At 65.9% G+C, this 54984-nt stretch carries 57 protein-coding genes and 1 tRNA gene (1 of these 58 cut by a window edge); 19 read left to right on the top strand and 39 right to left on the bottom strand.

What is annotated here, in order from left to right:
* From ABB55_RS30395 to ABB55_RS29780, 9 genes are all read right to left on the bottom strand, one after another.
* A protein-coding gene (locus tag ABB55_RS30395; RefSeq protein ID WP_054359371.1) for a glycine-rich domain-containing protein crosses the window boundary here: on the bottom strand, nt 1-2332 show its 5' portion. 506 nt of this gene lie to the left of the window's left edge; the window shows 2332 of its 2838 coding nt (coding positions 1-2332); it begins with the start codon at nt 2330-2332; the stop codon falls past the left edge of the window.
* Nucleotide 2333: 1 nt separating this feature from the next.
* Nucleotides 2334-2543 carry a hypothetical protein gene (locus tag ABB55_RS14100; protein WP_054359370.1) on the bottom strand — a complete coding sequence of 70 codons (210 nt, stop codon included), beginning with the start codon at nt 2541-2543 and terminating at the stop codon, nt 2334-2336.
* A 110-nt stretch (nt 2544-2653) separates the two neighbouring features.
* Nucleotides 2654-4903: a hypothetical protein gene (locus ABB55_RS14095; protein ID WP_054359369.1), complete on the bottom strand. Its 2250-nt coding sequence runs from the start codon at nt 4901-4903 to the stop codon at nt 2654-2656.
* Between the two features lie 19 nt (nt 4904-4922).
* Complete coding sequence (locus ABB55_RS14090) at nt 4923-6320, bottom strand: phage tail protein I (protein WP_054359368.1); 1398 nt, start codon at nt 6318-6320, stop codon at nt 4923-4925.
* Nucleotides 6313-7221 carry a baseplate J/gp47 family protein gene (locus tag ABB55_RS14085; RefSeq protein ID WP_054359367.1) on the bottom strand — a complete coding sequence of 303 codons (909 nt, stop codon included), beginning with the start codon at nt 7219-7221 and terminating at the stop codon, nt 6313-6315. Before ABB55_RS14085 ends, ABB55_RS14090 begins: the two co-directional genes overlap by 8 nt.
* 9 nt (nt 7222-7230) lie before the next feature.
* Complete coding sequence (locus ABB55_RS14080) at nt 7231-7731, bottom strand: hypothetical protein (protein WP_152982050.1); 501 nt, start codon at nt 7729-7731, stop codon at nt 7231-7233.
* 7 nt (nt 7732-7738) lie between these two features.
* Nucleotides 7739-8308 (bottom strand): phage baseplate assembly protein V, encoded by a 570-nt coding sequence (locus tag ABB55_RS14075; RefSeq protein WP_083463614.1) that lies wholly within the window; start codon nt 8306-8308, stop codon nt 7739-7741.
* Nucleotides 8308-9156 (bottom strand): hypothetical protein, encoded by an 849-nt coding sequence (locus ABB55_RS14070; protein WP_054359365.1) that lies wholly within the window; start codon nt 9154-9156, stop codon nt 8308-8310. The genes ABB55_RS14075 and ABB55_RS14070 overlap by 1 nt, the downstream gene beginning before the upstream one ends.
* Nucleotides 9153-9566: a hypothetical protein gene (locus ABB55_RS29780; protein ID WP_152982049.1), complete on the bottom strand. Its 414-nt coding sequence runs from the start codon at nt 9564-9566 to the stop codon at nt 9153-9155. Before ABB55_RS29780 ends, ABB55_RS14070 begins: the two co-directional genes overlap by 4 nt.
* Before the next feature lie 237 nt (nt 9567-9803).
* Between ABB55_RS29780 and ABB55_RS29775 the strand changes: the two genes are divergently transcribed.
* A complete protein-coding gene (locus ABB55_RS29775; protein WP_152982048.1) occupies nt 9804-10388 on the top strand; it encodes a hypothetical protein in 585 nt (194 codons plus the stop codon).
* 44 nt (nt 10389-10432) lie between these two features.
* Here ABB55_RS29775 and ABB55_RS14060 read toward each other — a convergent pair whose 3' ends face one another.
* From ABB55_RS14060 to ABB55_RS14040, 5 genes are read right to left on the bottom strand one after another with little or no spacing between them, the layout of a single operon-like run.
* Nucleotides 10433-10762, bottom strand: coding sequence for a DUF2190 family protein (locus ABB55_RS14060; RefSeq protein WP_054359363.1), 330 nt, complete (start codon nt 10760-10762; stop codon nt 10433-10435).
* Nucleotides 10763-10802: 40 nt separating this feature from the next.
* Nucleotides 10803-12875, bottom strand: a complete 2073-nt coding sequence (locus tag ABB55_RS14055) for a prohead protease/major capsid protein fusion protein (protein WP_083463613.1) — start codon at nt 12873-12875, stop codon at nt 10803-10805.
* An 8-nt stretch (nt 12876-12883) separates the two neighbouring features.
* Nucleotides 12884-14437 carry a phage portal protein gene (locus ABB55_RS14050; RefSeq protein WP_054359361.1) on the bottom strand — a complete coding sequence of 518 codons (1554 nt, stop codon included), beginning with the start codon at nt 14435-14437 and terminating at the stop codon, nt 12884-12886.
* On the bottom strand, nt 14437-14649 hold the full coding sequence (locus ABB55_RS14045; RefSeq protein ID WP_054359360.1) for a phage head-tail joining protein: 213 nt from the start codon (nt 14647-14649) through the stop codon (nt 14437-14439). The genes ABB55_RS14050 and ABB55_RS14045 overlap by 1 nt, the downstream gene beginning before the upstream one ends.
* A 9-nt stretch (nt 14650-14658) precedes the next feature.
* The gene (locus ABB55_RS14040; RefSeq protein ID WP_054359359.1) at nt 14659-16647 is read right to left on the bottom strand and encodes a phage terminase large subunit family protein; all 1989 of its coding nucleotides are present in this window, start codon (nt 16645-16647) and stop codon (nt 14659-14661) included.
* Between the two features lie 404 nt (nt 16648-17051).
* Here ABB55_RS14040 and ABB55_RS30390 point away from each other — a divergent pair, with 404 nt between their 5' ends.
* Nucleotides 17052-17222 (top strand): hypothetical protein, encoded by a 171-nt coding sequence (locus ABB55_RS30390; RefSeq protein WP_160321237.1) that lies wholly within the window; start codon nt 17052-17054, stop codon nt 17220-17222.
* 239 nt (nt 17223-17461) lie between these two features.
* Here the strand turns inward: ABB55_RS30390 and ABB55_RS14035 are convergent, their stop codons facing one another.
* Both ABB55_RS14035 and ABB55_RS14030 read right to left on the bottom strand, forming a co-directional pair.
* Entirely contained in the window at nt 17462-17812 is a 351-nt protein-coding gene (locus tag ABB55_RS14035; RefSeq protein WP_152982047.1) for a hypothetical protein, read from the bottom strand.
* A gap of 857 nt (nt 17813-18669) precedes the next feature.
* A complete protein-coding gene (locus tag ABB55_RS14030; RefSeq protein WP_054359357.1) occupies nt 18670-19176 on the bottom strand; it encodes a hypothetical protein in 507 nt (168 codons plus the stop codon).
* Between the two features lie 116 nt (nt 19177-19292).
* Here ABB55_RS14030 and ABB55_RS14025 point away from each other — a divergent pair, with 116 nt between their 5' ends.
* Nucleotides 19293-19514, top strand: coding sequence for a hypothetical protein (locus ABB55_RS14025; RefSeq protein WP_054362053.1), 222 nt, complete (start codon nt 19293-19295; stop codon nt 19512-19514).
* 98 nt (nt 19515-19612) lie between these two features.
* Nucleotides 19613-20206, top strand: a complete 594-nt coding sequence (locus tag ABB55_RS14020; RefSeq protein WP_054359356.1) for a DUF3489 domain-containing protein — start codon at nt 19613-19615, stop codon at nt 20204-20206.
* Nucleotides 20207-20265: 59 nt separating this feature from the next.
* On the opposite strand, the gene ABB55_RS29770 is transcribed toward ABB55_RS14020, so the two are convergent.
* The 17 genes from ABB55_RS29770 to ABB55_RS13945 form a co-directional block, all read right to left on the bottom strand.
* Nucleotides 20266-20691 carry a hypothetical protein gene (locus ABB55_RS29770; protein WP_152982046.1) on the bottom strand — a complete coding sequence of 142 codons (426 nt, stop codon included), beginning with the start codon at nt 20689-20691 and terminating at the stop codon, nt 20266-20268.
* A gap of 48 nt (nt 20692-20739) precedes the next feature.
* Nucleotides 20740-20955 (bottom strand): DUF7220 family protein, encoded by a 216-nt coding sequence (locus ABB55_RS14015; protein WP_054359355.1) that lies wholly within the window; start codon nt 20953-20955, stop codon nt 20740-20742.
* Nucleotides 20952-22295, bottom strand: a complete 1344-nt coding sequence (locus ABB55_RS14010; RefSeq protein WP_054359354.1) for a site-specific DNA-methyltransferase — start codon at nt 22293-22295, stop codon at nt 20952-20954. Before ABB55_RS14010 ends, ABB55_RS14015 begins: the two co-directional genes overlap by 4 nt.
* A gap of 533 nt (nt 22296-22828) precedes the next feature.
* The gene (locus tag ABB55_RS14005; protein ID WP_054359353.1) at nt 22829-23434 is read right to left on the bottom strand and encodes a hypothetical protein; all 606 of its coding nucleotides are present in this window, start codon (nt 23432-23434) and stop codon (nt 22829-22831) included.
* 146 nt (nt 23435-23580) lie between these two features.
* Nucleotides 23581-24135 (bottom strand): hypothetical protein, encoded by a 555-nt coding sequence (locus ABB55_RS14000; protein WP_054359352.1) that lies wholly within the window; start codon nt 24133-24135, stop codon nt 23581-23583.
* Nucleotides 24132-24350 carry a hypothetical protein gene (locus tag ABB55_RS28945; RefSeq protein ID WP_083463612.1) on the bottom strand — a complete coding sequence of 73 codons (219 nt, stop codon included), beginning with the start codon at nt 24348-24350 and terminating at the stop codon, nt 24132-24134. The genes ABB55_RS14000 and ABB55_RS28945 overlap by 4 nt, the downstream gene beginning before the upstream one ends.
* Nucleotides 24347-24901 (bottom strand): crossover junction endodeoxyribonuclease RuvC, encoded by a 555-nt coding sequence (locus tag ABB55_RS13995; protein WP_244472036.1) that lies wholly within the window; start codon nt 24899-24901, stop codon nt 24347-24349. The genes ABB55_RS28945 and ABB55_RS13995 overlap by 4 nt, the downstream gene beginning before the upstream one ends.
* A gap of 303 nt (nt 24902-25204) precedes the next feature.
* A complete protein-coding gene (locus ABB55_RS13990) occupies nt 25205-27580 on the bottom strand; it encodes an AAA family ATPase (protein ID WP_210168254.1) in 2376 nt (791 codons plus the stop codon).
* Nucleotides 27559-28326, bottom strand: a complete 768-nt coding sequence (locus ABB55_RS13985) for a hypothetical protein (RefSeq protein WP_054359350.1) — start codon at nt 28324-28326, stop codon at nt 27559-27561. The genes ABB55_RS13990 and ABB55_RS13985 overlap by 22 nt, the downstream gene beginning before the upstream one ends.
* Nucleotides 28326-28538: a DUF6511 domain-containing protein gene (locus tag ABB55_RS13980; protein WP_054359349.1), complete on the bottom strand. Its 213-nt coding sequence runs from the start codon at nt 28536-28538 to the stop codon at nt 28326-28328. Before ABB55_RS13980 ends, ABB55_RS13985 begins: the two co-directional genes overlap by 1 nt.
* Before the next feature lie 216 nt (nt 28539-28754).
* A complete protein-coding gene (locus ABB55_RS28940; RefSeq protein ID WP_083463611.1) occupies nt 28755-31466 on the bottom strand; it encodes a Hint domain-containing homing endonuclease in 2712 nt (903 codons plus the stop codon).
* A gap of 13 nt (nt 31467-31479) precedes the next feature.
* The gene (locus tag ABB55_RS13965) at nt 31480-32103 is read right to left on the bottom strand and encodes a hypothetical protein (protein WP_054359347.1); all 624 of its coding nucleotides are present in this window, start codon (nt 32101-32103) and stop codon (nt 31480-31482) included.
* A 5-nt stretch (nt 32104-32108) separates the two neighbouring features.
* Complete coding sequence (locus tag ABB55_RS13960; protein WP_054359346.1) at nt 32109-32975, bottom strand: ATP-binding protein; 867 nt, start codon at nt 32973-32975, stop codon at nt 32109-32111.
* Nucleotides 32975-33148, bottom strand: a complete 174-nt coding sequence (locus tag ABB55_RS30385) for a hypothetical protein (protein WP_160321236.1) — start codon at nt 33146-33148, stop codon at nt 32975-32977. Before ABB55_RS30385 ends, ABB55_RS13960 begins: the two co-directional genes overlap by 1 nt.
* Complete coding sequence (locus tag ABB55_RS13955) at nt 33148-33663, bottom strand: hypothetical protein (RefSeq protein ID WP_054359345.1); 516 nt, start codon at nt 33661-33663, stop codon at nt 33148-33150. Before ABB55_RS13955 ends, ABB55_RS30385 begins: the two co-directional genes overlap by 1 nt.
* A 12-nt stretch (nt 33664-33675) precedes the next feature.
* A complete protein-coding gene (locus tag ABB55_RS13950) occupies nt 33676-34086 on the bottom strand; it encodes a hypothetical protein (RefSeq protein ID WP_083463610.1) in 411 nt (136 codons plus the stop codon).
* A 104-nt stretch (nt 34087-34190) separates the two neighbouring features.
* Entirely contained in the window at nt 34191-34727 is a 537-nt protein-coding gene (locus ABB55_RS13945; RefSeq protein ID WP_152982044.1) for a sigma-70 RNA polymerase sigma factor region 4 domain-containing protein, read from the bottom strand.
* Nucleotides 34728-35004: 277 nt separating this feature from the next.
* Between ABB55_RS13945 and ABB55_RS13940 the strand changes: the two genes are divergently transcribed.
* The 12 genes from ABB55_RS13940 to ABB55_RS13885 all read left to right on the top strand — a co-directional run bounded on the left by ABB55_RS13940 (nt 35005) and on the right by ABB55_RS13885 (nt 47488).
* Nucleotides 35005-35727: an ImmA/IrrE family metallo-endopeptidase gene (locus tag ABB55_RS13940; protein WP_054359342.1), complete on the top strand. Its 723-nt coding sequence runs from the start codon at nt 35005-35007 to the stop codon at nt 35725-35727.
* Nucleotides 35724-36005, top strand: a complete 282-nt coding sequence (locus tag ABB55_RS13935) for a helix-turn-helix domain-containing protein (protein ID WP_054359341.1) — start codon at nt 35724-35726, stop codon at nt 36003-36005. The genes ABB55_RS13940 and ABB55_RS13935 overlap by 4 nt, the downstream gene beginning before the upstream one ends.
* Before the next feature lie 13 nt (nt 36006-36018).
* Complete coding sequence (locus ABB55_RS13930; protein ID WP_054359340.1) at nt 36019-36684, top strand: hypothetical protein; 666 nt, start codon at nt 36019-36021, stop codon at nt 36682-36684.
* A gap of 264 nt (nt 36685-36948) precedes the next feature.
* Entirely contained in the window at nt 36949-37401 is a 453-nt protein-coding gene (locus ABB55_RS13925) for a DUF2924 domain-containing protein (protein ID WP_054359339.1), read from the top strand.
* Nucleotides 37398-38717, top strand: coding sequence for a recombinase family protein (locus tag ABB55_RS13920; RefSeq protein WP_054359338.1), 1320 nt, complete (start codon nt 37398-37400; stop codon nt 38715-38717). The genes ABB55_RS13925 and ABB55_RS13920 overlap by 4 nt, the downstream gene beginning before the upstream one ends.
* The gene (locus ABB55_RS13915) at nt 38714-39145 is read left to right on the top strand and encodes a hypothetical protein (RefSeq protein WP_054359337.1); all 432 of its coding nucleotides are present in this window, start codon (nt 38714-38716) and stop codon (nt 39143-39145) included. Before ABB55_RS13920 ends, ABB55_RS13915 begins: the two co-directional genes overlap by 4 nt.
* Nucleotides 39146-39245: 100 nt before the next feature.
* The gene (locus tag ABB55_RS13910; RefSeq protein ID WP_054359336.1) at nt 39246-39851 is read left to right on the top strand and encodes a restriction endonuclease subunit S domain-containing protein; all 606 of its coding nucleotides are present in this window, start codon (nt 39246-39248) and stop codon (nt 39849-39851) included.
* Complete coding sequence (locus tag ABB55_RS13905) at nt 39848-41365, top strand: type I restriction-modification system subunit M (RefSeq protein ID WP_054359335.1); 1518 nt, start codon at nt 39848-39850, stop codon at nt 41363-41365. Before ABB55_RS13910 ends, ABB55_RS13905 begins: the two co-directional genes overlap by 4 nt.
* On the top strand, nt 41358-42383 hold the full coding sequence (locus ABB55_RS13900; RefSeq protein ID WP_054359334.1) for a virulence RhuM family protein: 1026 nt from the start codon (nt 41358-41360) through the stop codon (nt 42381-42383). The genes ABB55_RS13905 and ABB55_RS13900 overlap by 8 nt, the downstream gene beginning before the upstream one ends.
* Complete coding sequence (locus tag ABB55_RS28930) at nt 42376-43563, top strand: restriction endonuclease subunit S (protein ID WP_160321235.1); 1188 nt, start codon at nt 42376-42378, stop codon at nt 43561-43563. The genes ABB55_RS13900 and ABB55_RS28930 overlap by 8 nt, the downstream gene beginning before the upstream one ends.
* Nucleotides 43560-46775: a type I restriction endonuclease subunit R gene (locus ABB55_RS13890; RefSeq protein WP_054359332.1), complete on the top strand. Its 3216-nt coding sequence runs from the start codon at nt 43560-43562 to the stop codon at nt 46773-46775. The genes ABB55_RS28930 and ABB55_RS13890 overlap by 4 nt, the downstream gene beginning before the upstream one ends.
* Nucleotides 46772-47488 carry a M48 family metallopeptidase gene (locus tag ABB55_RS13885; RefSeq protein WP_054359331.1) on the top strand — a complete coding sequence of 239 codons (717 nt, stop codon included), beginning with the start codon at nt 46772-46774 and terminating at the stop codon, nt 47486-47488. The genes ABB55_RS13890 and ABB55_RS13885 overlap by 4 nt, the downstream gene beginning before the upstream one ends.
* A gap of 392 nt (nt 47489-47880) precedes the next feature.
* On the opposite strand, the gene ABB55_RS13880 is transcribed toward ABB55_RS13885, so the two are convergent.
* Nucleotides 47881-47970, bottom strand: a tRNA-Ser gene (locus ABB55_RS13880).
* 255 nt (nt 47971-48225) lie between these two features.
* Here ABB55_RS13880 and ABB55_RS13875 point away from each other — a divergent pair.
* From ABB55_RS13875 to ABB55_RS13865, 3 genes are all read left to right on the top strand, one after another.
* Complete coding sequence (locus tag ABB55_RS13875; RefSeq protein WP_054359330.1) at nt 48226-49218, top strand: hypothetical protein; 993 nt, start codon at nt 48226-48228, stop codon at nt 49216-49218.
* A 172-nt stretch (nt 49219-49390) separates the two neighbouring features.
* Nucleotides 49391-49822: an Hsp20 family protein gene (locus ABB55_RS13870; RefSeq protein WP_054359329.1), complete on the top strand. Its 432-nt coding sequence runs from the start codon at nt 49391-49393 to the stop codon at nt 49820-49822.
* A gap of 102 nt (nt 49823-49924) precedes the next feature.
* Nucleotides 49925-50185, top strand: a complete 261-nt coding sequence (locus ABB55_RS13865; RefSeq protein WP_054359328.1) for a BQ00720 family protein — start codon at nt 49925-49927, stop codon at nt 50183-50185.
* 229 nt (nt 50186-50414) lie between these two features.
* Here ABB55_RS13865 and ptsN read toward each other — a convergent pair whose 3' ends face one another.
* The 5 genes from ptsN to ABB55_RS13840 form a co-directional block, all read right to left on the bottom strand.
* Nucleotides 50415-50879 (bottom strand): PTS IIA-like nitrogen regulatory protein PtsN, encoded by a 465-nt coding sequence (gene ptsN, locus ABB55_RS13860; RefSeq protein ID WP_054362051.1) that lies wholly within the window; start codon nt 50877-50879, stop codon nt 50415-50417.
* A 202-nt stretch (nt 50880-51081) separates the two neighbouring features.
* Nucleotides 51082-51660 (bottom strand): ribosome hibernation-promoting factor, HPF/YfiA family, encoded by a 579-nt coding sequence (gene hpf, locus ABB55_RS13855; protein WP_054359327.1) that lies wholly within the window; start codon nt 51658-51660, stop codon nt 51082-51084.
* A gap of 360 nt (nt 51661-52020) precedes the next feature.
* Nucleotides 52021-53481 (bottom strand): RNA polymerase factor sigma-54, encoded by a 1461-nt coding sequence (gene rpoN, locus ABB55_RS13850; protein WP_244472035.1) that lies wholly within the window; start codon nt 53479-53481, stop codon nt 52021-52023.
* A 208-nt stretch (nt 53482-53689) separates the two neighbouring features.
* Nucleotides 53690-54472 carry an LPS export ABC transporter ATP-binding protein gene (lptB, locus tag ABB55_RS13845; RefSeq protein ID WP_054362050.1) on the bottom strand — a complete coding sequence of 261 codons (783 nt, stop codon included), beginning with the start codon at nt 54470-54472 and terminating at the stop codon, nt 53690-53692.
* Nucleotides 54473-54575: 103 nt separating this feature from the next.
* On the bottom strand, nt 54576-54932 hold the full coding sequence (locus tag ABB55_RS13840; RefSeq protein WP_054359326.1) for an LptA/OstA family protein: 357 nt from the start codon (nt 54930-54932) through the stop codon (nt 54576-54578).
* Nucleotides 54933-54984 lie beyond the last annotated feature (52 nt).

Here is a 54984-nt window from a genome sequence, read left to right as displayed (position 1 = left end):
GATCGCCGAGGCGAAGCCAGACCCAGTTGAAGGCGCCGCCACCCCCGCCGCTGCGATCCTGGGCGGTGCCGCTCGAGCGCGCGCCGGACCCGCCACCACCCCAGCCACGCGCAAGGACGGGCGTATCGTCGGACTTGCCTGACGGCTTGGTCCAGGTGCCGCTCGTGGTGAAAAGCTGGACGTCGAGGGCTGAACTGATGCCGAGGGTGGTGCGTGCTGTGGCGGCGTCGCCGTCATCAAGGAGGCTGCGCGCGAAAGCCGTGAACGGCGTCAGCGCGGCCGAACCGGCTCCGATCCCGGTCAGATAGGCCAGGCGGTCGGCCGCCGGGGTCAGGCCAGCGATCGCCTGGATGATGGTGGGCTTCGACGTGACCTCGGTCCAGGCGACATCGCCCCAGGCCTCGGATGCGGCGGTGGCGCCGGCCTTCAGGACCTTGCCGCTGTTGGTCGTGCCAGTCGCCGGGACGTGGCGATTGCCATCGCCGCTCGGATGCAAATAGGCGTTCGCGTTGGCGGCAATGCCGTCGAGCTTGGTCTTGTCGGCCGTGGAAAGGAAACCGGCGGTGGCGGCCGTGGCGTCGGCATGGGCATGGGAGGACGCGGCCGCCCCGAGCGTCGTGCGGGCCGTGGCCGCGTCCACGTCGTCGATTAGACTGCGGCCGAAAGCGGTCAGCGGCGTCAAGGCCGCTGTGCTCGCGCCATCGTAATAGGCCAGACGATCGGCCGCTGCGGTCAGAGTTCCGATGGCGGACAGGGCGGCCGGGACACCGGTCAACTCCGACCAGATGACCCAGTCCCAGCTGTAGGCCCCGGCGGTACCGGACGCCTTCAGAACCTTGCCGGCATTCGTCGTCCCATTGGCGGGTACATGCCGCGCGCCGTCGCCGGTCGGATGCGTGTAGGCGTTGGCGCCGACCTCGATGCCGTCGAGCTTGGTCTTGTCGGTCCCCGACAGGAAGCCCGAGGCGCCGCCGGGGACCGCATGGGCATGGCCGTGGCCGGCAGCGGCGGCGCCGATGGTGGTGAGAATCGCTGCTCCATCGGCATCGTCGAGGATCGTGCGCGCGAAGGCCGAGACGGTCATGAAGGCGCCGGAGGCCGGCCCGGTGTAGTACCAGACCCTGTCGGCTGCGGCCGTGCCGCCAGCCAGCGCCGCGATCGTGCCCGGCACGCCCGAGGTCAGCGTCGTCCAGGCGTGCTCGTGGCTCGTCGCCGCAGCCCCGAGCGTCGTGCGCGCTGCGGCTGCGTCCGCATCGTCGAGAAGGCCGAGCATGAAGCCCGACAGGACAGCGGTGTCGAGCTTGGCGGCCACCGCTGCGGCCATGGCCGCCAGGACAGCCTGAACGCGGGTCTGACCGAGAATGCTCGGACTGACGACGACCTGGGATCCGGCATAGTCGCCGTCGGCGGGCGCCACGCCACCGGTGCGGCCGTTGAAGGATGAGACCGCCGAGGTCGCGGGCACATAGGCGACGCCCCAGGCCAATCCGTCGAACCGGCGCAGCTCCTTGGCGGATGTGTTCCAGTAGAAGTCGCCTTCCTCGACCGGAGCGCCATTCGGCTTCGTCGTGGGGTTTGCCGACCCCGGTGGCAGGACATGCTGGGCGAGGTCGAGCAGGGCCGCCAGATGCGCGTCGGCAATCGCTTCGGATGACGCGGCACCTGTCGCCGCAGCCTCAGCATCCGATCGAGCGGCTTCCGCACCTGCGCGCGCGATCGAGGCATTGTCGGCATGGCCCTGCGCCTCGTCGCGGGCCGCCTCCGCCTCGGCTCGCGTGACCTCCGCGGCTGCCGCCGATCCGGCCGCCTCCTGGGCCGCCGCCGCATAGTCGGTGCCCGAGACGGCGATGATGGTCCAGTCGGCATGGGTGCCGGAGCCGGTCAGGCGATCGACCTCAATCGTCATGAGGCCCGCGGCGCGATCGTAGGCGACCCGCTGGCCGGCCATGAAGATCGAGGGGTCACCGGTCTTCATCACGCCGACGAAGCCTGCGGGCGTAAAGCGAGCACGGTCGGCCTCGGCGACGACCAGGGTCAGGGTTCCGATTGCCACCTCGGCAACCGTGGTCGACGTGGCCTCGAACAGAAGGCCGACATCGGTCAGGACGCGCAGACGATCGAAGGCATCGGTGAGCTTCACCTGATTGTAGGCAAGCACCGTCTCCAGGATGGTCGCCTTGATCGCCTCCAGGCTGAGAACCCGGCCTTCCTGGTCGGTCAGGCGATCGTTCAGGTCGCGGGCCAGGAAGGTGAGCAGGTCCTCCGGCGACAGCCCGTCGCCGCGCGCCGCCCCGTCGATCGCGGCACGATACTGAGACCAGCGATCGGCCATGTCAGAGCCGCTCCGCCGCCAGGATGGCGTCGTCCGGATGGCGCTCGAGAGCGGAGCCCAGCACGATGGCCGGCGCGCCGGCGCGGATCGTCAGAGCGCCGACCCGGACCGGCTCGGCAAAGCGGACGCGATAGTGCGCTTGCGGATCGAAGCGCGGGGACGCTGCCGCCGGCGCCGCAGCCGGCGCCGTCGTAGTGGACCTGCGGGCCATGAGGATATCTCCAGTACCGCGATATGGTGACGGTCGGGCTTCTCCTAACCGGAGACCCGCTTGGCTGAAGCGCCGCCATCAGCACCTTGTGTGAAAACGATCAGCGGGGATCAGGCCGCGGCGTGATCCCACCGCTCAGCGACGCGGTACTCGACCGCCGGATCGCTGATCGTCATCTCGGTGCGGATCTTGTAGCTGGCGATCTCGCCCGCGGAAAAATCGAAGCTCGCGACATAGTCGATGCGGCCGTCCGAGCGTGTCGTGAAGCTCTGCGCCGCGGCGGTCTTGGTCGTGCCATAGCCGGCCCCGTGCAGGAGCTTGACGGCGTGACCGTGCTGGGCATCGTCGTAGCCGTCGAGGACCTGGCGGACCGTCACGGCCGGCGTGGTGCCGGCGGCAAGGGTTCTGGCGGTCGAGATGTGGACGCCGAACAGCGCGGCCTTGGTGGCCGTGACCCTGCTCTTGGCGAGCACGATGCCGACCGCATCGTCCTTGGTGGCGTTCCAAAGCATGCGCAGGGGCACGAGGTTCGGACTGCCGGCGAAGAGGGCAGCATCCTCGGCTCCGATGGAGCGCCAGACGCCGGCGATCTGCGCCTGCACGTCGAAGTCGACCGCGTCGGGCCAGATGGCGGTGGCGGTGAAGTCCATCGCGTCGATGCCGCCCGCCCGGGCGATCGAGGTCAGTTCCACGATGGTCAACTGCTGGGGGAAGGTCGCGAAGACGAGGCGCAGATTGAGGTCGGCGGCCAGAATGCCCGACCAGTAGACATCGTCGGTCGCCGTGAAGGCCGTGCCGTTGGTGAGTTCGTTCACGTCCGACGCCCAGACCTTGTGGGCCCCCGCCGATTGCAGCACGACGGCATAGCGGACACCTCGGGCCAGATGGGCCGGCGGCAGCACGATCCGGTTCCAGCCGAGCGTCAGAGCCGCATAGGCGACCGTCACGGTCTCCAGCGTCCGGGTGAGGTCCGGTGTGCCGTCCTCGCGACAGCCGCTTAAGCTCACACGCAGGTCGCCGCTGGTGGCGAGTTCGGCGATGTTGATGCCGACCGCGGTCAGCCAGCCGGCCTGGGCGTTGAGGACGGTTTGGGCGATGGTGGCGCCGGAGACGGAGGTGGTCGTCTCGCCATGGTCCCAATAGCCGTCAAAATCCTCGATCGTGATCCAGAGACCCCACTGGGTGTTCTTGAGCTTGCGCCAGCGGTAGCGGCGGATGTCGATCTCGAACCAGGTATCGGTCGCCGGGTCGAGCAGGCGGACCATACCTTGGGTCTTGGCGATGGTGTCGGCGAGGCCGCCGTGGCGGGTCTTCCACCACTTGAACGCGATCGACTGGGTCTGCTTCGTCTGGGTCCGGGTCACCACCGGATAGGTGGCGAGCGCGAGCTTCTGCTTCTCGCTGGCGACCTCCAGCCGCGTCATCTCGGTCCAGGCCGGCAGCATGACGCCGTTGGCGCCGACCTTGACGCGGCTGTCGACCGGATTGAGCAGGGTCATGATCTGGGACGTTGGAGCGGGCGCGGGCAGGTGCAGGCCGGCCGCGACCCGCGCATTGTAGGCGCCGTGGGTGGTGTCGCTTTCGTCCTCGGTGGCAAAACTGTCATAGCCCCAGGCCGAGGCGTCGTCGGGGATCTCCAACTTCTCGCGGATGATGAGCAGGGCCTGCTCGATCCGGTCGACATCGCTCTGACCGGCAAGGCCCGAGACGGTGCGGGCGAGACCGGCGAGATCGGTGCGCAGCGTCGCGATGAGGCCGGCCTGCAGAGCCTGCTGCGCCTGCAGCACCGTGATGGCCGCGACCGCATCCTGCAGGTTCGGGGCAATCTGGGAGGTTTGCTGGACGGGGGCGTCGACGATACCGGTCGACGACAGGGTGATGAGCGCCAAGAGGGCATAGTCGACTGCGACCGTCGGGGGCAGCGGTGCGAGGCTCTCGGCGCCCTCGACGATGCCGATCTGCACTTTGCGGGTGACGCGGGTCGCGACCGTGTTGGCGACCGAGGCACGGGTGGTGGCGTCGGTCAGGAAGCGGCGCGGGTCGCTCTCGGTCGTCACCTCCGCACCGCTCGCCACGATGGCGATGATCTTGCGGTTGGCACCGGCCGGCAGGTGCGGGGCAAGGTTCAAAGACAGGGCCGTATCGAGCCGGTAGGCTTGGCCGGCCGTGAAGAAGCGGCCTGTGCCGACCTGCGCCTCGTTGGCCGAGACCTTCGTGACCGCGAGGCCCTTGTAGTAGACCGCGCGGACCAGCAGGTTGGCGACGACGGCATCGACGGAGACACGCACGGCCTCCTGCAGGGCGTTCAGATCGACCGGCGGCACGCCCTGCCGCTGCTGGAAGGGGATGCGCTGTTCCATCGGGATCAAGTCCTTGCGGTCAGGCGAAGAGCTCGCGCAGCGCGGTCATCTCGCGCAGGCTTTTGCGGCTGCGATGGTTGCCGTCGATCAGGATACGGTCGCGTCGGCTCTTTGCGGTGTCGATGGCGGCGCAGATCTCGGCGAGTGCTGCGAACTCGTCCTCGATCAGGTAGCCCAGCGCATCGTCGTCGCCCGGCACGTCGCCGAGGAAAAGCCCGAGCGGATGCGACGGCTCCAAGCGGTCGACGGTGAGCTCAGCCTCAAACGGCGGCATGCCGAGACGGTCGACACCGAGGAACGAGAAGGCCGGTCCGTGGGTCTCCGGGACATCCGGATCGACGAGGCGCCAGCTGTCGACGTATGCGGTTAGGACTTCAGCCTCGTCGGCGAGATAGCCGAGCGGTTCGGCCGACCCGAGGCCGTCGATCACATCACCGGCGCATTCGTCCAGGAACCAAGTCGCCGGGGCGGGGCTCTCGGGATAGAGCCGAACCGGATCGACATCGACGACATCGCGGCCGATCACGGTCGGGCCGGCGAAGTCGGCGAACGTCTGCCGGCCGCGGCGGATCAGGACGGCGTAGGCCCGATCCGTGGTGAGCACAAAGGCGCAACCGTCCTCGTCGCCGATGAAGCCGGGATCGGGATCGCCAACGGCATCGTCGAGCGCCAGGAACCAGTACGGGTCGGACGGCTGCGGGACATGCAGCCGCTCGACATCGGCGATGATGCCAATGCGCGGCCCGTCCTCGCCGAGCGGCTCGATCGCAAGCCGGGTCTCTCGGCCCTCCATGATCAGGACGGCTTCGGCGCCGGTGAGTGGCTGATCCTCGGCTTCGAGGCAGAACAGAGCGCCGATCGTCACATCCGGCTCGTCGTCGTCGAGGAAGACCTCCAGCGGCCCCATCGAGACCTCGCCGTCGGCGATGCCCTCGGCGGGATCATCCAAGGCGCCGGCCTGGTCGGCCGAGCCTCTGCGCATCCAATGCCGGATCTGGATCTCCGGCAGTCGCGAGAGCCAGGCGGCGCGGCCAAACCCGTCCTCCTCGTCGAGAAAGAAGAGGTCAGGCGGGGTGCGGACCGCGACGATGTGGGCATCGACCAGCCCGAGATAGGCCTCAATGCCGCCGAGCGTGCCCTTCAGCCGGTGCAGTTCGATGGCGCGGGCGATGACCTCGCGGTTGCGGGTCACGGGCCAGGTCTCGATCCAGAGATCGACGGAATATACGGTCGCGAGCCAGGGCAGCAGCCGTTCCGCGCAGCGCGCGGGGTCGAAGCAGGCAGCAAGATCGTCCCACGGAATGGCATCGCGGGCCCCGGCCGAGACGAGTGATAGCGCACGTTCCACGGCTGTCGCGCTCGGCGGCAGCAGGTCGAAGCCGGTATGGCGCCCGGCAAACGACGCGCCCTCAGCCATGCAGTCGTTCCACGACGGTCACGGCGACGCTGGTGCACCAAGGGGCTGCATAAGGGCTGCGGGCGATCGAAGTGACCGGGCTCATGACCGACACCATCACCGCACCAGCCGCATAACCCGCCGTTGCCAGCGCGGCGAGCGGGACCTCCCCGCCGGCGCGATAACGCTCCGCAGTGATCGTGCCGAGCCGGGCGACAATATCGGTGCGAACCGCAGCCGGATCGGGTCCAGGCAGGATCTCGGCGGTGAGCGCAACCGCGTAAGGTTCGAGGGTGGCCGCCAGGACCGAGACCTGATCGGTCAGCGGTCGAACCGTCTTGGCGTTGAGCGCGGCCGAGACAGCCGCCAGGGTCTCGGTCGCAATCGGCTGGCCATCGGGAGCGGTCAGCACCACGTCGACGCTGCCGGGCTGGCCATGCTCGTCCGGACCGACGCAGCGCACGTCCCAGGCACCCGGCCAGGCCGTCAGCGCGGCGAACACATAGGCGTCCTCCGATCCTGCGGCCGGCGCGCCGAAGGCCGCGAAGTATCGGAGCCGCAACACGTCGTCCGCCTCCAGGACGGCCGGGGATGATGCTGTCGCCGGGGCGAATTCCTGCCGCACGATCCCGGCGCGGAGCGCAATGTGGTCGAGATCGGTCCCGCGCGCGAAGGCCGGCAGCAGCGCCCGAAAGCCCTCATTCAGGCGATGCCGGTCGAGCATCTCGCGGTAGGTGTCGACCCGCTGCAGACGTACGAGCGGGTCCGTCTCCAGGCCCAGCACGTCGACCGCCGGCAGTTCCTCCTGCAATCGCGCTAGACGCTCGACCAACAAGGCCTCGAAGTCGATGTCGAGCAGCACGGCCGGCCGGATCGCCTGAAGCCGTGACAGGTCCAGGCGGGTCGACAGGAACCGTGTCATTGACTGTCCCTACCCAGTGATGGCCGGGCCGCCACGGACCGTCGGCACGAGATCGAGGCTGCGGCGGCCGGCGGAGGTCAGGTCGCCACGATGGGCGCGCGGCAGGTAGTCGCCCTCGGCGATCCAGCCGGTCGAGCCGGTGCGGTCGGTGGAAAGTTGCTGGATCGCTGATGGCCGCAGGTTCGGCACGAACATGAGCAGCGCGACGCCCACCGCCCAACGGAAGCGCTGCGCGGTTCGCAGGTTGGCGAGTTCCCCGAAGAGCTGCCGGGCATTCGAGCCGACGTGTGGCCGCATCACCTCTTCGAAGTAGGCGGTGGTCAGGACACGCGTCGCCGACTGCACGACCCAAGGCCAGCCGGTGATCAGTCGGCCGGTTACGGCATCCATGCCGGTCGGCTCGTTGCCGGTGAGCGGCGGTGGAGGGATAGCGGCGACGCCTGCTGCCTCAGAGTGACGGCCGGAGGCTCGGAGCCTGGCGCGCAGAGCGTCGCGGTCGACGGTCGGCATGGCGCATTCACTCCGGCACGCCGGTTCGGTCGGGACCGGGCATCGAATCGATGTGGCGGTGGGTGTCGCCGATCTCCTTGGCGTTGTGCTTCACCGAGGAGCCATCGATCTGCACCTTGTCGGTAGTGAGCTTGAGGCCTTCGCCGGTCAGCTCGAAGGTCGAGCCGCCGGCGACGATGGTCGCCTTCGGGACCGTGATCTTCATCTCGCCGGGCAGGATCTCGATCCTGAAATCGCCGTAGGTGGCAGTGGGGTCGGGGCCCTGTCCGGGCGACTGTGCCTGATCCGACCAGGTCATTGGCAACGCGACGGACTGGCGGAGGTCGCCGGAGGGCGAGACCAGCGTCATGTTCTGCCCGACCACCGGCGGCGCGTGGACCTTCATACCCGTCGAGGGCCCAGCGATCTGGCCATACGGGATCCAGGGCGAGAGGAACTCCTGGTCGCCGTCCGGCGCGATGGTCAGGCGAGCGAGCCCCTTCGCCGTGTCGACCTCTTTCACCGAGCCGTGCCGCACCATGCCGGCGACGCGCCGTTCGAGCGCCTGGATCCGCTGCACGGCTTCGAGCCAGTCCATCAGTCCGCCTCAATCCAGTCCGCGGGTGCGAGCTCACGAGCGCGTTCCTCGTCGATCGCATCGGCAGCGCCGCCGCCTTGGAGTAGTTCGACCGTGCCGGTGAACGCCGCCTCGGCGTCCGGCATGACGAGGACATGCGGTGTTATGCCCAGGGCTTCGGCGCTATGCCGGGCGAGACCGAGCCGCGCTGCGGCGACCTGCCAGGATCCGAAGCCTTGCGGCTTGGTGATCTCCGCCTCGATCAGATCGGCGAGGGCCCTGTACTCGGCCACTTCCGGCTCCTCAGCATCGAGGGCTCTCAGTGCCGCGATGAACTGGCCCCAGACGCTGTCTCCGGTCGGGATCGATCCGACATCCGGATCGGAGACCGGATGGATGTCGAAGATGATCTGCCGGGCGGCATAGCGCTCGCCGTCGACCGCACCGCCGCGTAAGAGGCGGACGCCATTGAGTTCCATGCGAAAGCGCCGCCAGAGGTCGCCCCAGGTCGGGTCGGACGACAGTGCCCGCATGACCTGCCGGGATAGGATGTCCATGGTCCATTCGAGACCTCGGTCGGTTGGCGGCACGCCGACGACGGTGGACCCGTCCTCGGCGAGCGCTCGGACCCCGACAGCGATTTCGACAACGAGAAGAAGCCGATCGACAGCCGCGAGCAGCGACGCACCCCGGCCCTTCGGCTCACCGGAGGCCTCGTCGACCGCGATGGTGATGAACGGCTGCGTCTCGGCCTGGATGATCACGTCGATCGGCTCGAGCTTCGACTCGTAGACGCAGTCGCCGGCCCAGGTCGCACCGCGCAGCGCCAGAAAGGTGCAGGCGCGGATGGCGAGGGCAGCGAGGCTCAAGGCGCGGCCTCCTTCGTCAGCTGCAGCGTGACCGCGCCGAGATCGTCAAGGTCGACCTGGGTGACACGGTAGCGGGCCGGGCCCGGCCGATCGGTCAGCACAATCATGTCGCCCTGGATCGGCAGGTAGCCGAGCCTGCCGATCTCGGCCGCGGTCACCGTCGCCCAGGTGCCGGCGAGCAGCAACCGCGTGGGACCGAGGGTATTAGCGCCGCCTTTGCGATCAGCGAAGAGCGCCCGATCCTCCGGTGCGATTGAGATCACGGCACGGATCGTCGCTGAAGCGCGATCGGGATCCGCGGTCGCTGTGGCATTGCGGGTAACCTTCATCGGGAGGACAAGCACCGCCTCGCCGAAGGCGCGCTCGACCGCCCGCCCGGCGAGTCGATCAAGGAGGACGCGAATAGTCATCAACGCCAACCTGCCCTGTGCAGCGCATGAATTAACCGTTGGAGGACCAGTTCAAATTGCGATCGTAAGCCGCCTTGGCACGCTAGCCATTTGTTGCCGGAAAGCACCACTGGCTCCTTGAACGAGCATAGAAAAAATTCTTGATTCATGATTTATTTCAATATGCTGGATCGTGCCCAACTTTGATGTTCAAGGGCCATTTTGATAATATTGGGCATGAAATTCGAGGAGACTCTGATGACAGCCCAGATACCAGACAAACTCATTCATCGAGGTGAATTGCTCGATGTCGCCGATACATTGCTCTGGCCGGTTCTGAGGCGATGGCCAAAACGGAAGCGACCCTGCGGCGACTTCTATTCGACATCTTGTTGGCGCGGCTATATCGCCACCTGGGAAATCGTAGGAAAACGTCTCTTCCTGGTCGACTTAGAGTTCTTGATGAAGAGTTCCGACCAAGATGAAGACTTCGTCATGGACTGGCGGAGTGTGGGGCTTAAGCGCGTATTCCCGAAGTCTGACGGCCCGATCTTCGCTCAATGGGTGACCGACTTCGTGCGGTGCTCAGAGGGCGAATTGCTTCGCTATGTCCACCATGGCTTTGGCAGCGAGTACGAAAGAGATCGATTTTTTCAAATTGATGAAGGCATTGTACGCGAGGAGCTCCTGCGCCTGAATCCACCGCCGCCGGTCCTCTACTCAATAGGGGAAGACGGAACACGAACCTGTGTTTCGGACTGGCGCGAAGGAGAGGTCATCGAGGATCCTTGCGCTGGTGACCCGGTTCCGACCCAAAAGCGAGTCTGGGGTGCTGGCGGCTAAGGGCAAAAGACTCGATGCTGACCCCAAGTACGGAAGCGACATCGTCAAAATGATCCGTTCAGGCGAACGAGGCCGGTCGCCGACGGATTGGCGGCCGCCGCGACGGCGACGCCGATCAGGGTGTTGGAGGTATTGACGGTCGTGCAGACCTTGGCGGCATCGTCCCAATAAACCTTGGCGCCGACCGTCCAAGCCTGCGCGCTGGTCTTGGCGAGTTCGAACACGCCGCAGGCGGCCGCCTCGACGGTTGCTCCGGAGAGCGCCGGGCTGGTCGCCACGCCGAAGATGGCGCCGACCAGGAGGCCGGCGCCGGCGGCGACGTCGTAGGGCGCCGCAAGGGTGATGATCTCACCCCGCTGGACGAAGTTCTTCATGAGAGGGCTCCTCGGGCGTTGGGCGTGAAGGGGTGCGGGATCACGCGCCGGCGTTCCTGTAGAGCCCGCGGAAGTCGGCGGCCTCGGCCGCAAAGTCGTGCCGGCACTTGATCTTCATGCCGTCGACATCGAAGCCCATCTCGGATTCCACATAAGGTCCCGACTGACCGGTCATGGTGGCGTAGACGACCGTGTCGACACGGTCGCTGGCGAGAAGCCACTGGGTGGCCGAGCCGTTGACGTTGATCCCAAGGTCGTCGGCCTTCTTGATGCCGAGCGAGAGGCGGGATTCCACGATCGGGGTCAGCGAGCGAATGAACTCCGGCACGACGTTGGCGGTCTGCTGGGCGTTGATCGGCGTCAGGATCTGGGCCGCGGTGAACTCCAGTTCGGGCGGGATCAGGAGGAAGCGGGGCGTGAGGTTCAGGACGGTCTTCTTGTCGAGATCGGTCTGCAGCCCCATGGCGGAGCGGCCCTTGTTGATCGCCTCGGCCGAGAGGGCGGCGGCCGGGTTGGCGAGATTGCCGTGGGTTGCGTGGAAGAGGGTGGTTCCGTCCGACTTAAGGACCGGGTTCGCCAGGAGCTTCCCCCAGACGAGGTCGGATTCGAGCGTGGCGGCCGACTGCCCGAACTCGGCCGGGATCGACCGGAAAGCGCCGAGGTCGTCGTTGATGATCATCTGGCGCGTCATGGCGACGATGATGCCGTAGGTCTGCAGCCCGATCGTCTCCTCGCTCTCGGCAACGACTCCCTGGCGGTACTCGCCATGCTCGCCGAGCCGCTTCAGCTGCGGGGCGAGCCCCTTGCGCAGGATATGGGCGAGCTTGAAGTCGGGCAGCGTGATCTGTCGGGTGAAGGGACGAAAGGTCTGCGGGGCTACGTCATAGGCCGCGCGGAGCTCCTTGTTGACGACGGCCGAGAGCAGGAAGGGGAAGTCCGAACTGGTCATGGCGCGGCGCGCGATGTCGTCGGCCTTCATGCGCCGGGTGGATTCGCCGCGCCATTCCAGGCACTCGGCCGCCATGCCCAGCGTGGTGAGACCGAGGAACTGGCGGGCGGCGTCCGAGAGGGTGGCTTCGCGGGAGCCGAGACCGCGAGCGAACAGATAGTCGATCGCGGCGGCCCGGCGGGTCTCGGTTTCGTCCAGGCCGATGCGGACGGTCGAGCGGATCGCCGTCGTCGCTTCCGCGTCGAAGAGCCGATCGAGAAGAGCGGTCCGGAAGGCATCGATTGTCGTGCCGGCCGCAACATGGTCGGCGCCGAAGCTCGGCAGGGCGTGGCGGCTCGCGAGCGCGGTGATGGCGGCCACACGCTCGCGCTCGGCGCGGACGGCGGCCTCGGTCGCGGCGCGGACGGCGGCTTCCTGCGAGCGTACATTCGTCTCGGCGGTGGGATCGGCCGTCGGGGTGTCGCCGCGCGGTCCGTCGGCGATGGTCTCGGGATCCATCGAGGTCTCCTTGGGTGGTGCCGGGGCGGCGGAAGAACGAGGAGGGGTGCTGGGAGCGGCACCCGTCGCAGGCAGAGGCGAAGCCGATCGCACGAAGGCATTGGCGTCGGCCTGGACGGAGACGAGCGAGACCTCGAGCAGGGCCCAGCGTGTGGCGGTCCAGTCTTCGCGGCCGGTAGTCTCGTCGACGGCCGTGATCTGCCATCTGTCGACGCGGTAGCCGACCGAGATGCCGGTCAGTTCGCCGCGCTCGATCTGGCCCGCGGCCTCGTTGGCCTCCGGGGTCTCGGCCAGGCGGATCACCCCAACGAGGCTGTCGCCTTCGATCCAGGCGCGCTCGACGATGCCGAGCACGGCGCGGCGATCGTTGGAGCGGTGGTGGTCGAGAAAGCGGACCTGGCCGGTCTCCAGGCGGGCGAGGTCGATCGCGTCCGGTGTGATCGCGAGGATCTCATTGCCGAACCAGCGCCGAACGGGCGCGGCGGTGGTGAAGACCGCCTCGAAGGTCCGGGCCTCGGCATCGAAGCTGCCCGGCTTCAGCCGGACACTCTCGACCAGTGCAATCCGTGCCGCCGCGACCTGTGTCGGCGCCAGCCGCTGCTCGCGGCCGAGCATGGTGTCGCCGGCGACACCCGCCGGCATCGCACGCTCCAACTCATCATGCATGGTGTTCCTCAGGTCTTGGGCTGACCGGATCCGACCGCTTGCTCGGGCGCGGCGCTTTGCGCCTCGCTCACCTGCAGGACGCCGGACTTCGCGACCTTGCGCGGATCGCTGTCGAGCACGATGCCGGCCGCATCGACCGCGGCGTTGAAGGCTACGATCTCGGCCAGCACATCGTCGGGGTTCCGGCCGCGCTCGTGCACGATCTCGGCATGCGAGCGAGTGCCGGCACGCATGTCGAGGAGATCGGCCATGGCCTGTTTGAACGGATCGACCGCGGGCATGCGCGGCGGCGACCACTCGACCGCGACCGTCGCGGTCGGGATCAGGCCGGCGTCGTAGGCCGCCCCGCAGAACCAGGCCCAGACCCGCTCGCAGAACATCGGGATCAGGATCTGCCACTGCACCTGCTCCATCAGGCGGTAGAACTCCTGCATGCCGAGCCGGCCGGAGATGTAGGAGACATGGGCGAGGTCGCCGGAGATCAGCTCATAGGGCACCCGGAAGCCGGCCGCGATCGCCTGGAGTGAGACGCGCTTGTAGGCCTCGAAGGACCCGGTCGCGACCGGCGAATGGAACTTGATGTCCTGCCCGCCATGCAGGTTCAGGAACATGCCGGGCTCGAAGCGTTCGACCCGGAAGCCGGATCCGTCGAAGATGCCGAACTGGCGCTCCTCGTCCGCGCCGACGGTGCCGCCGAGGCGAGGCTCTGGATCCTCGCCGGTCACGACCCCGACCGTGCAGGCCTCGATCTGCTTCCTCATGACCTCGGCCTCCTCGTAGGTGCCGAGGTCCTTCAAGGGCGCCATCGCGGCGACGCCCCAAGGCTCACCACGATCCTGGTCGCGGCGGAGCTCGAAGACATGGGCGATATCGTCGGCGGGCACGCGTGACGAGCGCCCGCCCTTCGGCAGCGTCGAGACCGGCCGCATCGCGCCCGGATGAACCGAGAAGAGCCAATAGCCGGTCGGGCGCTCAAAAGTGTCCTGCTCGACGCCTTGGACGGCGTTGACCCCGTTGCCGAGGTCGCCATCCTTGGCGCTGTCGAGGTGGTCGGCCTCGATGACCTGCAGCTGCAACGGCACCGGCAGCCCGTCGGAGAGCCGCCGCGACCGGCGGCGGACCAGGACCTCGCCGGCTTCGATGAACTCGCGACAGACCAGGGTTTGCAGACCGTAGAAGTCGAGCCGGCCCTTGGAATGGCAGACCTTGGTCCAGGCATCGAACAGGGCGTCGACCTTGCGGTCGAGGCGTTTGTTGCCGGACTTGGCGCGCGGCATGATGCCGGAGCCGACAGCGTGGACCACGATGGTCGAGACCGCCTTGGCGGCGTGCGGATTGTTGCGCACGAGATCGCGCATGCGGTCCCGCAAGCTCGGCAGCGCGAGCGCCAGTTCGGCATTGGCGGACGTGCCACGCGGGTTCCAGCCGGCCGAGCGCCGGCCAATGTCGGCCCCGGCATAGGTGCGGAGCATCGCCTCGAAGGCGTGACGCTCGCGCAGGCGCCGCCGCCCGGCCGCCGGCGCAACGAAGCCGATGACGCGGTCGAGCCAGGTCGCCGGCATCAGGACCGGCCGGAATGGACGGCAGCGAGAATCGCCTTGCGGCGGACGCCGCCGGCTTGGAGCCCGCGCAGAAAGTCGAGGCGCTTGCGCAGGTCGTCGTAGGAGGCATAGGCGACCTCCTTCTCGACGCCGTTGACCCGCGAACGAACCTTGAGCGCGCCGCTGGCGATCGCCTCGCGCAAGGCCGCGATCTCTTCGTCAATCGTGGCCACGGCTACCTCCTAGCGATCGAGCCAGCCGCCGCGCCGGACCCTGGCCGGTCGGATCCAGCCGTCGGGTCGAACCGGCTTCGGCGCGCTGGCGTTGCGAGCGGCCGCGGGCAGATCCGGACGGACCTCTGCGGCCGCGGGCTCGGCGGGGGGCGGTGGGGACCGACCGGCGGCCGCTTCCGCGTCCGCCACCGCGCGGGCGATCTGGTCGGCGGTGGCGTTCAGCTTGAAGCCGAGGGCGAAGAGCCCGTGCAGCGCCGCATAGGCATAGACCCGGCAGTCCAGCGCCTCGTTGCGAGCATGATCGGGCTTCCAGAAGAAAGGCACCGGAAAGCCGCGGATGAACTTCGTCCGCTTCACCTCCGCGGTCAGCTGCTCGAAATAGCCGGCGTCGCGATCGGCCGGGAAGTGGCACGCGCCGGCACCGGCGAACTCCGGCCCGGTCCGCGCCAGGCGCTTGGTGATCACGTCCTTCGCCGCATGCACGCCGACCGAATAGAGATCGATCTTGCCCTTGTTGGTGCGGCCGGGTCGCTTCGGCCAGATCGGGGCTCGATAGTCGCTCGCGCCCTTGATGCCCCAGACCCGCCGCTTCTGGCGCGGCTTGACGAACTCGTAAGCCGCGATCGTGTTGTGGCCGCCGGTGTCGACGCATACGGCCGAGAGCGCCATGCCGTCCGGCGCGCCGAGATGCGGCCAGCGCTGCAGAAGGACGCTATCGAGCTCGTCCCACAGCGCCGGTGCCGACGGATCGCCGGGAATGACCCGGAAGTCGATCGACCAGGATTCCTCGTCGCGGCCCCAACCGACCACCTCGAGCTCGATGCGGTCCGGCTGGACGTCGACGCCGGCGATCAGGCAAGCGACCTTGGCCGGGAGGACCGGAAGGCGGTCTCCCTCGACCTGAAGGTAGTCTTCCCGGACCTCCATCAGGCCCGCGGCATCGACGCGCTCGCCGGAGGCGTCCTCCCACTCCTCGCCCAGCACCGTATTGACGAAGGGCTGCAGCAGCGCCGGGTCGGCGCGGTTGTCGTCGCCGAAGGCGGCGCGGAACTCCGTCGCGCAGTCGCCCCAGGACTTCCACGGCGAGTACAGGCTCGACAGGTGATACGAGCGAAGCCCCGCCCGCTTCGGCTCGGCGGTCGGCACCCAGGCGCCGCCGGCAATCAGATCGGACTTCCGGTGTTCGGCATGCTCGTGACCGCAGGACCGACAGGCGAACACCGCCGCCTCCGGCGCGCCGTCCGGCCAGCGGATCCCCGACCAGACGATCGGTTGGCGCTCCCCACATTGGTCACATGCGACGTGGAACCAGCGCCGGTCGCCCTCCCGGAACGCTTTGCCGATCCGCGAAAACCCCTTCACGCTCGGGGTCGACAGCATGAAGATCTTGCGCCGCAGGAACGTGTCCGAGCGCTTGATCGCCAGCGTGACCGGATCGCCCTCGTCGTCGACATTGGCCGGATAGGCGTCGACCTCGTCGAGCACCAGGTAGCGGATCGGCGAGGACCGAAGCGCAGAGGCCGAGTTGGCGCCGGTCAGGATCAGGACGCCGCCGAGATACTCCTTCGAGAACATCGTGTTCGAGGCGTCGCGCGAGCGGGCCGGCGGGATGCGCTCCTGCAGGACCGGGCTCGCCTCGATCATCGGATCGAGCCGGGTCTTGGAGATGCGCTTCACGGTCTCGACCGTCGGCATCACATAGAGCGCCGGACCGGGGGCATGGTGGATGGCGTAGCCGATGAAGTTGAGCCCGGCCTCCGACATGCCGACCTGCGCGCCCTTCATCACCACCACGGTCTCGACCGTCGAGTAGCTCGACAGCGCGTCCATGATCTCGCGCAGGTACGGCGTTCGGTCCGTGCGCCAGAGCCCCGGCTCGGCCGAGGCCTTCGAGCTCAGGACCCGATGCTCGTCGGCCCATTCCGAGACCGTCACCGCGGCGTCCGGGCGACTCTCCTCGCAGAGCACCGTCAGCGCCCAGTCGTGGTCGGTCAGCATAGAGATAGAGAGGCCATGGCGCTCCGGCACGTGCCGTGCTGCCGGTCCGACGCATCCATCGGCGTTCCTTTTATTACCCGTTTTGGGGGCCGCAATCAGAACGTTGAATTGTGAAAATCAACACCGTTCAATTGGATACTCAATTAAATATAGAGTGTTATCAGTGTCATGGATAATTTTTATGTAAATTTTATTTAAATCGCATCAAATATCCTTATTATATATTAATACTTAGAATCCCATAACAACTGTGGGTCAATCGATGTACTTGCCGATGCTCATTACATTCATGGTTCAGATGGAACCATGCGAGTCGAGTCAGGCATGCCATGCCCAAGTCGCCCAAGACCATGCGAAACCGTAAACGGACACCGCCTGCCACAAGGCGGGCCTGGAAAAGGTTCGTGCGCCGGCACCTGATCGACGACGCACCTCCCGATCTCGACGAAGTCGAAGCCATCATCGACAAGTCGCCGCGCACTCCGACAGATCGGTTCCTGACGCTCCTTGTCTTTCTCCTCTCGATCGCCGTGTGGCTTCCGATCTTTGCGCTGTTCGTCGCCTCAAACTGGTGAGGCGGCGCGCTTCCAAATGAACGTCGTTTGCCTTCGTTGGCCTCAAGCCGACCCTGATCGAGAGGCGCGCTCCATGTGTTCCCTGTTGGTTCGACTGCCTTCGATCCGTCGAAAGCAGGTGGCCTGCTCTTCGAGAATATGGCACGCAACAAGCACACCATCGCGGAGCGCCCCAAGACCCCTGAGGATGCCTCGACTACGACCAGAGATTATCTATTATCGAAGTCGATAGCAGAGGCTTACGTCTGAATGTCGGGTTCCTGGCGGAAGGCACGGAGTAGTTCTTTCGGCAAGTTGATGTCGGCGACGATGTAGCCGCCGCTTTCGCTCCGATGGAGGTGTCCTGCTTTGGTCAGCACAGCAAGCCGGCGACGCGTGGTCTGATAGGGCATCTGAATGAACGCTGCGACGGCTTGCGCGGGTGCAGGGTAAAGAACCTTATATCTATAATTGATTTCGACGACCGCCAACACAATCAGAATGTCGTCAAACTCCAATCCATGAGTAGCGCGCAGTCGATTGAATGTAAGGATGAAGCGCTTGACCTGCTCCACCAGCCCTAGCATATCCTTTAAATCGTAATCAGCCATGATTCGACCGCAAATTTATCTTTGAATTATAAATGTATAAAAAATATAATCCGAAAAGGAGGGTTACTACTCACTGAAACGCCTCACTCCGAACAATCTGCAGTGTTTTTCGACAGACTCTCTGATCTTCCAGCCTTCGGTAAACATTGAAAATTTGTCCGGTTTGGCGGAACCCTCTCTTCCCTCCCGCCGATGGATCGCCCGCTGCTCCACCGTCCACATTCCAAATCACCACTCAGATGGTCTCGGTATCGGCGAATTACACTACCTTGCCGGGTGCAATGACCTTTCGGGTCTGGCTCTGAGCGGTCGGCTGCCCTCCTAGGGTCAACGGCGTCGCGCCAGGCACATCTGCCGCATATCGTTCCCCCGGATGAAGGGCCCAGCGGCCGTTGAAAGTGTACCGAAGATCGGCGTCGCGGATGAAACTACACCGTCCAAAGCATAGGCTGTGCTGATCCGGGTCCCGGATGAACGCGCAGTTCGCCTCGGCTGCGCTCATCCCGACCATCATCTTGAAAAACGACCGCCGGATCAAAGGGGTGCCTCCTGGCTTGTCTGAGGCTCTCGTAAGGATGCGGCGCGTGAGGACGGGTGGTTAGAGAGTAATAATCCTCAAATTAGGCTATATAGCCGATATCGAGCGCATCATCCTCAATAGCTGAATTTATTCTTTTTTTTCAACACTGGATTGATAAGATCAAATTAGATCGAAATCCGAGAGGGTACGGCGGTTTCTCGGCCGCCGGTGGCTGATCTAAGGCTTCCTCCAACGAACCTTGGCCGCTGCACGCTCCCAGGCGTCAGCGGCCATGCCATTTTTGGAAAGGCTCGAACTCCCATCGATCATAACGAAATCAGTCTGGCAGTGTCGGCTTGGCGTTGGCGATCTCGTCGAGTTGCAGGCGGACGAACCGATCCAGGCTCGCCATCAAGCTCTTAGGTTCGCAGCCGACCTCCGCGGCGATCTGCTGGCCGTAGCGGTTGGGGAAGTTGACCCACTTGTCGCGGATAAGGCGGGCGAAGGCGGTCAGGCTGCGCCGAACTTCGTCGCGGTTGACCGTCTCGGCCTTCACCTGCCGCAGCTCTTCCTGCAGCAGCTGGACCTGCAACGCCTTCTCGGCGGTCTTCAACTGGTCGAACTTGGCTACAGCGGACGCCGAGGCCTCCGGCGTTGACGCCGTCATCGGCCGGCCACCGCGGACTTTGCTTGGGTCGCGCGTCGCGTGCCAGCGCTCGACCTGGGTCATCTCGTCGATCGTGCCGTCGGACGACAGCACCACGCGGCCGGACTTGATGCCCTTCCGGATCGCTTCGTGGCTGACGCCGACACGCTTGGCGAAGTCACCGATCGAGAGACCCATCGATGTCCTCGCGATCGGCCTCAGATCATGGGGTGATGTGATCGACGACTTCGATCATTTGCCTTGGCTTCGGTCAAATAGAACGCATTACTCCGTCACGACCGGAGGACATGACGATGCTGAAGCGCAAGGACAACACCAGGGCCCTGGCCGCCTTCCTGGCCAAGAAGCAACAGATCGACGCGATGCTTCAGCGGATCGTCGCGCTCAGCGAAGATCACTTCCAGGTCTCGCCCGACGACGTCACCTGGGGCCATGTCGGATCGCTCGAAGACTACGCCGCCCTCCTGAAGCGCATCACCGACAATGCCTTCCACGAAGGCGAATATGCCGACTGAGCAAGGGCTCCAACATCCTGACGGCCCCGCCCCCTTGCGGGGCTCGCACCCGTAGCGGCGCCGCGATGGTCGTGGCGCCCAGACGACGGGAGACCGACATGGCCAAACTCACCGACACCCAGCTTCTGGTTCTCAGTTCCGCGTCGCAACGGAGTTCGCTTAACCTCCTGCCGATGCCCAATCATCTGAAGGGAGGGGCCATCCCGAAGGTGCTGCACGTGCTCCTGACCAGCGGACTGGTGGTGGAAGTCGAAGCGGTCGAGGACGAACCGGTCTGGCGGCGCATGGACGACGGTCGCGAGACGAGGCTGATCCTCACGAATGACGGCCTCGCGGTCCTCGGCATCGAGCCTGTCACCTCGCCGGACGCTGCGCTACAGGCAGGCGGCGGGGGCGATGTCGCCGTTCCGGTCACGACGCCCGAGCCCGAAGCGCCGGTCGCGCCCACAGGTGCCAACGGCGCGCCGGTCCGCAAGTCCCGCACCGGGACCAAGCAGGCGAAGCTCATCACCATGCTGAAGGCGCCCGCCGGCGCCGCCATCGCCGAGATCGTCGAGGCGACTGGATGGAGGGCGCATACGGCGAGAGGCTTTCTTGCAGGCGCGCTGAAGAAGAAGCTCGGGCTTGATCTCACGTCCGAGAAGGAGGCCGAGAGGGGTCGCGTGTATCGTCTGATCGACCGCAAGGCCTGACCTACGTCTCCAGCCGATCCCATCGACGGCGCCGCCCCGACCGGGCGGCGCTTTGCCTTTCACGGCTCGGCGAGCGCGGCGCGCACCATGGCGATGGTCACGCCGAACTCCTTGACGATGGCATTCGGTTTGAGGCCGGCCTTGGCGGCCGCGCGGATCAGCCGCGCCTTCGCGGGCGTGAGGCCTTCGACCGTGGGCACCTTGCGACGGTAAGTCGTCGAACCTTCAGATACGGCTGAGGACGCAGGCTGCGTCTCCGTCGATTGTCCTGGGGCATGGCTCGGCATCCGGCGTTGCGCTTCCCGCGCGACCGCTTCGCTCAGGCGTTGGAACGCCTCGTCGTCGAGAGCCTGCATCGCACCGTCAAGGTCGTCGGGCAGCAGCGCGACGCCGATGCGCGGACGAACCGGCGGAGCGTCTCCTGACGCGGTCGGCGGAGCCGGGGCGCTCGGCGGATGTTCAGGCTCGGCGGGCGGTCGCGGCATGCGGCAAGGTTGCCCGCCGCACCGCGGCCCAGCAAGGGAGTGCGGCGGTCAACTTCGGCAGAGTCGCTCGAAAAGGCGCCGCATCAGATAGGCCCTTGCCAAACTGATGATCGTGAAGATGGCGCTGAGGCCCAAGGCATCGTTGAGCCGCGCCGGAAGGTGGAACCACGGAAAGACGACAATCTGGGTCAGGACCGCGAGCCAGTAGCCGACCAGGACGTTGGCGACGGCCTCGACCAGCGACATGGTCCGCGATTGCCTCATGCCGCGCTCCTTGTCTCGGGCGGCGCCTCATTCAGGCGCTCTGCCTTGACCGCGTCGAACGTCCGGCCATCCCCGTCAAGCGTGACTGTCTTCCCCGTGAACGCCTGCCAGCGGCTGACGATTACGTCGCAGAAGGTCTCCGAGAGTTCGAGCCCAAAAACCCGTCGGCCGGTCTTCTCCCCGGCGATCAGCTGCGAGCCCGAGCCGGAGAAGGGCTCGTAACAGACCTCGCCCGGTGCGGTGTGCAGTTCCATGGGCACCGTGAAGATGCGGACCGGCTTCGACGTCGGATGCTCGCGCGTCTCGATCTCGCTCGACGGGATCGACCAGACCGTCGTCGGCCAGTTCTCGAAGCCCTCGCGGTTGATCCGCGGCTTCTTGGCCTTGCGCCAGCCGAACAGGCACGGCTCGTGCGCCCAGAGAAGCACCGACCGCGTCAGCACCGGGCGGCTCTTCGCCCAGATGATCTGCTGGTGGTGCAGCACCTCGAACTTAGTCCAGCAGGCCTCCAGCATGGCCTGGCGCCGGGAGGCGTGCCAGCAGTACCAGGCGGCGTCCTCGGCGATCGCATGCTCGATCGCGGTCGCCATGAAGGCCTCGTAGAACTGCGGCCCCTGGGACGAGTCGTCCCAGTGTTTCTGCTCGATGTATTCCTCCGACCAATCCTTGTTGGCGATCTTCTTCGCCTTGGGCGTCGCGCCCTTCTTGGTCGGGTGGTTGGTGCCGTCGTAGTCGACGAGATAGGGCGGATCGGTCGCGAACAGGGCGGCGCGCTGGCCGGCCATGACCCTGGTCACGTCGGCCGCGTCGGTGGAATCGCCGCACAGAAGCCGATGCGCGCCAAGGAGCCAGAGGTCGCCGCGCCGGGTGACCGGCGTCTTCGGCGCCTCCGGGATGGCGTCCTCGTCGGTGTGGCCGGTCTCGGTCGCTGTGGCGGCGGCGATCAGCTCGTTGATCTCGGCTTCGGAGAAGCCGGTGACGGCGGCCTCGAAACCCTCGTCGATCAGCGCCTGCAGTTCGACGGCGAGCAGCTCGTCGTCCCAGCCGGCGTTCAGCGCCAGCTTGTTGTCGGCGATGACCAGCGCGCGCTTCTGCGTCTCGGACAAGCCGGCGAGCGTGATGGTCGGCACCTCGGCCATGCCGAGTTGGCGGGCCGCCAGAAGCCGGCCGTGCCCGGCGATGATGCCGCCGTCGTCGTCGATCAGGATCGGGTTGGTCCAGCCGAACTCTCGGATCGAAGCCGCGATCTGTGCGACCTGCTCGTCGGAATGGGTGCGGGCGTTGCGGGCGTAGGGGAGCAGCGAGCCGACCGGCCGATACGCGATCTGCAGGTCAGACATGGTAGGGTCCTCGGCGACAGCGGCGGGTCTGCAGGGTTCCAACCCAAATCGGCCATTTCCAACCCAAACGGCTCCAACCCAAAATCTGGGTTGGATTCGGTGCCGCAAGTGAGATCAGAGACTTAGAGAGACCTATCGGCCATTTCCAACCGTTTCCAACCCAAACCCATAGGAGCCGCTAGCGGATTCTCGGGCTGCGCGCGCCCCCGCGGGCAAGGGGGTGCCGTAAGGACCCAAGGTCTCTACCAGACGCTGTACCCGCGCTCTGCAGCTACGGGACCGTGACGATCGTGCGTCAGCGCGGGAGCCGCGCGGGGCTTGGGCTCGGGGATCACCTCGATGGTGCTGACAAAAGAGAACCCGCCCCGGAGAGCGAGATCGGAAGTATTGAGGCTGGGGATTCTCGGGCCGTCATGGCGTCTTCAGACGCACTTTCCTGCCATGAATGAATCCTAGAGTTACGATGGAAAGTCCGCAAGCCAGAAACGGATCGGGGCGTGTCCATTTCGGCTAAGCGACTGTTCGGACATGCATTACGGCAAGATGCGCGCCAGTCGCTTCCCGATTTGCAGGTCCATCTCGCGCGGCGCGGTCGCCTCGAACGCGGTAAGGGTCGCGACCTTGACGATCTCCTTGGCGACCGACGGGCCGAACAGCTTTCGCGTCCGCGTCGAGCCCGGCAGACGGGCCTTGTAGGTTCCGTCCGCGGCGACGAACGAGCGCTTGAAGTTGTGCGCCACGCGCCAGGGCCGCGCGGTGACGAAGCCGATGTCGGACGGCGGCAGCGGCCCGAACCGGCCGGCTGCGTCGCGAGGCTGGTCGCGCCAGGTCCGGCCCTTTGCACGGCTCCCGCGGACGGGGAACTCGATGATCGGCAGCCCCTTGCCGCGGCCTTCGATCACGTAGGTCATCGGGCCGGGGATGAATGAGCGGGTCGCGGCGACGATCGTGCCGTAGCGCTTCGTGCCCATCTGCTGGTGCAGGCTCTTGCGAACCACCGTCCGGGTCTTGTCGCCGGCGGCGCGCACGCTGTCGTGCAGCGCGCGTCCGAGCCGGTCGGGCGAGGCGAGCAGCGTCGCCGCGGACAACATGCTGGCGACGCCGCGCCCGTCGTAGGTGACGACGATCGAAGCGGCCATCCGATGCTCATGGGCTTGGTGAGGGGATGGTCCGGAGGTGTCGTGACCCACTTCCGGACCATGGGAGAATCCTAGAGTTACGTCGGAGAGGCTGCAAGACGGAAACTGAAGTGCCCTTGTCGTTTTCCGTCAAGGCATTGTTTCAGCTAGCGGTTCTGCTCCATCGTAGCGCTCATTCGGCTGTTGCCACGCGACCGGCTCGCCAACACCCCGAGCGCGGCCACCAGGATCCCCTGCGCCGCCTCATGCCGGACGGCCCGTCCACCCCAGCCCTGACGCATCGACCACTCCCTGAGCGACGATTGCAGCCCGACCACGTGCCAGACGCAGGAGCCGGCTGGCGAGCCCATGCCACCGAGCGCGTCAAGCGCCCGGAACACATGCTCGCGCGCGCCGATCTGACGATCGCTCATGGAGCCGACGCCTGTGCCGGGCGCGTGGACGAGAACGAGCGATGCCGACGGCATGCGATCGAAGCTCGCGACCGTGAAGGCGGCCTGGAAGTCGCGGGCGGCGCTCAGCATGTCGGCATCGATCGTGCCGGCCTCGAACATGCGGCCGAGCGTGTCGACCACGCGGTGGTGGACGACCCGGACGCCGTCCGGATCGATCTCGACGACTTCGCGGGTCGTGAGCCGAGTTGAGGGCTTGGCGGGCCGGTCGATGGTAGCGCGGGCCTTCCGCTTCGACTTTGCGCTCATCGCCTTGCCTCCCGCGTGCCGTAGAGCTTCTCGCCGATCGTGCGGACGAGTTCGCGGTCGGCCCAGCCGAGCCGCGGATCATCGAGCGCGACCACCAGGAGCCGGTGGTCGTGCCAACTGGCGGTCTTGATCGGCTCGGCCCCGGCGGTGGTCGGGACCATTCGCCCGAGCGCGCAGCGCGGCTCGCGGGGACCGCCGGGGAGGGGCCGGGTCATCGCACGCCTCCCTCGGTCTCGGTCGCCCAGATCAGGATGGCAATGGCGTCCGCCTCGTTGTCGTCGGCCGGGACAAAGCCATGAGCGCGCACCGCCGCGGTGACGGCGGCCTTGTCGGCGTTGCCCTTGCCGGTGATATGCCGTTTGATCGTGCCGACCGGGACACCCTGGTAGGCGATCGTGTGCGTCTCGCACCAGGCGGTCAGGGTGGCGAGGAAGCCTCCGTAGATGTGGGCGGCATCGGTCCCGGCGTGCCGACGCACCTCTTCGAAATGGACCGCCGAGATCCCACGGGCCTGGGCTTCGATCTGGTCGAGCCAAGCCTTGAAGCGCAGGTAGCGCATGCCGCCGCCGTCGTAGCGGCTCGGGCGGAACGACACGGTGCCGCTGGCGATGTGGCCATCGGGGGTGCGCAAGGCCCAGCCGGTCGTAGTGCCGAGGTCGAGGGCCAGGATCGGGCCATCGGCGTGATCGACGATTTGTGCCGCGGCCGGCCTTGCGCTGGCGGTGGGCAAGGTCAGAGTCTTCGAAGCCATGCTGGTCTCCGTCATCGGGGGTCGGTGGTGGTGGAGGACGGCGGCAGCCCTGTGCTTGGCGGTACTGGCTGCCGTCGTCCGATCAATTCGCACTTGAGTTCGCTGTCACCACGTATGGGAGGATGGCCAATCCTGGGGGATGGCCCTCCCATACGTAGTATGGGGGTTTCACACCTAACTGTTCCTGGTCCCTCAATTCATTGAATGTACTCGCACATTATGAGTGAGGATCAGTTCGGACATGATTTGCCGACCTAACACTTGTTCTGCCGTAACCCTTTGACTTTGCTAGGTTCGGGTGGTGCGCGCTCATATGGGTTAGGCCGCACTCATATGAAGTGGGTCGGGTTCGGAGCCCTGCGGATAGACCCAGATCTCCGGGTTTTCGACCTCCAGGCAGAGGCCCGACTGCGGGCACTTAAAGTGGCTCGGCGAGACCGGAATGGCGCCCTCGGTGATCTCGCCGGTGAGCGGGTTGTGGTGCTCCGAGCCCGGCCCAAATGTCATGCCTTGCACGCACAGATAGCCAAACCGAGATCGGGTGATCGGATACCCGAATCGCGAAGGATCGCGCAGGAACTTGATGAATCCTTTGGTTGCCAGGACACTCAGCCGTTCCCGGATTGTATGTTTGCTGCCGAGCCCAACCTTGTTCTCGAATTTCTCGGCGAATTGCATGGTGGTGTAGAGGCGTTGCTCGGCCGCCTCATCGAGCAGCATGCCGAGGATGACGTCGTGCTTCCTGAGTCGCTCGGCGTCGAGTTTTGCACCAGCCTCCTTCCTAACGAGCCGCTCATTGAGCGGGTTCAGCTCGACCCAGGCGCCGTCGGCCTTGTCGACCAGCTTGGGCTTAAGCGCCGGACCGTTCCTGAGCTCGATCTCCAGCCGGCGGGTGAGGTCCTCCTCGTCGGGCCGATGCAGCAGCAGCCCGGTGGTGTAGAAGCCGCGGAGCGCGCTGGCGCCGGAGAGCGCCTGGAACGGATCCTCGGCGACGAGCTTGCGGTTCATTTTCTTAGTGTGGTGGACGAGAACGATGCCGCTGTCGGGCGCTACGGCCTCGCGCATCCGTTCCACCCGCTCGGTCAGGAAGAACATCATGGCGGCGTTGTCGTTTTCGCTGCCGCCGTCCGGGCCGCCATCGAACAGGTTGCGGATGGGATCGATGCAGAGGATGTCGGGCGGGTTGTCGGGAAAGGCCTCACGGACGGCGTCGGCGGCAAGCGCCACGCCCTGCTCGTCGAGCAGCAGCCGCAGTTTTGGCGTGGCGACGAGGTTATCGCGCGCCGCCGCCATGACGGCCGCGTCGAGCCGGATCGCTTGCAGACGTTCGCGCAGGTAGTGGTACTGGATCTCGGCCTGCAGGTAGAACACCCGGAGAGGCCGCGGCGGCGTGAAGCCGAGGAATGGCCGGCCGGCGGCCATGTGGACGAGCAGGTGGATCAGAAGGTCGCTCTTGCCGACCTTGGGCGCGCCGCCGAGCACCAGCATACCGCCTGGGGTGAGCACGCGCGGTGCGATGATGTCCTCAGGCATCGGCGAGTGGTCGTCGAGGAGTGCTCCGAGCGAGAACACCGGCAGAGTCGGCCGCGGCGGCGCCTCGGCCCGGATCAGCGCCGGCCCGTTGCGGTCGAGGTGCCGGCGCCAGAGCCGTTCCGCTTCCTGCCGGAGCCGCTCCAGCGGCCAGGCCGGCCGCAGCAGGGCGGCGTTGTATTGGCAGATCGCCTCCCAGCCGTCGTCGGGCGTCATCTCGCCGGCGTGGACGCGGCGGATGTAGTGGCCGATCGCGGCGCTGGCGCCCTCGAAGCGGGTCCAGGCATCCTGGCCGCCCTCGTGGACCGGCGTGTTCAGGACCGCGTCGATCGGCGGCTTCGGCCGCGACGGGTCCGGCAATTCCCGCCCGCCATCCGAGAGCGCCGGCATGGCGGCGACACGCTCGGCGAGGTCGTCGAGATGGACCTCGATCCTATTGTGCTCGCGGATGCGAACGACGCGCTGAAAGCCGTTCTTGTGGTAGACGGAGCCGGCGACCCGGATCGGCTGATGAGCGGAATGAAAATGGGTGTCGCCGCCGACCTTGATGGCGATATCGGCGCGAAGGCGGCAGAGCCGCTTCAGGTCGTCGCCAGACGCCGGCTCGGACAGCTTCCACCAGACATGCAGCTTGTCGAGGCCACGGTCGGTGCGCCCGCCGCTCTCCACGATGAGGGTGGGGTCGCCGAGATGATGGACGAGATGGGTGAGCTTGGCGCCGACGTCTCCAGCGTCGAGATCGACCACCACGGTCTGCATCTGCAGGACCTCGGCCGCCCGGGCATGCCCCTGTTCGGCGACGGTGCCGGGGATCACGTAGACGGCGACGCTCTCGCGCCAGGCCCAGGCCGCGAAGGTTGCGAGCTTGTCGAGGCTCGTGCCGTCGGCCTCGATCCAGATGTTGTGCGGCTTGCCGTTGAAGCCCTGGCCCTTGTCGACGAAGCCGCGGATCGGGATCAACCCCTCGCAGTAGCCGAACACGACATCGAGGAAGATCTCGATCTGCTCGCGGTCCGGCTCGACGCCGAACGGGTCAACGATGAGCGGCGCGTCGTTGAAGTCGCGCCAGGGATTGAAGTGGACGAGTTCGCCGGCGGGCGCGGCCGGTGCCTCCTCAGTCGGGACCTCGATCTGATCGTCATTCATGCAGCAAGCCTCCAGCAACGCTGGGCCCAAGGGCACAGGCGGCATTCGTGGAAGTCGGGTTCGCGGGCGATGCGCGGCAGAAGCTCGCCGGCGTCGGTCGCCTGCAGGATGCGGACGGCGCGGTCGCTCATGCGCTGGGCAAGACCGGCGTCGAAGGCGACGCACTCGTGGTGGAGCTCGGCAGTGTCCTTGTTGATGGCGGTGAAGAGCGCCGGGTTCTCGGAGATGCCGGGGACCGCCGGCTCCATGTAGGCCTGGTAGAGGGCGACCTGGGCGGCATAGACCGGCTTCGAGATGGTCACGCCCTTGGCGACCGTCTCGCGCCAATTCCGGGCGTTCATGGTTTTGCATTCCCACAGCGCGGGAACGCCGAGCTTCATGGGCTCCGGCCCGGCGGCGATGATGCCGTCGACATGGCCGCGGATGCGGCCGCGGGCGATGGAGAAGCCGAACTGCTCACCGTCGGGGTAGTTGCCACGGCGGGTGTAGAGATCGAAGCCGGCCGCGCGCAGCCAGCGGATGGCGAGGTCTTCGAGCGCGTGGCCGATGGCGAAGATGCGCAGCGTCTGGCCGGTGAACCCCGCGCCTTCGTCCTTCGGCGCGCCGGCGAACTCGAACTGCAGGGCGCGCTCGCAAGGGTGCCCGAGCCGTGAGCCACCAAGATATTCGCGCCGGGGCTGAGCCGCGTTCTCGGTGACGAGGGCGGCATCGACGGCTGCGTTGACGCGGTCGGCGACCTTGGGGCGATGGTTGAAATCGAGCATCAGAACGGCACCTCCGCGCTCGCCTCGGCGGCCGCGGCCATGGTGGCCAGGGCGTGCTGGAAGCCGCTGACAGCAACTTCGATCAGGGTCAGAACCTGCGGCTCGGAAAGGTCGATCAGCCGGGTCTCCCAGCCGATCTCCTCCATGATCTCGGCCACGGGCCTGAGGGTTGCGGCGACGGCGGCGCGTTCCGGCTCGGTCAGGTCAACCATGGCGGAGGACCTCCGGGCCAAGCGCGTATAGAAGCCCTGACAGGTCATCGAGCAGAACCACGCCCGCGGGCGCGGCCGGCTCGAGGCCCACGGCTCGCGCCAGCCGAAGCCGACCGCCGGTCGACGACAGACGGCGCAGAGCGTGAAACGGGGATGCCAGCGCGCGAGACGCAGCGAAGCGGGATCGGTCGAGGTCGATGACAAGTTCGGTCCTCGTCATGCTGCGCTCCGTTCGCCTGCTGCATCGGCGCCGAATATCAGGGACCGGATGGCCGATTGGTTGAAGGTGAAGGTCAGCAGAGCCGAGGCCCGGTAGCGGGTCAGCCCGTAGTCCGAGCGATAGGTGGCGGGCAGGAAGGCGAGCTGGCGCTCGGTTGGTGGCTGGCGCAGCCAGCTTCGTGACTTGTGGGCGCTCTCGACGGTCTCGTTGGCGTTGAGCCAGTCGTCGGCGGCAGCGAGACAGACGGCGCGCTCACCGGCGGCGATCAGATGAGGCTGCCTGCGCTGCAGGCCGCCGACCCCGTACCAGCGTCCGTTCAGGACGAAGGTCCCCGCCCAGGCATGAAAGCCGTTGGCGACCAGAGCCGTGGCATCGCCGAAGAGATCGGACCACTCGAAGCTCGATCGCTCCAGGAGGTCGATCTCGCTCATGATGAAGTCGCCGAGCGGAACGCCTGGAATGGTGTCGACATCGTTCGCGGTCCAGACGTGACCGCAGAGCGGGCACTCGGTCACCCCGAGCGGTACGACCGCCTCGCAGGACGGGCATTTCTTGATCGGCGCCTCGCCGTCGGGCTCGCGGCCGTCGAGATCGACGTCTTGCTCGAGCGACCCGTGCAGCAGGGTCGATGTCCCGAAGTCGAGGACGATGCAGTCCGACTTGACCAAGCCGGGGTATTCCCGCGGATCGACGGTTCTGAGCCCGCGGCCCACCATCTGGATCATGGTCGACTTGTAGGAACTGGGTCGAAGCAGCACGACACATGACGTCGGCGGGTGGTCCCAGCCCTCTGTCAATACGGCGACGTTGACGACGACCTGAAGTTCGCCCAAGCCGTAGGCGGCGAGCGTCTCGCGCCGCGCGATGTCGTCGAGATCGCCGTGCACGACGCCCGCGGCGACACCGGCGGCCCTGAAGGCGTCGGCGACGTTCTCGGCATGATCGACCGTCGAGCAGAAGACGACGGTCTGGCGGTCGCCCGCCTTCTCGCGCCAATGCCGGACGACTTCATCGGTCACCGGGGATCGGTTCATGATGGCGTCGACCTCGGCCATATCGAAGTCGGCCGCAGTCCGGCGCACCGTCTGGAGGTCGTTCTGGACGCCGACGTCGATGACGAAGGTGCGCGGTCGGATGAGATGACCGGCGCCGATCAGCTCGCCGATGCGGATCTGATCGGCGACATTGGAGAAGACCGCCCGCAAACCCTTTCGGTCGCCGCGGTTGGGCGTGGCGGTCACGCCGAAGAGGCGGACCATCGGGTTGAGTTCGACAGCGCGATCGATGATGCGCCGGTAACTGTCGGCGACAGCGTGATGGGCCTCGTCGATGACCAGGAGGTCGAGCCCTGGCATCGCATCGAGATTGGCTGGGCGGGCGAGCGTCGGCACCATGGCGAAGGTGACCTGGCCGTCCCAGGATTTTTGCCCGGCATCGACGACCGATGTCGGGATGGCGGGGTTGATCCGGGCGAACTTCGCCCGGTTCTGCGCGGTCAGTTCGTCGCGATGCGCCAGCACGCAGGCCTTCGCGTCGCTGCCACCGACGATCTCGCCGGCGACGGCGGAGAGCATGAGCGTCTTGCCGGAATTGTGGGTGATGGTGAAGTCGCCCAGCAAGTAGCGATGATCGCCGTCGACCGTGAAACCGAAGAAATCTCCGACGCCGACTGGATGGACGGTGAAGCCGGTTCGCAGGACGTTCTTCTTCTGCCGCCGCGGCGGTGCCTGCTTGCGAAGAACCCGGGTCGGGATGCGATCGAGATCGCCAGAGACGTGGACCCGAAGGTAAATCTCGCCATTGACCTCCTTCTCGCGCATCGTCGCCAGCAGGCCCACGCTTCGCGCGACGAACACGAAATCCTCGGCCAGCCGGTGCGACTTGCTGCAGTATTCGAAGCAGCCGCGGGTCATCAGATGGCCGTCGGTGTCGATGAGACCGGCGAGCATCGCCAATCGCACCTCGCGCGACCCGAGCCGGTACTCGTCGGGAATGAACTTCTGGCCCGAGAGCTTTCCAAAAAGGCCAAGGTGGCGCAGTTGGTCGACCAGCGCGTTGTGATCGCTGCGATCGTCGAGGAGGTGATAGGTGTTGGCATTGTTGTCTGCGAGCCGGACGCAGCGGACCCGCAATCCCTCGGCCTCGGCGAAGCGATAGATCGCGTCGACGATCTCGATGTCCGGTGTGGTGACGGAGACCGAATGCCGGAGCGAGCCGTCTCCGATGAGGATGCCGAGAAAATAGGGATCGAGCACAGGCGCTGCCCGCTCCGGGAAATCCGTCGGGACGCGGAGGAGCTTGTGCAGGTGGCGGAACGTGTCCGATGCCGCCATCCACTCGCTGACCGGGATGTCGATCAGTTCGCCGCCGCGGTCACGGCATCGTGGTCGGGGCCCGTCCTCGGTCCTGACCAGGGTCAGGATGTGGCCGAGGTTGACGACGAAGGAGTCACCCTTGATGGGCCGGATCTCAACCATCTCGTCGCGCCCACGATGAAGACTGAGGACTCGGCGAGGTGTGGTGCCCGGTCCCATTAGGATGTCGCCCACAGCGATCGTCTCGACTGATCGGACGGAGCCGTCGAACATCAGAATGGGTGTGCCGGGGGCATGGCATCCGGTCGGAGCCACGCCGATCGTGTTGCCGTGTTCGCCGAGCGCCTTCACGCTGCGCTCGACAAACAGCTTCTGTCGCGGCCGGAGCAGCATCGGTCGCCCTCCCTCACCGCGCCCAGGACGGGCGCGTGACGCTGGTGGGGGCCGTGGCGGGCCGAGCCGCCGCGGGGCCGGGAGCCGGGGCCGGCGGCGCCGAGCCACCCGGTGCGGCCGCGGGCAAATGCATCGCCATGGTGGCGCCCATCAGCGCGCCATACTCCTTGTGGTCCGGCATGACGGCGCTGCGGATCTCGTTCTTCTCGTCGCCGTTGGCATCGGTGCCGAGATCGATGCGGGCGACGAACTCCAGCCCGTCGACATCAGCGAAGCCGCCGATGCGCCGCGCGGCCTGCGCTTCCGGGGAATTGTCCTTGTCGGAGATGCCGCGGGCGGAGTTCAGCATGCTGCGGATGAAGCTCCGGCCCATGTTGCCCCAGTCGGGACCCTTGGGACTGTGCAATCCGATGAGCGTGAAGATCTTGCGCCTGATGTAGGGCCCTTCGAGCACCGTGAACTCGCCGTTGAGATAGACGGCGCCGGTCGCGGCACGTGTGGCATAGCCGCCGGTCCAGCCCTGGCTCGGATCATTGAAGCCGCCGGGGCGGATCGACAGCCGCACCTTGGCGAGCGTGCCCTTCGGGATGATGTTGCTATTGCTCTTGGCGTCGTTGAAGTCGTTCCAGGCCGGCATGAGCGTCAGGCTCCTTCGCTGAGATCGTTCGGGGACTGGTTGGGATCGAGGGCAGGCGTGATCGGGAGCGTCCGGCGCGGGCCGGATCGGATCTTCGCCATCAGCCGGCCGAGATGCGGCTCCTCGACCATGTCGAGCCGGCCGCTGCGGTCCTTGGCGGGAAACCCCTGCGGGTTCAGCGTCTGGCAGACGAAGGCCCGATAGGACGCCCCGTCGTCGGCCTTCAGCTCGACCATGCTGACGACCTCGTCGACGATGCCGGGAAGCTCCAGGCCGGTCTTCGAGCCGTCGATCTGGGGCGAGAAGACGCGCCGATTGAAGTCGTCGAGCTTCTCGTCGAGGATCCCGACGAACCAGACGTTCTTCGCCCGGGTGTGCTGCAGGTGGGTCAGCCAGGCGATCATCTCGCGGCTGTGCAGGCCGTAGGCGCCGCGAATGTCGGGCTTGCCGGTCTTGTCGGAGAAAGCCTCGGGCTGGCCGCGGCACCACTGGAAGCAGAGCCGGCCGGCGACGGTGATGGAGTCGACGAAGATCGTCTCGTAGCGATCGAGCACGGCCGGATCGCCAAACTGCTCGGCGACCGCCGCGAAATGCGCCTCGCTGTAGGGCTGGTCGGAGCGGAGCGCCGGATTGGGCCCGCCGATATAGACGGCGAGATCCCGACATTCGCCCCAAGTGCGCGGCCGCAGCGTGTCGCCCGGCCAGCCCTCGATGGCGAGGTCGCCGGCTTCCAGATCGATGAACAGCGTCGAGGTGGGATCGAGGGATAGGAGCAGCGAGGTCTTGCCGATGCCGCTCTTGCCGAAGATGCAGCCCTTGACGCCGCGCGGCTCGGCGAGCCGCTGGTCGGCGGTGATGATCGGGAGCGCCATCACGAAGGCCTCCGTGCAGGCGAGACGGCGCGCTTGGACGCCGTCGTCTCGATGCGGCAGCCGGGGTCGCCGACCGTGAAGGTGGTCTTGCCGACCCCGCCGGCTCCGTCGACCCGGAGGCGTGGCGGTGTCGGAGCGGCGGCAGGGCGAAGCGTGTCGGTCGGGTTCGCCATCACGCGGCCTCCCGCCCGAGCGAGACGGATCGCGCGGCCTCGCCGGCGGTCTCGATGCGGTAGCTGGGCTTGCCGGTCTCCACCGTCCGGGCCGGGAGAAACAGGTCCCTCAGCGGCTTCGGCCAGTTGGCGTAGGCCGCCTCCGACACCTCCAGCCTGGTCTTGATGTACTCGGCCGGATCGTCGCCCCAACTCGCCCGGATGATCTCGGCGGCATGGCGGAGCTTGGCCTGGTCCCACTTCACCCGCTTCGGCAGTTCGGCGACGACGACGAAGCCGTTGTCGTCGAACCTGACGGTGCCGGTGTCCTTGGCCTCCTCGGCCCGGCGCTGGGCGGCGCGGGCGCCGTACTTCTGATCGAGCGCGGCGCGCAGCTTGTCCTCGATCAGCCCGAGCGAGGCCTTCTGCTCGGCGAGGTCGTCGGCGATGCAGGCGAGTTCCGGCGTGGTCAGCGCGGCGACGGCGGCGACGTCGAGATCGCGGATGTGGTCGGTCAGGACGGCGATGGAGAGCATCGGCAGGACTCCTCAGGCAGCGACGAGGGAGGTGGGGGACGGGAAGGCGTCGTTGGCGGCGGCAGCGAATGGCCCGGGGATGCGCAGCGCTGGTCTCGGCGCCGACCGCAGCGGCGAAGCGCGGACCGCGATGTAGAGCCAGTCGTTCGGGCCGAGCCGGCGCTGGACGGGAAAGCAGAAGCCGTTGGCCGCCGCGCTCATCACCCGGTCGGCGACCGCCACCAAAGCCTGGCGCTGCTGGTCGGTCAGGCTGCTCTTCTCCGGCAGGCGGTCGAAGACGAGATGGCCACGGTAGTAGGCGATCGCCGCACCCGCCTCGGCCTCGGCGAGCCAGTCACAGAAGCCCGTCACGTCGAGCGGAATGGCGAAGGGAGCGAGATCGAGTTCTGCAAGGGGACGAGGATGAAACCGTCGAGGCATCATTGGGCAAACCTCCTCCATCGGCAGGCGCGGGCGCCGGCGCGGATTGAACGGGACTGGGTGTTCGGATCGGCGCCGGACCGCGACGCCTGGGTCTCTGCTGTTATTTACCGGCGGGGCCGGCGATCTTTCCCACGGGGTCGGAGCCCGTGGCAGCGCAGGCGCAGTCGGATCTCGTGGACCGCGCGATAGAAGGACGAGGTCGACAGGCCGCTCTCGCGCCGGGCATCGGCCAGGCTCCCGTGCTGCGCGACGAGTTCGACGAGCCGCGCCAGATCGTCCGGCAGCATCCGGTGGAAGTCGCCGAGATCGAGCGCGAGGTCGGGCTTCGGGTCAGGGGCCTCGGCATCCGCGTCGCCGAGTTCGACCTCTTCGACGCGGGCGGGTCGGTGCCCGGTGACGACGTTGACGGCGACGATCCGGGCGAAGGTCGACCAGGCGCCGCGGCCGCGGTCGTACCAGTGGCTCCTGTCGATGAGCTGCAGCAGGATGTCCTGGGCCAGATCCTCCTGGTCGGCATCCTGCAGTCCGATCCGCCGGCCGTGACGGCCCGCCGTGTGACGGGCCGTCGACAGCGCGATCCTCACCTCGGCGGCGCTCCAATCCTCGGGCCTACGGTCCGGTACAAGCTGTTGCGCGGTCATGGTGGCGTCCTCGGGTCCGGCTCGTCTTCGATGCAGACGATGGAAGCACGAGGTCGGGCGGGGCGAAGAGGCGGAATGGGGCGGAATGGGGAATTGAAGCCGCTGGCGATTTATTCCCCACAATCACGCCAATGGCTTAGCGCTCTTTCGTCCGCGTCGGGGCGAAGCGCGGGGCGGAAATCCCGTTCCCTTCCAGCTTCCGGCTGGACTCTCCGACGATGGGAACATAATGTGAACATAGACATTCAGTGAACACGCAACGGCGAGGCCAGATCCCATGCCGATCTCGATCGAGTACCCCCACGACGCGCGAACCCGCGCCCCCCATCCCCTGACGCCGGCCGCCGTCCGAGCCGTCGCCGGCCGCGTCCGTCGGCAGGTCGTCGACGGCGGCGGCGCGATCGAGCCGGCCGTGCTCGCCGGCGCCGCACGGGTGATGGTGATCAACGGTCAGTCCTGGTCGGTCGCCTGGGACTTCGACCATCCCGTCCACGACGAGGCCGGCGACGAGGTTCTCGGCGTCTGCGAGACCGACCCCGCCATGCCCGGCGCCGCCTTCGTGTCGATCAACAGCAGGATGGTGGCGCATCGTCCGCATCTGGCGGCCAGCACCGCCGCGCACGAACTCGGCCACGTCCTCTTCGACGTCCCGGCAGCCGGTCGCGGCGCCCGGCGGTATCGGGCGTTCATCCAGTCCGCCCAGACGCTGAGCCGCTCGACCCGGCGGATCGAAGCGCGGGCCAACGAGTTCATGGGCGCGCTGCTCGCCCCGCCGGTCCTCCTGCACACGCGGCTCCTTGCGCTCGCTCGTGAGGAGCGCCTGCAGTTGGCGCGCGCGCCGCATCACGGGCGTCCCGGCAGCCCGGTGGTCGCCGCCGACAACGCGCCAGACGCGGTCGCCGGCATCGTCGCCGCGCTCGCGACGGAGTTCGGCGTGTCGGATCGCTTCATCGCCGTGCGGCTCGGCAGCTACGGCCTTGTCCAGGGAGGCATCGCATGAGTTTTGGAGAACGGATCCGCGGCCGACGGATCGAACTCGACATCGGCCTCAACGACTTCGCCGATCGGATCGGCTGCTCGCCGGCCTACTGGTCACGCATCGAGCGCGACAAGGAGAAGCCGCCGCGCGACGAACTGATCGAGCGGGCGGCGGCGATCCTCGGGTTGACGCTCGACGAACTCTTCATCCGGGCCGAACGCCTGCCGCCGGACATGCAGCGAGAATTGGGGCGGGTCGTGATCGCCTATCGGCGCTTCCGCGCCGTCGGCCAACGGTGAGGCCCCGCGCGCCATGGCCACCATTCGCAAGCCGTACTACCGGCTCGACGAACTCTGCACCCGCTGGGGTCTCAGCATCGACGACCTGGCCGACTTCGCCCTCTCCGGAGAGATCACGGTATCGGCCCTGGTGGTTGGACTGAACACGATGTTCGGAGACTACGACGAGGTCGGGAACGGGGAATATGTCCGCATCCCCATGGGGTATCGGCGCCTGACCGGTCCGGCAGACCTGACCCTGCATGATGCATGGCACGCGATCCACGACGGCGCACAGACGATCTCGGGCTTCGACGCGCCTGATAGCTCCTTCGTGGCAATCGACGACCCGCGGTTCGAGGACGGCTTTCCCGTTGGTCGCGATCAAGTGGTCGTGCGGCGGGAAGAGGTCGATCGCTTCGAGCGTGTGCAGGGACTTGTCCAGGACCAGGAAGCCCCGGTATCCGGCGCGAACATCCAGCGCGGTGCGCAGCCGCGCTACGACTGGGACGCCTTCTGGATCGAGCTCTGCCGGTCCGTCTATGCCGACGGCCTGCCGGCGAGCCAGGCCGAGCTCGTCCGCCAGATGCGCGACTGGTTCGAAATGACCGGCAGCGCGCCGGACGACAGCACCATCAAGAAGAAGCTCGCGCCGCTCTGGCGCACGCTGCGCGCCAGCGACCTGCGCCAGTCGGCGTGACCCCCGTGGGAAAAACCGCGAGGTCGACCGGTAAATAACCAGCGAGACCACCACTCGCTGGATCCCCATGAACGCGCTTCACCCCGATCGCATGACCGCTGCCGAGCGTCTCGCCGAGGTCGCCGACATCCTCGCTCTTGGCTTGAAGCGCTTGCGATCGCGCATGAGCCAGTCAAGCCAAACATCTGAACGAACAGGAGAAAGTTCCGTCGACTTCACCGACCACCAATGCCGTCATGAAACCGCCCACAGAAGGAGAACGGCATGATGAAGGATGACGGGGTGCTGGCGCGCGTCGCGGCCCTGAAGACCACTTCCACACCGGACCTGAAGGCCGAATGGCGCAAGCTCTTCAACGCCGAGCCGCCGCCCTACAACCGACGCTTCCTCGAAAGCCGGCTCGCCTATCGCATCCAGGAGCTAGCCTACGGTGGGCTGAAGTCCGCGACCATCAAGCGCCTCGAGGCGCTCGGCGAACAGCTCGACGGCGGCAAGATCGCGGTCCGCAAGAAGCGCGCCGACGATCGGCCGATCTCTGGAACGCGGCTGATCCGCGAGTACCAGGGCATCGAGCACTGTGTCACGGTCCGCGATCAGGACTTCGAGTACCAGGGCCGACCCTACAAGTCGCTCTCGGCGATCGCACGCGCGATCACGGGTACGCGCTGGAACGGTCTCGTCTTCTTCGGCCTAAAGACGGGGAGGACGGCAGCATGACGAAACCCGTGGTGCTGAAGCGGCGCTGTGCCGTCTATACCCGCAAGTCCAGCGAGGAAGGCCTCGACATGGAGTTCAACAGCCTCGACGCCCAGCGCGAGGCCTGCGAGGCCTATATTGCCAGCCAGAAGGCTGAAGGGTGGATCCTTGTCCGCGACCGCTACGACGACGGCGGTATCTCCGGCGGGACGCTCGAGCGGCCGGCATTGCAACGGCTCCTAGCCGATATCGAGGAGGGCCTCGTCGACATCGTCGTGGTCTACAAGATCGACCGGCTCTCGCGCGCATTGATGGACTTCGCCAAATTGGTCGAGGTCTTCGATCGCAATGACGTGACCTTCGTGTCGGTGACCCAGTCGTTCAATACGACGACCTCCATGGGGCGGCTGACGCTCAACATCCTGCTGTCCTTCGCCCAGTTCGAGCGCGAGGTGATCGGCGAGCGCATTCGCGACAAGTTCGCTGCCTCCCGCCGGCGGGGCATGTGGATGGGCGGCCACCCGCCGCTCGGCTACGACGTGCTCGACCGCAAGCTCGTCGTCAATCCGGCCGAGGCCGAGATCGTCCGCTCGATGTTCGAGCGCTTCGTCACCATCGGATCGGCGACGACACTCGCCCGGGCGCTGATCGCCGAGGGCGTCACATCCAAGCGCGGGCGGCCGGTCGACAAGGGGTTCCTCTACAAGACGCTGAACAACCGGGTCTATCTCGGCGACGCCGTGCACAAGGGCACGGCCTATCCCGGCGAGCACGCGGCGATCATCACGCCGGATCTCTGGGCCAAGGTCCACGCCATCCTCGGCGAGAGCCCGCGGTCCCGCGCGGCGAACACGCGGGCGCAGGTGCCGGCGTTGCTGAAGGGGCTGATCTTCGGGCCGGACGGGCGGGCAATGTCGCCGACCCACACGCGGAAAGGTGGGCGGCTTTACCGGTACTATGTCAGCCAGAGCGTCATCAAGAATGCCGCCACGCCGTCTCCGTCAACCCGTCTGCCCGCCGCTGAAATCGAGGCCACCGTCATCGCACAATTGCGCGGCCTCCTGAGATCACCGGAAGCGATCGTCTCTGCTTGGACAGCCGCACGACGCGGCGGCGAGCAAATTGCCGAGGCCGACGTTCGCGACGCGCTCATCCGGTTCGGTCCGCTCTGGGATGAACTCTTCCCCGCCGAACAGGCCCGCATCGTCCAGCTCCTGGTGGCCCGGGTCGATGTCGGTCTGGCCGATGTCCGTGTTCGGTTCCGGGCCGACGGCATCGGCAGCGTGGTTGCGGACATGGCGGCGCGGCAGACCGGAACCGAAAGGGTCGCGGCATGACGGCGATCCTCGACCCCAGCACGAACACGATCACGATCAGCATTCCGATCAAGATGCGCAAGCGGGGTGGGCGGAAGCTGGTCCTCGCTCCGGATGGTAGCGGCTGGGCGCCCGCCGGGCCGAAAGTCGACAACGTGTTGGTCAAGGCGATCGCTCGCGCGTTCCGATGGCGGAAGCTGCTCGAAGCCGGCACTCACGCGACGATCGAGGAACTCGCAGCCGCCGAGCGGATCAATCCGTCCTACGTCAGCCGGCTGCTGCGTCTCACGCTGCTCGCGCCCGATATCGTCGAGGCGGTGCTCGACGGGCGCCAGCCGGCAGGCTTGCAGTTGGACGACCTGTTGGCACCGTTCCCGGTGGAGTGGGAAGCGCAGAAGCTCGCTTTTTGGCACCCCCAAGGGGCACGGAAAATCTCACCGGACGCCTAAACGATCAATTTTTACAGTAGATGGCTCTACAGCACACACAGGATTGACAGCATGGTGGCGAGCGCCTAGCATCTGTGGCAAGTGTTACAGAGGATTCTCGATGCGCCTCGCCGATGTCTGCGCCATCCACACCGGCTACACAGCTCGCGGCAGACTGGAGCCAATGGCCGCTGGGGGTGTGCTCGCAATCCAGTTGCGGGACATATCCCCGGAAGGCTGCATCGACCCGGAGCGCCTCACTCGCGTCCAGCTGGAAAACGTGGCGGACCGCTATTTTGTGCGCGCCGGCGACGTCGTGTTTCGATCACGGGGTGAGCGCAACACGGCTTCCGCCCTGGACGAGCGCATGCGCGAGCCTGTCCTTGCTGTGTTGCCGCTGATGGTCCTGCGTCCGAATCTTGATGTCGTGACGCCACGGTATCTGGCATGGGCGATCAATCAGCCCCCGGCGCAGCGCCACTTCGACGCCGCGGCCCGGGGCACAAACATCCGAATGATTCCCCGATCCAGTCTCGATGACCTCGACCTCGATGTCCCGGACATCGAAACTCAAGAAAAGATCGTCGCGGTCGACGCCTTGGCTGAGCGGGAGCGTGTGCTTTCTCAGCTCGCCGCCGAGACGCGAAGACAGATGATCAGCCTGCTCCTCGTTGAGCAAGCAAACAGGATTAGCCCCAGTACTGGGATGGAAGGGCCGTCCAAATGACCGACCAACTCACACAGCAACAGGTCAACCAGACGGCCTGGGCCGCTTGCGACACTTTCCGGGGCGTCGTCGATGCCGGCCAGTACAAAGACTACATTCTCGTGATGTTGTTCCTGAAGTACATCTCGGATCACTGGAAGGATCACCTCGACACCTATCGCAAGCAGTATGGCGGAGATGAAATCCGGATCCGCCGCAGGCTGGAGCGCGAGCGCTTCGTTCTGCCCGAAGGCGCCAGCTTCTACGACCTCTACGAGGCGCGGAACGAACCCAACATTGGCGAACTGATCAATATCGCGTTGGAGCGGATCGAGGACGCCAACCGCGCCAAGCTGGAAGGCGTGTTCCGCAACATCGACTTCAACTCCGAAGCGAACCTCGGGCGCGTCAAGGACCGCAACCGGCGCCTCAAGAACGTGCTGGAAGATTTCGCCAAGCCTGCGCTCGACCTGCGCCCCAGCCGCGTGACCGAAGACATCATCGGCGAGTGCTACATCTACCTGATCTCGCGCTTTGCCTCGGACGCGGGAAAGAAGGCCGGCGAGTTCTACACGCCCTCCGCGGTCTCACGCCTTCTGGCGAAGCTGGCGGCCCCGAAGCCGGGCGATACGATCTGCGACCCTGCCTGCGGGTCCGGGTCACTGCTGATCCGCGCAGCCGAGGAAGTCGGCTCCGAGAACTTCGCCCTCTACGGCCAGGAAGTGAACGGCGCGACGTGGGCGCTGGCGCGGATGAACATGTTCCTTCACGCCAAGGATGCCGCGCGCATCGAGTGGTGCGACACTCTCAACAGCCCCGCTCTGGTCGAGGGCGATCACCTGATGAAGTTCGACGTGGTGGTGGCCAACCCGCCGTTCAGCCTCGACAAATGGGGCGCGGAGAACGCGGAAACCGACCAGTTCAAGCGGTACTGGCGCGGCATCCCGCCGAAGTCCAAGGGCGATTACGGCTTCATCACCCACATGATCGAGATCGCCAAGCGCCAGAGCGGCCGGGTGGCCGTCATCGTTCCGCATGGCGTGCTGTTCAGAGGCGGGGCCGAGGGGCGAATCCGCCAGGCGCTGATCGAGGAGAACCTGCTCGATGCGGTGGTGGGCCTGCCCGCCAACCTGTTCACGACCACGGGCATCCCGGTGGCCATTCTGATCTTCGACCGCTCCCGCGAACAGGGCGGCGCGAACGAGGCGCGGCGCGATGTGCTGTTCATCGATGCCAGCAAGGAGTTCACCCCAGGCAAGACCCAGAACGTGATGGATGAGGCGCATATCAACAAGGTGCTGGAAACCTACGCTGCGCGGGCCGAGACATCGAAATACTCCCACCGCGCCAGCGTTCAGGAGATCTCCGAGAACGACTTCAACCTCAACATCCCTCGCTACGTCGACACCTTCGAGGCCGAAGAGGAAATCAACGTCGCAGCTCTACAGAAGCAAATCAACGCCATCGAGGCAGAGCTGGTCGAGGTGCGGGGCAAGATGGCCGGCTACCTGAAGGAGCTGGGCGTCGATGTCTGAGGGCGAGCTGATCCTTTACAGCACCGAGGACGGCGCCGCGACCATCGGCCTGCGGGCGGTGGACAGGACCGTATGGCTGAGCCAGCGGGAGATCGCGGAGCTGTTCGACAAGGACGTGCGCACCGTCAGTGAGCACATCAAGAACGTCTTTTCCGAGGGCGAGTGCGATTCTGGGGCAACTATCCGGAAATTCCGGATCGTTCAAACCGAGGGCTCGAGGCAGGTCGAGCGCGAGGTCGACAGCTACAACCTCGATGTCATCCTGTCCGTCGGCTACCGGGTCCGCTCGGCGCGCGGCACCCAGTTCCGCCGTTGGGCCACCACCGTCCTGCGCGAATACCTGGTCAAGGGCTTCGCCATGGACGATGCCCGGCTGAAGCAGGCCGAGCAATGGGACTATTTCGACGAGTGGCTTGCCCGCATCCGGGACATCCGCGCCTCGGAGAAGCGCTTCTACCAGAAGGTGCGCGACCTCTACACGACCGCCATCGACTACGACAAGACGTCCGAACAGGCGCAGGCCTTCTTCAAGAAGGTGCAGAACAAGATGCTGTGGGCGGTCACGGGCAAGACCGCTGCCGAGCTGATCGAAAACCGCAGCGATCCAAGCGCCCCCAACATGGGCCTGACCAGTTGGAAAGGCTCGGTTGTGCGCAAGGGCGATGTCGGCACCGCCAAGAACTACCTGAAGGCCGAGGAGGTCGAGGAACTCAACCGCATCGTCGTGATGTACCTCGACTACGCCGAGGACCAGGCTAAACGTCGCCGCCCGGTCGCCATGGCTGAGTGGGCTGACAAAATCGACGCATTCCTGTCCTTCAACGAACGGCACGTACTGACCCATGCCGGGCGGCTGCGGATGGACGTGGCCCAGAAGCTGGCCGCCGAGCGGTTCGAGGTGTTCGACGCCAGCCGCCGCGCCGCCGAGGCGCTGGCGGCGGATGAGGCTGACATCGGCCAACTGGAGGAGATGGAGAAGGCTGTCAAGGGGCGGAAGAAGGGGGAACGAGATGGCTGACGGATGGAGATACGCCGACTTTCGCGAGTGTGTCGAAGAAATTCGCTCCGGCAAGAGCGTGAACTCTACTGAGGAGCCGGCGAACGCGGATCAGGTCGGCGTCCTCAAAACGAGCTGCGTCTACAATGGAAGCTTCGACCCTCGCGAGAACAAGTTGGTCGTCCCCGAAGAACAGTCGTTAGTGAAATGCCCGGTGACGGCCGGGACCATTATTGTAAGTCGCATGAACACCGCAGATCTTGTTGGGGCGAGCGGCTATGTGGATCGGGACTATCCCAACATATTTTTGCCCGACCGACTTTGGGCCATTTTCCCAAAGCAGGGCATTGACCCCGTTTGGTTATACTATGTCACATCCTCACCTGAAACACGGGCACGTCTCTCAGACAGTGCCTCTGGCACCTCAGCGTCGATGAAGAACATGTCTCAGGATGTTTTTCTGAGCATGCCAGCTCGTATCCCCCCGCTCCCAGAACAGCGCAAGATTGCTGAAATCCTGCGGACATGGGACGAGGCCATCGAGAAGCTGGAAGCGCTGCGGGCGGCGAAGGAGCGGCGGATCACCTCGGTTCGTCAGCGCCTCTTCGAGGCCGCGTACGCATCCCACAACCGGCTGCAGCGGGCGAGGGACATATTTGAGACCGTTTCGGAGCGCGCCCGTCCCGACTTGCCGCTGCTCGCCGTGATGCAGGACATTGGGATCGTCCGACGTGACGAACTCGACCGCCGCGTGGCCATGCCCGATGGCGACACCTTAAGCTACAAGGTCATCCGTCCCGGCGACTTTGTGATCAGCCTGCGTTCGTTCGAAGGGGGGCTGGAATACTCGACGATCACCGGGCTGGTCAGTCCCGCCTACACGGTCCTCCGGCCGAATACCCAGCTCGTCGGCGAATATTACCGCCACTTCTTCAAGTCCCGCAGCTTCATCGGGCGCCTGGACAAGCTAATTTTCGGCATTCGCGACGGCAAGCAGATCGCCTTCCGCGACTTCGGCGACATGCACATCCCGGCACCGCCTGTATCCGAGCAGAAAACCCAATCGCGGGCGCTGCACGCGCTCGAAGTCGATCTCGCCCTTGAAGAAAAGCGGATCGAAACCCTTGCCCGCCAGAAACGCGGCCTGATGCAGAAGCTGCTGACGGGCGAATGGCGCGTGAAGTCGGGGGAGGGCCCATGACTTTCGATGCCGCCGAGAAGCACCAGTCCCAGATCCCCGCCCTGCAGCTTCTCGTGGCGCTGGGCTTCACGCCGCTGTCCCAGAGTCAGGCTGTGCGCCTGCGCGGCGGTCGCCTGCGCAACGTGGTTCTCGATGACGTTCTTGCCGACCAGCTTCTGAAGATCAACAGCTTCACTCATCGTGGACGGGAGTACCCCTTCGACCTCGAGGATGCTCACGAAGCCATTCGCCGTCTGAAGCCCACGCCTGACCGGCAAAAGGGACTGCGCGGCACCAACCAGGACATTTACGACACCCTCGTGCTCGGGACGACGATCACCAAGACGATCCAGGGGGACTCCAAGTCCTACTCCTTCCGCTACATCGATTGGGAAACCCCATCGAACAATGTCTTTCATGTGACGGCCGAAGTCTCCGTCGAGCGGACAGCGAGCACCCAGACGAAGCGTTGCGATATCGTCGCCTATGTGAACGGCATTCCGTTCCTCGTGATCGAGAACAAGCGGCCGACCGAGAGCTTGAAGAAGGCCGGTAGCCAGCTGATCGGCTATCAGAACGAGGACAACATCCCGCAGTTGTTCCACTTCGCGCAGCTTCTCATGGTGATGAACCGTGTCGAGGCGCGCTACGCCACCGTGGGTACGCCGCGGCAGTTCTGGCAGACATGGCGGGACGAGGAAGACCGCGACGACATCATCGACCCGATGGCCAATCGACCGCTCACGGCGGCGGAAGCGGATGCGGTCTTCTCGGGCGACTTCGCCTTCGCCCGCGCCCATTTCGAAGCTCTGGCGGCCGAAGGTGTGCGCGCGATCACCGCGCAGGACCGCACAGTTTATGCAACGTGCCGGCCGGAACGCCTGCTGGACCTGATCCGTCGCTTCACCGTGTTCGATGGCGGCGCACGCAAGGTCGCGCGCCACCAGCAGTTCTTCGGGATCCGGAAGGCTGTCGAACGCGTCCGCCAGTTCAATCTGGACGGCCGCCGCAAAGGTGGCGTGATCTGGCACACCCAAGGGTCGGGCAAATCGCTGACTATGGTGATGCTGGGGCGCTCTCTCGCACTCGACAAGGCCATCCCCAATCCGCGCATTCTGATTGTCACTGACCGGGACGATCTCGACAAGCAGATCAAGGACACCTTCAAGTCCTGCGAACTGGAACCCGTGCGGGCAACCAGTGGCGCCCGCCTGATCGAGCTGATCCGCGACCGGACGCCGCTCGTGACGACCATCATCAACAAGTTCGATACGGCCGCCAAAGCTGCGGAGGACGTCGATCAGGATGCCAACGTGTTCGTCCTGGTCGACGAGAGCCATCGCTCACAGACCGGCCGCTATGGCGGTCACAGCCAGTTCGCGACGCGGATGCGCCGTCTGCTGCCGAAGGCCTGCTATCTCGGCTTCACGGGAACGCCGCTCCTGAAGAAGGAGAAGAACACACTCTCGACCTTTGGCGGCCTCATCCACAAATACGCGATCGACGAGGCCGTTGCTGACGAAGCCGTCGTGCCGCTCCTCTATGAGGGGCGACTTGTCGAACAACAGGTCAATGGCGGCGTGATCGACAAGTGGTTTGACAAGATCAGCGAGGGTTTGACCTCCAGCCAGAAGGCCGACCTTAAGCGCAAGTTCTCCCGAATGGATGCGCTGTCGAAAACAGGCCAGGCGATCCGGGCGAAGGCCTTCGACATCTCGGAGCACTTCCGCCAACACTGGCAAGGTACGGGATTCAAGGCGCAGCTTGTGGCTCCGTCCAAGGCGGCAGCAGTCCGCTTCAAGGAGGTGCTCGACGAGATCGGGCACGTCACCAGCGAAATCGTCATCTCGCCGCCCGATGACAACGAGGGCAACGAGGAGGTCGACAAGGAGTCGAAGGACCTTGTGCGCGGATTCTGGGCGCGAATGATGGCCCGGTACAAGACCGAGGACGAATATACCCGGCAAATCATCGATGCATTCAAGGGCTCGGGCGATCCGGAGATCCTCATCGTCGTGTCGAAGCTGCTGACCGGGTTCGATGCGCCACGCAACACTGTGCTCTATGTCTGCAAGTCGCTACGCGAACATAACCTGCTGCAGGCGATCGCCCGCGTGAACCGGCTCTACGAAGACGGTGTGACCGAGAAGCAGTTCGGCTTCATCATCGACTTCGAGGGGCTGCTCGGAGAACTCGACACGGCGCTGACGACCTACAGCGCCTTCGAGGGCTTTGACGCCACCGATCTCGCCGGCACAGTCCACGACGTGCGCGAGGAAATCCGAAAGCTTCCTCAGCTGCACGATCAGCTCTGGGACCTGTTCAAGCCGGTCAAGAACAAGAAGGACATGGAGCAGTTCGAGCAGTTCCTGGCAGATGAAGCTATCCGGCAGGAATTCTATGAACGACTGAAGGCGTTCAGCCGCTGCCTTCATATCTCGCTGTCGTCGGACAAGCTCTTCGACGTCTTTGACGAGGCGAAGATCGACGCCATGAAGAGGGACTGGAAGCAGTTCTCCGAGCTGCGGCGTTCAGTTCAACTGCGCTACCAAGAGACCGTCGACGTCAAGGAGTTCGAGCCAAAGATACAGAAGCTGCTGGACGACCATGTGGTTGCCATGCCGGCCGAAACGATCATCGAGATGGTCAACATCAACGACCCGGACGCCCTGAAGGCCGTGGTGGAGGAAACGGGCGTCTCCGAGGCGTCGAGGGCGGACCGGATCGCCAGCGCGACGCGACGGACCATCACGGAAAAGATGGACGAGGACCCGACCTTCTACCGGAGCTTCTCGGAGTTGCTGGAGGAAACCATCCGCGACTATCGGGCCAAACGGATTTCCGAGCGCGATTACCTCAAGAACGTAGTCGATTTGGCCAGCAAGGTCGCCCGCAAGGACCGGGGGCGCGAGGTGCCGGATGCGATCAAGGGCAACGACGATGGGCAGGCGTTCTTCGGGATCCTTGAGGGCGTGCTCGCGACCGCCGACGGTAAACCGGTCGCGTCAGATGAGGTAGCCGCCATTGCGCTCACGATCATCGACATCATCAAGTCCCATCACATCGTCGACGTCTGGTCCAATGATATCGCTCAGAACAAGATGCGCAACGCCATCGACGACTACTTCTTTGATGTCCTTCGCGATGAGCGCGGCGTTGAGCTGACGGTCAAGGTGATGGACGATCTTGAACTCAGGATCATGGACCTGGCCCGAGTGCGGTTTCCTAGATGATGCCGGAGCAACACAGCATCCGATATGGTGAACACCGGATCGATTTCACTATCGTGCGCCGCGACCGGACGACGCTCGAAATCGCCGTAGAGCCTGATGCCTCTGTTGTGGTCGCTGCTCCACGGGATGCTCAGCTGGCGGCCATCGAGGAGAAAGTGCGCAAGCGCGCCGCGTGGATCCAGCGTCAGCAGCGGTATTTCATCCAGTTCCTGCCGCGCACCCCGGATCGCCAGTATGTGGCGGGCGAGACCCATCTCTATCTCGGACGCCAGTATCGATTGAAGATAGTGCCCCACATTCAGGCGACGGTGAAGCTCGTCCGTGGCTTCATCGTGGTCCAAACGCACAGGCCCGAACGGACCGAGGTCACCCGCGAACTTGTCGAGGGCTGGTATCGGCAGCGGGCTCATGTGAAATTCCTAGAGCGGCTAGAAGTCAATCTGCTGCGCTTCCCGGCCCCTGAAGACTTCCGCCCCAGAGGCTTGATTGTGCGCCAACTCCGGCAGCGGTGGGGTTCGATGTCACCAGGATCGCGCCTTCTGCTCAATCGCCGCCTAATCGAGGCGCCCATAGACGCGATTGATTACGTCATCACGCACGAGCTTTGCCACATTGCCGTGCCACATCACGGGGCAGAGTTTTTTGAGCTATTGGGTCTCGTCCTGCCGGACTGGTCAATGCGCAAGCAGAGGCTTGAAAGGGCGATGGCGTAGCCCCTCTCGTCCTTGTTCATCACCAGTTTGTAGCCCCGGCACTACCGAGCGGCGCTCAGGCTGATGTTCTGGCGACTCTTCGGGGCGAGTATCCCAGCGAACCAAGAATGGCGTTCAATTCCAGTGACTGATTCCGATTCCGGTCCGTCTTGGAAAGAAAACGGCGACTACAAAAGTACGGCAAATCCGATCGGAAAAAACGAGTCAGTGCAAACGCTTGCATATCCGTACTAAAATCGAGAAGTCAGGAGCTTCAGAGAGAAAGCCACGAGAGAGCGAGAATTGCGCGCCCTCCCATGTGCAAGAAGTCATGAGCTATCCCTAAAATCCGCAGGAAGACTGTCGATTTTGACGGTCGAATCCGCCGAGAGAGAAAGTAGTACTTGTGGAAATGGCGGAGAGAGCGGGATTCGAACCCGCGATACGGTTTCCCGTATACACACTTTCCAGGCGTGCGCCTTCGACCGCTCGGCCACCTCTCCAGTCCATAGAGGCGCCTAATTAGGGGATGTCGGTGCGTCGCGCAAGGCGTCTTGAGGCGGTTGCCGAATGTTGTCGTGCCTGCGCCGGGTGTTCGGTCTGCCGGGGCCGACGGAATGGCGGATCCCGGCGGTTTCCGGTCGACAAGGCGGGAAATCCGGTCCAAGAGAAGCCCGCCGGGACCGTCCCGGCGGAGGGGACCGGGTGGCGCTGCATCCGGCCCGGCCGGGCCCGAACAGCGCAGGAACCCGCGCCCGATGTCCAAGATCATCCATGTCGGCCTGCCGAAATGCGCATCGACCAGCCTGCAGGTCCTGTTCATCCAGGCGAAAGGCACGACTTTCCTGGGCAAGGGCGCGAATGCAACCGGGCTCGAGGCGGTCAAGGACTGGATGCGCCGGACCTTCCTGGGCGAACCGCCGCGCTTCCGCGAGAGCCTCTACCCGACCAAGGCGATCCGCGACATCTTCCGCGACGCGCTGCCGTCCGACCGCATCCTGTCGGACGACGAAATTGCCGCGATGCGCGCCGAGCTCGACGCCACGGTGCGCGGCTTCAAGGGCGATCCGGCGAAGCTGCTGGTCTCCGACGAGGTCCTGTCCGGCGCCGGCTTCATCTTCTTCAACGAGCCGCGCCGCCGCCTCGAGGGCATCATCCAGACGGCCGGGCGCCTGTTCGGCCCCGACGCGCTGGTGGTCGTGGTCATGCGCAGCCAGCTGCCCTTCCTGACCTCCTACTGGAAGCACCTGATCCGCACCGGCTATCCCTTCACCTTCGGACATTTCCTGTCGGAACAGTCCGACGACTTCGCGACCGCCTCGTCCTGGCGTTCGGTCACCGCGAGCCTCTTTTACGACCATGTCCGGCGTGCCGCCGCGGAGGCCGGCGTCCGCGTCGCCTTCGTGCCGTTCGAGGATGTCACCGGCGACCAGACCATGCTCCGGCGCGTCTTCGCCGACGAGGGCATCACCATGCCGCCGGGCCTGCCGCACCGGCGCCGCACGGCCTCGGACGAAAGCCACATCCTGAAGCTGAAGCGCAACCGCACGGCCCTGCGCAAGCGCGGCAACATGTTCACGCCCGAGCAGCTGCAGGCCGACGAGCCGGGCTTCCGCTGGGTGATCGAGAACAACACGCTGTTCGATCCGACGCCGCATCGCGAACGGCTGATCGAGGCCTTCCGGCCGGAGAACCGGGCCTTCGCGGCGGCGACCGGCTACGACCTCGCGAAGATGAAATATCCGGTCTGACGCCGGCCGTCGTCCGGCGCCGCACGCGGCGCTGCCCCTCCGGCCGGCCGGAGGCGGCGTCTTGAACCCCGTTCGAAGCCGACCCATATTGCGAATGCGGATCCGATCGGATCCGGCCGGATGCCCGAGGGGTCCGGAAGCCTACGGGTCGCTTCGACGGAGGACCTCGATCATGTCACGCCTCACGGGCTTCTCGAGCCCGTTCCTGCTCGGTTTCGACGAGATCGAGCGCGTCCTGGACCGTGTCTCCAAGGCCGCCAACGACGGCTACCCGCCCTACAATATCGAACGCCTGCTGCGACCGGGCGACCGCGGCGACGTGCTGCGCATCACCCTGGCGGTGGCCGGTTTCACGCGCGACCAGCTCGACGTGACGCTGGAAGAGAAGCAGCTGGTCATCCGCGGCCGCCAGACCGAGGACGACCGCGACCGTCACTTCCTGCACCGCGGCATCGCGGCGCGCCAGTTCCAGCGGGCCTTCGTGCTCGCGGAAGGCATCGAGGTGATCGGCGCGGAGCTGAAGGACGGCCTGCTGTCGATCGACCTCGCCCGGCCGGAACCGGAGCGGGTGATCCGGAAGATCGACATCGCGACCAGCGACTGACGGCGGACGGCCGACCGGCGCACCGGCGGCGAACCGGTCTCGAACCCATGGACGGCCGCCCCTGCGCGGACGCCGGGTCGAGCCATATCGAGGAGAATACCCATGACCGAGGACCATGCCGCCAGGGCCGTGATGGAGACGACCGAATTCGCCCATCTGGGCGAAGGCCAGGTTGCCTATCTGCGCGAACTGAAATCCGAAGAGCTGCCGGGCCTGTTCCCGAACGTGCCGCGCATCGCGCCGGGCGTGACCATCTGGGCTCTGATCAATGCCAGCGGTGCGCCGATCCTGCTCGCCGATTCGCGCGATGTCGCGGTCGCCGGCGCCCTGGAAAACGAGCTGACGACCGTCAGCGTGCATTGACGAGCCCGGGCCTGATGCGCCGCGCGCGGCCGAAAGCGCCGGTGCCGAGGTCTCGTACCGACGGACCAGGACGCGGACGCGTCGGGCCATTGAAGTAACGCGAATGTCTCATAGGCGTCAGCGGCATGAGAAATCCGCGTATCGACGACCGACGATCATTCGATGACCGTCGGTATCGCGGCCGAGGGTCCGGCCCGGTCGCCGGAGCCGCTCTGGCCGCCGGGGTTGGTCAGGCCGCGTGCGAGGCGAGCGGCTGGGTCAGCACGCTATAGAGCGCGTCGGCATCGTTGGCTGCGCGCAGCTTGGCGGCGATGGCCGGATCGCGCAGCACCCGGGCGACCCGGGCGAGCGCCTTCAGGTGGTCGGCACCGGCGCCTTCCGGTGCCAGCAGCATGAAGATCAGATCGACCGGCGCATCGTCGATGGCGTCGAAATCGACCGGGCGCTCAAGCCGCGCGAACAGGCCGACCAGGGTCGGCAGGGCGTCGATCCGGCCGTGCGGAATGGCGATGCCACGGCCGACGGCCGTCGAACCGAGACGCTCGCGCTGCAGGATGGTGTCGAAGATCTCGCGTTCGCCGAGCCCCGTCACCTTCGCGGCACGCGTCGCCAAATCCTGAAACGCCTGCTTCTTGGAATTGGCCTTGAGCGCCGGGATGACGGCGCCGAGGTCGAGGATGTCGCTCAAGTCCATCGAAGGGTCCGGAAAGGAGCCCGCCGCCGGTTCCGGCGCCATGCGCGGAACGGTCGGGTCGGGTCGTCTGGCGCGTCAAGCTCGGAATAGGGATCGGGCGGTGTTCGGCCGGATTGATGGTCCGGTTCGATGATGAATGTCCGGGCGAAGCAGGATAGCCCGCTTCGCCCGGACATGACACTGCCGGACCGGATCGACCGGATCAAGCCGAGGTTGCAGGCAATGTCGGATCGATCCAGCCGATATTTCCGTCACGGCGCCGATAGACGACGTTCAGGCCGCCATTGCCGGCATTCAGGAATACCACGAAGGGGGCATGGGTCAGGTCGAGTTCCATGACCGCGCTGCCGACCGTAAGGGTCTTCAAAGTCTTGGTGGTCTCGGCGATGACGACCGGGCTGTAGTCGACCGGCACCTCGTCCTCGTCGGCAATCGCCTCGATGACGCGATAGGTGCCCTCGACCGCCTCGGCGCGGGCGCTGCCGTTATTATAGTCACGCAGTTTGCGCTTGTAGCGCCGAAGCTGCTTGGCGATCCGCTCGGCCGCCTGGTCGACGCTCGGATAGGGCTCGTGTGCCTGGCCCTCGGACTGCAGGGTCACGCCGGTGCCGAGATGCAGCGCGCATTCCGTGCGGAAGCCGTGGCCGTCCTTCTCGACGGTGACGTGGCCGTTCCAGGTCCCGTTGAAATACTTGCCCAGGGTCTCGGCGATCCGGCCCTCCACATGGGTGCGCAGAGATTCGCCGATGTCGACGTTCTTGCCCGAAACCCTCAAGCCCATGGGATGCGACCTCCTTAGCGACGGTCCGCACCGGGCGGCCCCGCATTTTTTCATCTGCCCCGTCCGTTCAGGCGCGGCGGCAATGGGGGCGGTCTCATAACATTGCCGCTGGTCTTGTCAAATCCGGCATTCTCCGCGTCGCAGCCCGCAAGAGCCGCGATGCGTCGGTCCGGACTCAAGATATGGCGCGCCTTCGCGTCGATTCCAGGCCGCTTTGCCGCCGGCCCGACGATTTTGGCCGATCCCGGTTGGTGCGGCGCAACCGGCTGGCCGAACCCGACCCTGTCGGGACGCCGCCCGCGCGCCTGGCGCTGCCGGTTCCGATCGTCGGCGCTGCGGCGCGCGCAGGGCGGGTCCCGGTCAGCCGAGCGATTTCTCGCGCCGGCGCTGGACCGAGGATGGAATGTTCATCGCCTCGCGATACTTGGCGACCGTCCTGCGGGCGATGTCGACGCCGGCCTCGCGCAGGAGCTTCACGATCGTGTCGTCCGACAGGATGTCGTTCGGCGCCTCGGCATCGATCATGTCCTTGATGCGGTGGCGGACCGACTCCGACGAATGGGCCTCGCCGCCCTCGGACGAGGCGATCGAGGAGGTGAAGAAGTATTTGAACTCGAAGATGCCGCGGCTGGTCGCCATGTATTTGTTCGAGGTCACGCGGCTGACGGTCGATTCGTGCATCCCGATCGCATCGGCGATCATGCGCAGGTTCAGCGGACGCAGATGCTGCACGCCGTAGGCCAGGAAGGCATCCTGCTGGCGGACGATCTCGCTCGCCACCTTGATGATCGTCTTGGCGCGCTGGTCGAGGCTCTTGACCAGCCAGTTGGCGCTCTGCAGGCAATCGGACAGATACTGCTTGTCCTTCTCGCCCTTCGCCCCCTTCGCGACGGTGGCATAGTAGGTCTGGTTGACGAGAACCCGCGGCAGCGTCTCGGTGTTGAGCTCGATCAGCCAGCCGCCGTCCGGCCCGGCCCGCACGATCACGTCCGGGACGACCGGCTGCACCGGCGCGCTGCCGAAGCGGTTGCCGGGCTTGGGATCGAGCGCCTTGATCTCGCCGATCATCTCGACGAGGTCCTCGTCGTCGACGGCGCACAGCTTGCGCAGCTGCGCGAAATCGCGCCGCGCCAGCAGTTCGATATTTTCGATCAGCTTGCGCATCGCCGGATCGTAGCGGTCGCGTTCGCGCAGCTGGATCGCCAGACATTCCCTGAGATCGCGCGCGCAGACGCCGGACGGATCGAAGCTTTGCAGGACGGCCAGCACCTCCTCGACCAGCGCGACCGGGCAGCCGAGCTTCTCGGCGACCGAATCCAGATCGGTGCGCAGGTAGCCGGCCTCGTCGACCGCATCGATCAGATAGTGGCCGATCAGGCGGCGGACCGGGTCGGTGATGGCCAGCGCCAGCTGCTCGGCGAGATGGTCGGCGAGCGAGGTCTCGGCGGCCACGAAGGCTTCGAGATTGTATTCGTCGTCGCCGCCCGGACCCGAGCGCGCGCCGGAGCCCGCCCAGCTGTCGCCGACCATCAGGCCCGGATCGAGCGGACGCTCGCCGCCGGTCGCGTCGTCCGGAAACACGTTGGTCATGTCGGTATCGAGCCGTTCCGACATGGCCGTGGCCGTCTCGAAGCTCGGTTCGGCCCAGTCGGCCGACGGCTCGCCGTCGCCTGCGCCCGGGCCGTCGGGACCGGCCGGAGCCTCCGGGGCCGTCCCGGTCTCGGCGGCGCCGCCGCCCTCCGGCGTCTCCCGATCGGCCCGGCGGGTCCTCGCCTTCGTCGCGATCGAGCAGGGGATTGCGTTCGAGTTCGGCCTCCACATAGGCGACCAGATCGAGGCTGCCGAGCTGGAGCAGCTTGATCGCCTGCATCAACTGCGGCGTCATCACCAGCGACTGGCTCTGTCTCAGTTCCAGCTTCGCAGAAAGCGCCATCGCGTCCCGATCGATCCCGCCGGACGGTCGCGCGGGTCGCCGCGAAACTGGTCCGGAATTTGCGTCCTCTTCAGTTATCGCATGGTCGGGGCCGATTCAAAGACTGAATTGCTCGCCGAGGTAAAGACGGCGGACATCGGGGTTTTCGACGATTTCGCGCGGTCGGCCCTCGGTCAGAACGGAGCCGGCGGCGATGATATAGGCGTGGTCGATCAGGCCGAGCGTTTCGCGGACATTGTGATCGGTGATCAGGACGCCGATGCCGCGCCGCGTCAGATGCACGACGAGCGCCTGGATCTCGCCGACCGCGATCGGATCGATGCCCGCGAAGGGTTCGTCGAGCAGCATGAAGGAGGGCCGGCTGGCCAGGGCCCGGGCGATCTCGCAGCGCCGCCGCTCGCCGCCCGACAGGGCGATCGCGGGCGACTTGCGCAGATGGTCGATGCGGAATTCGTCGAGCAGCTCGTCGAGCTGCTCGCGCCGCCGGGCGCGGTCGGGCTCGACCACCTCCAGCACCGCCAGAATGTTCTCCTCCACGGTCAGGCCGCGAAAGATCGAGGCCTCCTGGGGCAGGTAGCCGATACCCAGCCGTGCCCGGCGATACATCGGCAAGCCCGTGATGGCATAGCCGTCGAGTGCGATGTCGCCGTGATCCGGGCGGATCAGGCCGGTGATCATGTAGAAGACCGTGGTCTTGCCGGCCCCGTTGGGCCCGAGCAGTCCGACCGCCTCGCCCCGGTGGACGATCAGGCTCACGTCGCGCACGACCTGTCGCCGCTTGTAGCTCTTGGCGACACCGGCCACGACCAGCCCCTCGGCGGCGCCGATGTCGCGCGCCTGATCGTGTCCGCCCGCGCTGCGGCCGGCCGTCTTCGTCATGGTGCGGGTGCCGGAGGCCGCCGGCGCCGTCCTGTCCGAACTCAGAGCCAAGCCGGTCTCCACGCCTGTTGCGCCTCGGTCGCGGCGTCGACGCTCGCTCCGATCACGGCTTGCCGCCGGCGCCCTTGGCGGCAGCCGGCTCCAGGATCAGCTGCACGCGCCCCGAGCCCTTCGCCGCATCCAGCCGGTACTGGCCGGGCTTGGAATCGTAGAAGACCTTGAGCCGCGCGGCCTTCATCACCGTCTGGCTTTGGCGCACCAGGACATTGCCGCTGAACAGCGCGACCGATTCCTTGTCGCGCACCTCAAGGCTGTCGGCCTCGATCTGGATCGGATCCTTGCGGTTGGCGCCGAAGCCCTTGAACGCCTCGGACATCGAGCCCTGCGCGAGGGCATCGGCAGGGGCAAGGGCCGCGGGGGCGAGAGCGAGGGCGAGGAGAACGGTCAGAACGCGGGGCATGGGTCCTCACTGGGGCAGGGAACGCGACGTGCCATCGGATCCGGCCATTCGC

Origin of the sequence: Prosthecodimorpha hirschii, from assembly GCF_001305515.1 — a bacterium.
GTDB lineage: Bacteria > Pseudomonadota > Alphaproteobacteria > Rhizobiales > Ancalomicrobiaceae > Prosthecodimorpha > Prosthecodimorpha hirschii.
The sequence above is the reverse complement of the archived record's forward strand: the minus strand, read 5'-3'. Positions and strand labels throughout refer to the sequence as shown.

Bases quoted from the DNA above. Each gene is read 5' to 3' on its own strand.
- ABB55_RS13985 (WP_054359350.1), bottom strand. From the start codon at position 28,326: ATGCTCGATTTCAACCATCGCCCCAAGGTCGCCGACCGCGTCAACGCA.
- hpf (WP_054359327.1), bottom strand. From the start codon at position 51,660: ATGGGCTTGAGGGTTTCGGGCAAGAACGTCGACATCGGCGAATCTCTG.
- ABB55_RS14005 (WP_054359353.1), bottom strand. From the start codon at position 23,434: ATGGCCGCTTCGATCGTCGTCACCTACGACGGGCGCGGCGTCGCCAGC.
- ABB55_RS14010 (WP_054359354.1), bottom strand. From the start codon at position 22,295: ATGTCTGACCTGCAGATCGCGTATCGGCCGGTCGGCTCGCTGCTCCCC.
- ABB55_RS13960 (WP_054359346.1), bottom strand. From the start codon at position 32,975: ATGGCGCTCCCGATCATCACCGCCGACCAGCGGCTCGCCGAGCCGCGC.
- ABB55_RS13965 (WP_054359347.1), bottom strand. From the start codon at position 32,103: ATGCCGGCCTGGAACGACTTCAACGACGCCAAGAGCAATAGCAACATC.
- ABB55_RS30385 (WP_160321236.1), bottom strand. From the start codon at position 33,148: ATGGCGAACCCGACCGACACGCTTCGCCCTGCCGCCGCTCCGACACCG.
- ABB55_RS14095 (WP_054359369.1), bottom strand. From the start codon at position 4,903: ATGGAACAGCGCATCCCCTTCCAGCAGCGGCAGGGCGTGCCGCCGGTC.
- lptB (WP_054362050.1), bottom strand. From the start codon at position 54,472: ATGACGAAGACGGCCGGCCGCAGCGCGGGCGGACACGATCAGGCGCGC.
- ABB55_RS28940 (WP_083463611.1), bottom strand. From the start codon at position 31,466: ATGCTGCTCCGGCCGCGACAGAAGCTGTTTGTCGAGCGCAGCGTGAAG.
- ABB55_RS14055 (WP_083463613.1), bottom strand. From the start codon at position 12,875: ATGCATGATGAGTTGGAGCGTGCGATGCCGGCGGGTGTCGCCGGCGAC.
- ABB55_RS29775 (WP_152982048.1), top strand. From the start codon at position 9,804: ATGACAGCCCAGATACCAGACAAACTCATTCATCGAGGTGAATTGCTC.
- ABB55_RS28930 (WP_160321235.1), top strand. From the start codon at position 42,376: ATGGCTGACGGATGGAGATACGCCGACTTTCGCGAGTGTGTCGAAGAA.
- ABB55_RS13945 (WP_152982044.1), bottom strand. From the start codon at position 34,727: ATGACCGCGCAACAGCTTGTACCGGACCGTAGGCCCGAGGATTGGAGC.
- ABB55_RS14075 (WP_083463614.1), bottom strand. From the start codon at position 8,308: ATGGACTGGCTCGAAGCCGTGCAGCGGATCCAGGCGCTCGAACGGCGC.
- ABB55_RS13865 (WP_054359328.1), top strand. From the start codon at position 49,925: ATGACCGAGGACCATGCCGCCAGGGCCGTGATGGAGACGACCGAATTC.
- ABB55_RS14100 (WP_054359370.1), bottom strand. From the start codon at position 2,543: ATGGCCCGCAGGTCCACTACGACGGCGCCGGCTGCGGCGCCGGCGGCA.
- ABB55_RS13930 (WP_054359340.1), top strand. From the start codon at position 36,019: ATGGCCACCATTCGCAAGCCGTACTACCGGCTCGACGAACTCTGCACC.
- ABB55_RS13955 (WP_054359345.1), bottom strand. From the start codon at position 33,663: ATGCTCTCCATCGCCGTCCTGACCGACCACATCCGCGATCTCGACGTC.
- ABB55_RS13875 (WP_054359330.1), top strand. From the start codon at position 48,226: ATGTCCAAGATCATCCATGTCGGCCTGCCGAAATGCGCATCGACCAGC.
- ABB55_RS14080 (WP_152982050.1), bottom strand. From the start codon at position 7,731: ATGCCGACCGTCGACCGCGACGCTCTGCGCGCCAGGCTCCGAGCCTCC.
- ABB55_RS13905 (WP_054359335.1), top strand. From the start codon at position 39,848: ATGACCGACCAACTCACACAGCAACAGGTCAACCAGACGGCCTGGGCC.
- ABB55_RS13935 (WP_054359341.1), top strand. From the start codon at position 35,724: ATGAGTTTTGGAGAACGGATCCGCGGCCGACGGATCGAACTCGACATC.
- ABB55_RS29780 (WP_152982049.1), bottom strand. From the start codon at position 9,566: ATGACTATTCGCGTCCTCCTTGATCGACTCGCCGGGCGGGCGGTCGAG.
- ABB55_RS13915 (WP_054359337.1), top strand. From the start codon at position 38,714: ATGACGGCGATCCTCGACCCCAGCACGAACACGATCACGATCAGCATT.
- ABB55_RS29770 (WP_152982046.1), bottom strand. From the start codon at position 20,691: ATGCCGCGACCGCCCGCCGAGCCTGAACATCCGCCGAGCGCCCCGGCT.
- ABB55_RS14030 (WP_054359357.1), bottom strand. From the start codon at position 19,176: ATGGGTCTCTCGATCGGTGACTTCGCCAAGCGTGTCGGCGTCAGCCAC.
- ABB55_RS14015 (WP_054359355.1), bottom strand. From the start codon at position 20,955: ATGAGGCAATCGCGGACCATGTCGCTGGTCGAGGCCGTCGCCAACGTC.
- ABB55_RS13940 (WP_054359342.1), top strand. From the start codon at position 35,005: ATGCCGATCTCGATCGAGTACCCCCACGACGCGCGAACCCGCGCCCCC.
- ptsN (WP_054362051.1), bottom strand. From the start codon at position 50,879: ATGGACTTGAGCGACATCCTCGACCTCGGCGCCGTCATCCCGGCGCTC.
- ABB55_RS14025 (WP_054362053.1), top strand. From the start codon at position 19,293: ATGCTGAAGCGCAAGGACAACACCAGGGCCCTGGCCGCCTTCCTGGCC.
- ABB55_RS13890 (WP_054359332.1), top strand. From the start codon at position 43,560: ATGACTTTCGATGCCGCCGAGAAGCACCAGTCCCAGATCCCCGCCCTG.
- ABB55_RS14090 (WP_054359368.1), bottom strand. From the start codon at position 6,320: ATGGCTGAGGGCGCGTCGTTTGCCGGGCGCCATACCGGCTTCGACCTG.
- ABB55_RS14060 (WP_054359363.1), bottom strand. From the start codon at position 10,762: ATGAAGAACTTCGTCCAGCGGGGTGAGATCATCACCCTTGCGGCGCCC.
- ABB55_RS14020 (WP_054359356.1), top strand. From the start codon at position 19,613: ATGGCCAAACTCACCGACACCCAGCTTCTGGTTCTCAGTTCCGCGTCG.
- ABB55_RS14050 (WP_054359361.1), bottom strand. From the start codon at position 14,437: ATGCCGGCGACCTGGCTCGACCGCGTCATCGGCTTCGTTGCGCCGGCG.
- ABB55_RS14000 (WP_054359352.1), bottom strand. From the start codon at position 24,135: ATGAGCGCAAAGTCGAAGCGGAAGGCCCGCGCTACCATCGACCGGCCC.
- ABB55_RS13925 (WP_054359339.1), top strand. From the start codon at position 36,949: ATGATGAAGGATGACGGGGTGCTGGCGCGCGTCGCGGCCCTGAAGACC.
- ABB55_RS13885 (WP_054359331.1), top strand. From the start codon at position 46,772: ATGATGCCGGAGCAACACAGCATCCGATATGGTGAACACCGGATCGAT.
- ABB55_RS13995 (WP_244472036.1), bottom strand. From the start codon at position 24,901: ATGACGGAGACCAGCATGGCTTCGAAGACTCTGACCTTGCCCACCGCC.
- rpoN (WP_244472035.1), bottom strand. From the start codon at position 53,481: ATGTGGAGGCCGAACTCGAACGCAATCCCCTGCTCGATCGCGACGAAG.
- ABB55_RS13920 (WP_054359338.1), top strand. From the start codon at position 37,398: ATGACGAAACCCGTGGTGCTGAAGCGGCGCTGTGCCGTCTATACCCGC.
- ABB55_RS13950 (WP_083463610.1), bottom strand. From the start codon at position 34,086: ATGATGCCTCGACGGTTTCATCCTCGTCCCCTTGCAGAACTCGATCTC.
- ABB55_RS13980 (WP_054359349.1), bottom strand. From the start codon at position 28,538: ATGGTTGACCTGACCGAGCCGGAACGCGCCGCCGTCGCCGCAACCCTC.
- ABB55_RS13870 (WP_054359329.1), top strand. From the start codon at position 49,391: ATGTCACGCCTCACGGGCTTCTCGAGCCCGTTCCTGCTCGGTTTCGAC.
- ABB55_RS14040 (WP_054359359.1), bottom strand. From the start codon at position 16,647: ATGCTGACCGACCACGACTGGGCGCTGACGGTGCTCTGCGAGGAGAGT.
- ABB55_RS13910 (WP_054359336.1), top strand. From the start codon at position 39,246: ATGCGCCTCGCCGATGTCTGCGCCATCCACACCGGCTACACAGCTCGC.
- ABB55_RS13840 (WP_054359326.1), bottom strand. From the start codon at position 54,932: ATGCCCCGCGTTCTGACCGTTCTCCTCGCCCTCGCTCTCGCCCCCGCG.
- ABB55_RS28945 (WP_083463612.1), bottom strand. From the start codon at position 24,350: ATGACCCGGCCCCTCCCCGGCGGTCCCCGCGAGCCGCGCTGCGCGCTC.
- ABB55_RS13900 (WP_054359334.1), top strand. From the start codon at position 41,358: ATGTCTGAGGGCGAGCTGATCCTTTACAGCACCGAGGACGGCGCCGCG.
- ABB55_RS14035 (WP_152982047.1), bottom strand. From the start codon at position 17,812: ATGGCTGATTACGATTTAAAGGATATGCTAGGGCTGGTGGAGCAGGTC.
- ABB55_RS14085 (WP_054359367.1), bottom strand. From the start codon at position 7,221: ATGACACGGTTCCTGTCGACCCGCCTGGACCTGTCACGGCTTCAGGCG.